Origin of the sequence: Mesorhizobium sp. WSM4898 (assembly GCF_029625845.1) — a bacterium.
Lineage (GTDB): Bacteria > Pseudomonadota > Alphaproteobacteria > Rhizobiales > Rhizobiaceae > Mesorhizobium.
The window spans coordinates 1,205,837-1,261,983 of the sequence record NZ_JARTVQ010000002.1 but is presented as its reverse complement, the minus strand read 5'-3'; the positions used below and the strand labels follow the sequence as shown (position 1 = coordinate 1,261,983).

54 protein-coding genes and 1 tRNA gene (2 of these 55 running past the window's edge) are annotated in these 56,147 nt (G+C 64.0%); 25 read left to right on the top strand and 30 right to left on the bottom strand.

Features of this window, described 5'->3' with window-relative positions:
* Window positions 1–124 carry the beginning of a DUF459 domain-containing protein gene (locus P9228_RS13510; RefSeq protein WP_278053863.1) on the bottom strand. It extends 1,091 nt beyond the left edge of the window, so 124 of the gene's 1,215 nt are visible here — the first part of the coding sequence; the start codon lies at window positions 122–124; its stop codon lies off the left edge, out of view.
* 115 nt (window positions 125–239) lie between these two features.
* On the bottom strand, window positions 240–1,460 hold the full coding sequence (locus P9228_RS13505) for a lytic murein transglycosylase (protein WP_095800476.1): 1,221 nt from the start codon (window positions 1,458–1,460) through the stop codon (window positions 240–242).
* Window positions 1,461–1,684: 224 nt separating this feature from the next.
* Here P9228_RS13505 and galU point away from each other — a divergent pair, with 224 nt between their 5' ends.
* Complete coding sequence (gene galU / locus P9228_RS13500) at window positions 1,685–2,590, top strand: UTP--glucose-1-phosphate uridylyltransferase GalU (protein ID WP_095777124.1); 906 nt, start codon at window positions 1,685–1,687, stop codon at window positions 2,588–2,590.
* Window positions 2,591–2,659: 69 nt separating this feature from the next.
* Here the strand turns inward: galU and P9228_RS13495 are convergent, their stop codons facing one another.
* Window positions 2,660–4,450 carry an outer membrane beta-barrel protein gene (locus P9228_RS13495; protein WP_278053862.1) on the bottom strand — a complete coding sequence of 597 codons (1,791 nt, stop codon included), beginning with the start codon at window positions 4,448–4,450 and terminating at the stop codon, window positions 2,660–2,662.
* Between the two features lie 161 nt (window positions 4,451–4,611).
* Between P9228_RS13495 and P9228_RS13490 the strand changes: the two genes are divergently transcribed.
* Window positions 4,612–5,613: a KpsF/GutQ family sugar-phosphate isomerase gene (locus tag P9228_RS13490; RefSeq protein ID WP_278054077.1), complete on the top strand. Its 1,002-nt coding sequence runs from the start codon at window positions 4,612–4,614 to the stop codon at window positions 5,611–5,613.
* Between the two features lie 66 nt (window positions 5,614–5,679).
* Here the strand turns inward: P9228_RS13490 and P9228_RS13485 are convergent, their stop codons facing one another.
* The 11 genes from P9228_RS13485 to P9228_RS13435 form a co-directional block, all read right to left on the bottom strand.
* The gene (locus P9228_RS13485; protein WP_067325928.1) at window positions 5,680–6,144 is read right to left on the bottom strand and encodes an NfeD family protein; all 465 of its coding nucleotides are present in this window, start codon (window positions 6,142–6,144) and stop codon (window positions 5,680–5,682) included.
* Between the two features lie 28 nt (window positions 6,145–6,172).
* Entirely contained in the window at window positions 6,173–7,123 is a 951-nt protein-coding gene (locus P9228_RS13480) for an SPFH domain-containing protein (RefSeq protein ID WP_067002512.1), read from the bottom strand.
* Between the two features lie 133 nt (window positions 7,124–7,256).
* A complete protein-coding gene (gene hemH / locus P9228_RS13475; RefSeq protein WP_127240930.1) occupies window positions 7,257–8,321 on the bottom strand; it encodes a ferrochelatase in 1,065 nt (354 codons plus the stop codon).
* A gap of 147 nt (window positions 8,322–8,468) precedes the next feature.
* Window positions 8,469–10,556 carry a 5'-nucleotidase C-terminal domain-containing protein gene (locus P9228_RS13470; protein WP_278053860.1) on the bottom strand — a complete coding sequence of 696 codons (2,088 nt, stop codon included), beginning with the start codon at window positions 10,554–10,556 and terminating at the stop codon, window positions 8,469–8,471.
* Window positions 10,557–10,746: 190 nt separating this feature from the next.
* On the bottom strand, window positions 10,747–11,118 hold the full coding sequence (locus P9228_RS13465) for a hypothetical protein (protein WP_067002507.1): 372 nt from the start codon (window positions 11,116–11,118) through the stop codon (window positions 10,747–10,749).
* Window positions 11,119–11,304: 186 nt separating this feature from the next.
* Window positions 11,305–12,750: a homospermidine synthase gene (locus P9228_RS13460; RefSeq protein WP_095823421.1), complete on the bottom strand. Its 1,446-nt coding sequence runs from the start codon at window positions 12,748–12,750 to the stop codon at window positions 11,305–11,307.
* A 125-nt stretch (window positions 12,751–12,875) separates the two neighbouring features.
* On the bottom strand, window positions 12,876–13,811 hold the full coding sequence (locus P9228_RS13455; RefSeq protein WP_278053859.1) for a DUF3445 domain-containing protein: 936 nt from the start codon (window positions 13,809–13,811) through the stop codon (window positions 12,876–12,878).
* 40 nt (window positions 13,812–13,851) lie between these two features.
* A complete protein-coding gene (locus P9228_RS13450; RefSeq protein WP_278053858.1) occupies window positions 13,852–14,514 on the bottom strand; it encodes an aminotransferase class IV family protein in 663 nt (220 codons plus the stop codon).
* On the bottom strand, window positions 14,463–15,608 hold the full coding sequence (locus P9228_RS13445; RefSeq protein ID WP_278053857.1) for an aminodeoxychorismate synthase component I: 1,146 nt from the start codon (window positions 15,606–15,608) through the stop codon (window positions 14,463–14,465). Before P9228_RS13445 ends, P9228_RS13450 begins: the two co-directional genes overlap by 52 nt.
* A 152-nt stretch (window positions 15,609–15,760) precedes the next feature.
* The gene (locus P9228_RS13440; RefSeq protein WP_067325955.1) at window positions 15,761–16,465 is read right to left on the bottom strand and encodes an NADH dehydrogenase; all 705 of its coding nucleotides are present in this window, start codon (window positions 16,463–16,465) and stop codon (window positions 15,761–15,763) included.
* A gap of 329 nt (window positions 16,466–16,794) precedes the next feature.
* On the bottom strand, window positions 16,795–18,633 hold the full coding sequence (locus tag P9228_RS13435) for a M3 family oligoendopeptidase (RefSeq protein ID WP_278053856.1): 1,839 nt from the start codon (window positions 18,631–18,633) through the stop codon (window positions 16,795–16,797).
* 144 nt (window positions 18,634–18,777) lie between these two features.
* Between P9228_RS13435 and P9228_RS13430 the strand changes: the two genes are divergently transcribed.
* From P9228_RS13430 to P9228_RS13415, 4 genes are all read left to right on the top strand, one after another.
* A complete protein-coding gene (locus P9228_RS13430) occupies window positions 18,778–20,319 on the top strand; it encodes a sigma-54 dependent transcriptional regulator (RefSeq protein WP_127324715.1) in 1,542 nt (513 codons plus the stop codon).
* A 378-nt stretch (window positions 20,320–20,697) separates the two neighbouring features.
* Window positions 20,698–22,542 (top strand): DUF882 domain-containing protein, encoded by a 1,845-nt coding sequence (locus P9228_RS13425; protein ID WP_278053855.1) that lies wholly within the window; start codon window positions 20,698–20,700, stop codon window positions 22,540–22,542.
* A 103-nt stretch (window positions 22,543–22,645) separates the two neighbouring features.
* Window positions 22,646–22,719, top strand: a tRNA-Gln gene (locus P9228_RS13420).
* A gap of 121 nt (window positions 22,720–22,840) precedes the next feature.
* Window positions 22,841–23,017 (top strand): hypothetical protein, encoded by a 177-nt coding sequence (locus tag P9228_RS13415; RefSeq protein ID WP_082980697.1) that lies wholly within the window; start codon window positions 22,841–22,843, stop codon window positions 23,015–23,017.
* A 113-nt stretch (window positions 23,018–23,130) separates the two neighbouring features.
* Here the strand turns inward: P9228_RS13415 and P9228_RS13410 are convergent, their stop codons facing one another.
* Entirely contained in the window at window positions 23,131–23,766 is a 636-nt protein-coding gene (locus P9228_RS13410) for a 2-dehydro-3-deoxy-phosphogluconate aldolase (protein ID WP_095800467.1), read from the bottom strand.
* Between the two features lie 136 nt (window positions 23,767–23,902).
* On the opposite strand from P9228_RS13410, the gene P9228_RS13405 reads away from it, so the two are divergent.
* The 3 genes from P9228_RS13405 (at window position 23,903) to P9228_RS13395 (ending at window position 26,696) form a co-directional block, all read left to right on the top strand.
* Complete coding sequence (locus P9228_RS13405; protein WP_278053854.1) at window positions 23,903–24,835, top strand: rhodanese-related sulfurtransferase; 933 nt, start codon at window positions 23,903–23,905, stop codon at window positions 24,833–24,835.
* A gap of 121 nt (window positions 24,836–24,956) precedes the next feature.
* Window positions 24,957–25,664, top strand: coding sequence for a tellurite resistance TerB family protein (locus tag P9228_RS13400; RefSeq protein ID WP_067002750.1), 708 nt, complete (start codon window positions 24,957–24,959; stop codon window positions 25,662–25,664).
* Window positions 25,665–25,943: 279 nt separating this feature from the next.
* Entirely contained in the window at window positions 25,944–26,696 is a 753-nt protein-coding gene (locus P9228_RS13395) for an SDR family oxidoreductase (RefSeq protein ID WP_082953977.1), read from the top strand.
* Window positions 26,697–26,710: 14 nt separating this feature from the next.
* On the opposite strand, the gene P9228_RS13390 is transcribed toward P9228_RS13395, so the two are convergent.
* Window positions 26,711–27,895 carry a pyridoxal phosphate-dependent aminotransferase gene (locus P9228_RS13390; RefSeq protein ID WP_278053853.1) on the bottom strand — a complete coding sequence of 395 codons (1,185 nt, stop codon included), beginning with the start codon at window positions 27,893–27,895 and terminating at the stop codon, window positions 26,711–26,713.
* A gap of 83 nt (window positions 27,896–27,978) precedes the next feature.
* Here P9228_RS13390 and P9228_RS13385 point away from each other — a divergent pair, with 83 nt between their 5' ends.
* Genes P9228_RS13385 through denD form a run of 4 tightly spaced genes read left to right on the top strand, consistent with a single transcriptional unit; the run spans window position 27,979 to window position 30,878 of the window.
* Window positions 27,979–28,665: a GNAT family protein gene (locus tag P9228_RS13385; RefSeq protein ID WP_278053852.1), complete on the top strand. Its 687-nt coding sequence runs from the start codon at window positions 27,979–27,981 to the stop codon at window positions 28,663–28,665.
* Window positions 28,666–28,678: 13 nt separating this feature from the next.
* On the top strand, window positions 28,679–29,659 hold the full coding sequence (locus P9228_RS13380) for a cation diffusion facilitator family transporter (protein ID WP_278053851.1): 981 nt from the start codon (window positions 28,679–28,681) through the stop codon (window positions 29,657–29,659).
* 36 nt (window positions 29,660–29,695) lie between these two features.
* Window positions 29,696–29,902, top strand: a complete 207-nt coding sequence (locus P9228_RS13375; protein WP_278053850.1) for a hypothetical protein — start codon at window positions 29,696–29,698, stop codon at window positions 29,900–29,902.
* Between the two features lies 1 nt (window position 29,903).
* Window positions 29,904–30,878: a D-erythronate dehydrogenase gene (gene denD, locus P9228_RS13370; protein ID WP_278053849.1), complete on the top strand. Its 975-nt coding sequence runs from the start codon at window positions 29,904–29,906 to the stop codon at window positions 30,876–30,878.
* Window positions 30,879–30,893: 15 nt separating this feature from the next.
* Here the strand turns inward: denD and P9228_RS13365 are convergent, their stop codons facing one another.
* The 4 genes from P9228_RS13365 to P9228_RS13350 form a co-directional block, all read right to left on the bottom strand.
* A complete protein-coding gene (locus P9228_RS13365; RefSeq protein ID WP_278053012.1) occupies window positions 30,894–32,111 on the bottom strand; it encodes a nickel/cobalt transporter in 1,218 nt (405 codons plus the stop codon).
* Between the two features lie 6 nt (window positions 32,112–32,117).
* Window positions 32,118–32,786, bottom strand: a complete 669-nt coding sequence (locus P9228_RS13360; RefSeq protein ID WP_127241513.1) for a DUF1007 family protein — start codon at window positions 32,784–32,786, stop codon at window positions 32,118–32,120.
* Window positions 32,787–32,966: 180 nt separating this feature from the next.
* Entirely contained in the window at window positions 32,967–33,866 is a 900-nt protein-coding gene (locus P9228_RS13355) for a LysR family transcriptional regulator (RefSeq protein ID WP_067002475.1), read from the bottom strand.
* A 2-nt stretch (window positions 33,867–33,868) separates the two neighbouring features.
* Window positions 33,869–35,068 carry an amidase gene (locus P9228_RS13350; RefSeq protein ID WP_278053011.1) on the bottom strand — a complete coding sequence of 400 codons (1,200 nt, stop codon included), beginning with the start codon at window positions 35,066–35,068 and terminating at the stop codon, window positions 33,869–33,871.
* Between the two features lie 539 nt (window positions 35,069–35,607).
* Here P9228_RS13350 and odc2 point away from each other — a divergent pair.
* Window positions 35,608–36,741 (top strand): ornithine/lysine decarboxylase, encoded by a 1,134-nt coding sequence (gene odc2, locus P9228_RS13345; protein WP_095823409.1) that lies wholly within the window; start codon window positions 35,608–35,610, stop codon window positions 36,739–36,741.
* Window positions 36,742–37,069: 328 nt separating this feature from the next.
* Window positions 37,070–37,564, top strand: coding sequence for an N-acetyltransferase (locus tag P9228_RS13340; protein WP_127324524.1), 495 nt, complete (start codon window positions 37,070–37,072; stop codon window positions 37,562–37,564).
* A gap of 81 nt (window positions 37,565–37,645) precedes the next feature.
* Here P9228_RS13340 and P9228_RS13335 read toward each other — a convergent pair whose 3' ends face one another.
* The 4 genes from P9228_RS13335 to P9228_RS13320 all read right to left on the bottom strand — a co-directional run bounded on the left by P9228_RS13335 (window position 37,646) and on the right by P9228_RS13320 (window position 39,684).
* A complete protein-coding gene (locus P9228_RS13335; RefSeq protein WP_067002744.1) occupies window positions 37,646–37,930 on the bottom strand; it encodes an SCP2 sterol-binding domain-containing protein in 285 nt (94 codons plus the stop codon).
* A gap of 197 nt (window positions 37,931–38,127) precedes the next feature.
* Window positions 38,128–38,652, bottom strand: coding sequence for a hypothetical protein (locus P9228_RS13330; RefSeq protein ID WP_095823408.1), 525 nt, complete (start codon window positions 38,650–38,652; stop codon window positions 38,128–38,130).
* A 31-nt stretch (window positions 38,653–38,683) separates the two neighbouring features.
* Window positions 38,684–39,106: a hypothetical protein gene (locus tag P9228_RS13325; protein WP_067325992.1), complete on the bottom strand. Its 423-nt coding sequence runs from the start codon at window positions 39,104–39,106 to the stop codon at window positions 38,684–38,686.
* A gap of 8 nt (window positions 39,107–39,114) precedes the next feature.
* A complete protein-coding gene (locus P9228_RS13320) occupies window positions 39,115–39,684 on the bottom strand; it encodes a rod-binding protein (protein ID WP_245460687.1) in 570 nt (189 codons plus the stop codon).
* A 216-nt stretch (window positions 39,685–39,900) separates the two neighbouring features.
* Here P9228_RS13320 and P9228_RS13315 point away from each other — a divergent pair, with 216 nt between their 5' ends.
* Window positions 39,901–40,494 (top strand): transglutaminase-like cysteine peptidase, encoded by a 594-nt coding sequence (locus tag P9228_RS13315; protein WP_278054075.1) that lies wholly within the window; start codon window positions 39,901–39,903, stop codon window positions 40,492–40,494.
* 118 nt (window positions 40,495–40,612) lie between these two features.
* Here P9228_RS13315 and P9228_RS13310 read toward each other — a convergent pair whose 3' ends face one another.
* From P9228_RS13310 to flhA, 3 genes are read right to left on the bottom strand one after another with little or no spacing between them, the layout of a single operon-like run.
* Window positions 40,613–40,996 (bottom strand): hypothetical protein, encoded by a 384-nt coding sequence (locus P9228_RS13310; protein ID WP_127246068.1) that lies wholly within the window; start codon window positions 40,994–40,996, stop codon window positions 40,613–40,615.
* Window positions 40,997–41,001: 5 nt separating this feature from the next.
* Window positions 41,002–41,754, bottom strand: a complete 753-nt coding sequence (gene fliR / locus P9228_RS13305) for a flagellar biosynthetic protein FliR (RefSeq protein ID WP_278053848.1) — start codon at window positions 41,752–41,754, stop codon at window positions 41,002–41,004.
* Window positions 41,751–43,838 (bottom strand): flagellar biosynthesis protein FlhA, encoded by a 2,088-nt coding sequence (gene flhA / locus P9228_RS13300; protein WP_278053847.1) that lies wholly within the window; start codon window positions 43,836–43,838, stop codon window positions 41,751–41,753. Before flhA ends, fliR begins: the two co-directional genes overlap by 4 nt.
* Before the next feature lie 122 nt (window positions 43,839–43,960).
* Between flhA and P9228_RS13295 the strand changes: the two genes are divergently transcribed.
* Entirely contained in the window at window positions 43,961–44,260 is a 300-nt protein-coding gene (locus P9228_RS13295; protein ID WP_278053846.1) for a putative quinol monooxygenase, read from the top strand.
* Here the strand turns inward: P9228_RS13295 and P9228_RS13290 are convergent.
* Window positions 44,257–44,727 (bottom strand): MarR family transcriptional regulator, encoded by a 471-nt coding sequence (locus P9228_RS13290; RefSeq protein WP_278053845.1) that lies wholly within the window; start codon window positions 44,725–44,727, stop codon window positions 44,257–44,259. The two genes, P9228_RS13295 and P9228_RS13290, sit on opposite strands and share 4 nt — an antisense overlap.
* 47 nt (window positions 44,728–44,774) lie before the next feature.
* Here P9228_RS13290 and P9228_RS13285 point away from each other — a divergent pair, with 47 nt between their 5' ends.
* Window positions 44,775–45,515, top strand: a complete 741-nt coding sequence (locus tag P9228_RS13285; RefSeq protein ID WP_245457016.1) for an NAD(P)-dependent oxidoreductase — start codon at window positions 44,775–44,777, stop codon at window positions 45,513–45,515.
* A gap of 321 nt (window positions 45,516–45,836) precedes the next feature.
* Window positions 45,837–47,618, top strand: a complete 1,782-nt coding sequence (locus tag P9228_RS13280) for a chloride channel protein (protein WP_278053842.1) — start codon at window positions 45,837–45,839, stop codon at window positions 47,616–47,618.
* Between the two features lie 8 nt (window positions 47,619–47,626).
* Here the strand turns inward: P9228_RS13280 and P9228_RS13275 are convergent, their stop codons facing one another.
* Both P9228_RS13275 and P9228_RS13270 read right to left on the bottom strand, forming a co-directional pair.
* Complete coding sequence (locus P9228_RS13275; protein ID WP_127335611.1) at window positions 47,627–49,651, bottom strand: bifunctional diguanylate cyclase/phosphodiesterase; 2,025 nt, start codon at window positions 49,649–49,651, stop codon at window positions 47,627–47,629.
* Window positions 49,652–49,668: 17 nt separating this feature from the next.
* Window positions 49,669–50,169 carry a molybdopterin-dependent oxidoreductase gene (locus P9228_RS13270; protein WP_278053841.1) on the bottom strand — a complete coding sequence of 167 codons (501 nt, stop codon included), beginning with the start codon at window positions 50,167–50,169 and terminating at the stop codon, window positions 49,669–49,671.
* 231 nt (window positions 50,170–50,400) lie between these two features.
* Between P9228_RS13270 and P9228_RS13265 the strand changes: the two genes are divergently transcribed.
* The 6 genes in view from P9228_RS13265 to P9228_RS13240 are tightly spaced (at most 40 nt apart) and all read left to right on the top strand, a layout consistent with a single transcriptional unit that may run on beyond the window.
* Window positions 50,401–51,066: an XRE family transcriptional regulator gene (locus P9228_RS13265; protein ID WP_095781141.1), complete on the top strand. Its 666-nt coding sequence runs from the start codon at window positions 50,401–50,403 to the stop codon at window positions 51,064–51,066.
* Window positions 51,067–51,106: 40 nt separating this feature from the next.
* Complete coding sequence (locus P9228_RS13260; protein WP_278053838.1) at window positions 51,107–52,183, top strand: extracellular solute-binding protein; 1,077 nt, start codon at window positions 51,107–51,109, stop codon at window positions 52,181–52,183.
* 19 nt (window positions 52,184–52,202) lie between these two features.
* Entirely contained in the window at window positions 52,203–53,072 is an 870-nt protein-coding gene (locus P9228_RS13255; protein WP_278053836.1) for an ABC transporter permease, read from the top strand.
* Window positions 53,072–53,869, top strand: coding sequence for an ABC transporter permease (locus P9228_RS13250; RefSeq protein WP_278053835.1), 798 nt, complete (start codon window positions 53,072–53,074; stop codon window positions 53,867–53,869). Before P9228_RS13255 ends, P9228_RS13250 begins: the two co-directional genes overlap by 1 nt.
* A complete protein-coding gene (locus P9228_RS13245) occupies window positions 53,866–54,975 on the top strand; it encodes an ABC transporter ATP-binding protein (protein ID WP_067326027.1) in 1,110 nt (369 codons plus the stop codon). The genes P9228_RS13250 and P9228_RS13245 overlap by 4 nt, the downstream gene beginning before the upstream one ends.
* A gap of 31 nt (window positions 54,976–55,006) precedes the next feature.
* Window positions 55,007–56,147 carry the 5' portion of an FAD-binding oxidoreductase gene (locus tag P9228_RS13240; protein WP_067326030.1) on the top strand. 245 nt of this gene lie beyond the right edge of the window, so the window shows 1,141 of its 1,386 coding nt (coding positions 1–1,141); it begins with the start codon at window positions 55,007–55,009; the stop codon falls past the right edge of the window.

The following is a 56,147-nucleotide window of genomic DNA, read 5'->3' as shown; positions in this document are numbered from 1 at the left end:
CGTCTTCCTGCGCGAAAGCCGGGGTATGAAAGGCGCTCGAGCCGGCGACGGCAAGCACGGCGATGGCCAGGACGAGAATCGGCAGGCGGCGAACGATCAGCCAGACACGCGCGACCGTAACCAATGAAAGTCTCCATCCTTGGCGCATGACAACGTAAAAAGCCGGCAAGTCATGCGCAGGCCGCAGCGCTACAGCATCCTTTCCGCTTTTGAAAGGATGCTTGACGCCATGGGCGGCTCTATTGCTTCCGGAGCCATTTCAGCACTTCCAGGCTCGGATAGCCATCCTGGCTCAAGCCTACCTTCGCCTGGTAGGCCATGATGGCGGCCTTCGACCCCTCGCCGATCTTCCCGTCGAACTTGCCGTCATAATAACCGTGCTCGGAAAGCCGCTTCTGCAGTTCCTGCCGTTGCTCGAAGCTGAGCTTGGTGAACGGCCGCTGCCAGTCCTGCACAAGCCCGGTGCCACCGGCGATTTCGTCGGCGAGCAGGCCGACGGCCAAAGCATATTTGTCGGCATTGTTGTAAGCCTTGATGACCGAGAAATTCCTGATCATCAGGAAGGCCGGTCCGCCCCTGCCGTCCGGCACCTTGAGCGTCGCCTTGTCGCTCAGGTTCCTGAACGGCTTGCCGTTGGCCCTGGCCACCCCGAGCGCCTGCCACTGCGCCAGCGTCTTCGATCCGGCCGGCAGCTTGCCCGGCGGCAAGGTCACTTCATAGCCCCAGGTCTTGCCGGCCTGCCAGCCGTTCTTCCTGAGCAGATTGGCGGCAGTCGCCAACGCGTCGGGTATCGAATTCCAGATGTCGCGCCGGCCATTGCCGTCCATGTCCACCGCGTAGTGCTGATAACTGGTCGGGATGAACTGGGTCTGACCCATCGCGCCCGCCCAGGAACCCATGAGATGGCTTTCGTCGATGTCGCCGGTCTGCAGGATCTTCAGCGCCGCGATCAGCTGGGTTCGGGCATATTTCGAGCGCTTCGGGTCGCCATAGGCAAGGGTCGCCAGCGAACGGATGACATTGCGCATGATGTCGTCGCGCTTGAGGATCTCGCCATAGTTCGATTCCATCGACCAGATGGCGAGAAGGATATGGCGATCGACACCGAACCGTGCCTCGATCCGATCCAGCCATGGCTTCCATTTGCGCGCCATTGCCTGACCATTGGTCACCGACTGGTCATGCACCCGGTTGTCGAAATAATCCCAGGCGGGGGCGGTGAATTCCGGCTGGGTGCGGGCCTTTTCCAGCACGACCGGGTCGGGCTCGATGCCCCTCATGGCCCTGTCGTAGACTGCGCCGGAAACGCCTCCCGAAACCGCGGTGGCACGAAAGCCCGCGACCCACTGGCGGAAACCCGCATCGGCGAAAGCGGGTCCGGCGGGCATCAGCAAGGCAAGCGTGAGGCCCGCGGCCGTCAAAAATGCCGCCAGGCGCCTTGCGCTGTTGCGAACGGACATCCTTTTCCTCCTTCATCAAAATTAGGAAGGATCATTCAACGCCGAAGCCGGTTAGTATTTAGTTTACCATAGGTGCCATTAGGAACGAAAAGAGAGGTCGGTGCTTTAACTTTCGATTTTCAAGCCATCCGCTCGGATAATTCAACATTCCGGCGCGAAAATGTTCGGGGGGATTGCGGAGCGGATGGCCGCGCGGATAATGGGCTTAAACGGATGGGTGGAGCATGAAGCGAGTTCGCAAGGCAGTTTTCCCGGTCGCCGGTCTCGGCACACGGTTTCTTCCGGCCACCAAGGCCATCCCGAAGGAGATGCTAACGGTCGTCGACCGGCCGGTCATTCAATATGTGGTCGACGAGGCGCGCGACGCCGGCATCGAGCATTTCATTTTCGTGACCGGGCGCAACAAGGCGGTCATCGAGGATCACTTCGACGTCCAGTTCGAGCTCTATGATACGCTCGCCCAGCGCGGCAAGGACGACCAGCTCGCCCGCCTGCAGCGGCTGCAGCCAGCGCCGGGCCAGACCAGCTTCACCCGCCAGCAGGTGCCGATGGGGCTTGGCCATGCCGTCTGGTGCGCGCGTGAGCTGGTCGGTGACGAACCGTTCGCGCTGCTTTTGCCCGACATGATCATGCAGTCGGAAAAAAGCTGCATGAAGGATATGGTCGAACTCTATGCCGAGACCGGGAACAACATCATCGCCGTACAGGAATGCGACCCGGCCGAGGCCCATAAATACGGCATCGTCGGCCGTGGCGAGGACACCCATCACGGTTTTCGCATCACCGGCATGGTGGAGAAGCCGAAGGCTGGCACGGCGCCCTCCAATCTCTTCATCAACGGGCGCTACATCCTGCAACCGGAGATTTTCGGCATCCTCGAAAGCCAGGAGCGCGGCGCCGGCAACGAGATCCAGCTGACGGATGCGATGCTGAAGCTGGAGAAGCAGCAGGCCTTCTACGGCTATCACTATAAGGGGCGCACCTTCGACTGCGGCTCGCCGGAAGGCTTCGTCGAGGCCAATGTCGCCTTCGCGCTCTGGCGCAGCGACATGAATGCGAGCATGGCCGGGGTCATCCGCACGCTGCTGGATGAGGTGCGGCCGGCGGAGCGGATCGGCGCCGCTTCCTAGGTGCTGGCTAAGCGGAGCGGATCCTTCGGATCTCCGCGTCCGCATCGCTGGCGCGAGGATCACGAAGTGTCAGCGCTGCACCTTCAGGCCGAGATAGACGCTGTTGGCGACATAGTCGCGACCGGGAAGGTTGCTGGTGAGCTTCTCCGTCCTGATTCTTGTGGTGAGGCCGGCATAGCGGTTCAGCCACCAGGTCAGGCCGGCCTCGGCGCTCAGGACCAGATCGTGGCCATCGGAGCCGATGTAGTCGCGCCAATCGAGCCCCAGCGCTGTATTCGCCGTCAGGTTGGCGCGGACCTGCCGCTCGCCGGTGAGCCGGCCCGAATAGAGGAGGTCGCCGCTCTCGTTAGCGATGGTCGTGGTCTCGACCGTGGTTCTTCCGGTCAGTCCGATGATGGTGCCGCGCTCGGGCGACCATCTGAGGTCGGCGTTGACGTAGGGCCCCGCAATCGCCGGCAGACGGTCGTCGTCGATGCCTTCGCGCAGCCATCCGACGGAGAACTCGCCGGAGAGCTTCTCGCGCATGTCGAGCTCGACGCCGGCACGCGCGCCGAGCCGCGTCGAGGAGCGCTCGAAACCGTTGCTGTCGAGGCGCAGATCGTAGATCCGCCGGCCGGCTTCCACCTCAAGGAATGGCGTCATGGCCGGTGAGACCTGGTAGCCGGTACGCAAGGTCGCAGAGTAGAGTGTCGAGTCGCGATCCTTCAGCGACAAGACGGTGCCGTCCGAGAGCTTGGCGTCGCCGTAGAAGTCATGCGAGACCGCGCCGGTCAGCGCGTAGCGCATCTTGCCGACATCCTTCTCGATGCCGAGGCTGCCGTCGACCGTCTGCCGCAGCGGCTGTGAGGTGACGCCGGCAATCGCATCCGGCGAGGACGCCGATTCCGGCACCGCTTCATACCCGAGCTTGGCGATGGCGCGCAGTTCATTGTCGAGGTCGACAGTGAGCTGGCCTTCGATCCGGCCCTGCGCATCGTTGATCTTCTGGCCCGAAAGCGTGTTGCGAAAAAGGCCGTAGCCGTCGACGACGGCCGAATTCTCGCGCCAGTCGGAGGTGGCGGAGAAACGCAGCGCGGTTTCGGACAGCACAGCCGACCTGCCGCCGGCGCTGGCATCGGCATTGGAAGTCGCGGTGAGGCCTTGCTCGAGTGTCGGACGGAAGACAAAGGTCCCGACCTTGATGCCGGGGGCGGCGAAGGCATCGTCCTCCAGCTTCACTTTCTGGCCCTCGATCGATCCTGTGCGCTCCGCGCCGGGATCGAGCTTCTGCCGGTCGACGCTGTCGATGGTGACGGCGCGGCGGTTCGCGCCGTCATCCTCGGTGGCCGCCGTTTCGGCCGGATCGCCGGTGGCGGCCTTGGCCGTGCTGTCGGCCGTCTGGCCAGGCTTCTTCTTGGCGTTTTTCTTGTCGGCCGCCTTGGCATCGCTTTTCGCGTTGGCACCCGCCGCGCCCTGCCTGGCAGTCGAAGGCCGGCGTGGCGCGGCCATTGTTTGATTGTCGGCGAAGGGGTCGTCGGTGGCTTGCGGCTGGTCGAATATGCTGCCCGCCGCGCCCCCGGTCTGGTCGTCGTCGGGCACCGCGCCTGGGCTTGCTGGCTCATAAGGGTTGGCGGTCGTCTGGTCCTCAGCCATCTGGGTCGCCGGAACCGCTTGATCCAGCGATCCCTGCGCGCGCAATTGTCTCGCCTTGCGTTGCTGGTCGGCCAGGATTGCCGATTCGGAGACCTCGCCGCGCAACTCAGTTTCTTGCGAAAATGCCGGCACGGTGCGCAGCAAGGCGCCAATGCTTGCCGTCAGCAAAAGCGCTGCAACGGCAATGCACTTCCGGCCCTTTTTCGTATCTGGCTCGCCCCCGGACATCATCACCACTGCTTGCGCGGCGCAGGCGCGCCATACTTACCGGACCGTAAATGCGGATGGTTAACGGAGGGTTGAAACAGGCCAAGGGCCCTTGTCCGCGACGCACGCGAGACGGGAATTCCGTTGGACAGGCGGGCGACATGGCGCTAATGGCATCTGCCATGCACGCGGGGTCCTCAGAAAGAAAGCAGCCGGACAGGCAGGCAGCGATTGAATCGGCGCTGAGAACGGTGGCGACGGAGCAGGCCGGCATGGCCGCGCTTGCAGCCGCTCTCGGCAACGGCTTGTCCGAACCGTTCGCTGCCGCAGTGGATGCCATCGCGCGTATCGAGGGCCGCGTCATCGTCACCGGCGTCGGCAAGAGCGGGCATATCGGCTCAAAGATCGCGGCGACGCTCGCCTCGACCGGCACGCCTGCCTTCTTCGTCCATCCGGCCGAGGCCAATCACGGCGATCTCGGCATGATCGCCGGGGACGACGCCATCATCGCCATGTCTTGGTCGGGCGAGAGCAAGGAACTGATGGGCATCGTCGCCTATTCCAGACGCTTTTCGATCCCGCTGATCGCCATCACCTCGGGCGAGAATTCGGCGCTGGCGCGCGCCGCCGACGTCGTGCTGTTGCTGCCGGCCGCGCCGGAGGCCTGTCCCCACGGGCTGGCGCCGACGACATCGGCGCTGCTGCAGCTGGTCATGGGCGACGCGCTGGCGATCGCGCTGCTCGAGGCGCGCGGCTTCACGCCGGACCATTTCCGCACCTTCCATCCCGGCGGTCAGCTCGGCGCCAATCTGATGCAACTGCGCGAGATCATGCATGTCGGCGAGCGGCTGCCGCTGGTGCCGTCGGGCACGGGAATGCGCGAAGCGATCGTCGAACTGTCGCGCAAGGGTTTTGGCTGCGTGGCGATCACCGGCGCCGACGGTGCGCTGATCGGCATCATCACCGATGGCGACATCCGCCGCCACATTGCCGATGATCTTCTGTCGATGAACGTCGATGAGGTGATGACAAAGAAGCCGAAGACGGCTGCCCCCGACACGCTGGTGGCGACGGCGCTGCAGACGATCAATACATCGGCCATCACCAGCCTGATGGTGGTCGAGGCCGATCGCCCCGTGGGGCTGGTGCATCTGCACGATCTGCTGCGCATCGGCGCCGCCTGAGATGGGCGAGACTCAGGACACGCAGGCCTGATTCCCAAACGGCTTCAGAATAGGAAACCCGCAAACTCAGACGGCCTCCACCGTCAGCTCCAGATCGGTGTCGGCGGCGCCGGTCACACGCACCTGGGTGCCGACGGGCAGGTCCGGGCCGGAGACACGCCACAGCGTGTCGCCGAGGCGGATGCGGCCGCGGCCATTCTTGATGGGCTCGGCCAATGTCGCCGTGCGGCCGACCATCTGAGCGCCGCGGCGGTTGAGCAGCGGCTGGTCCGCATTGACGGCACGATCGCCCACCAGCTTCTTGCCGACGAAGGCTGAGACCAGAGAGAGCACGAGGAAGGCGAGCACCTGGAGCTGCCAGGTCCAGAAGGCAGCGTCCCAAATCAGCAGCGATACCGCGCCGATGATCAGCGCGGCGATGCCGATCCACAGCATGAACACGCCGGGCGCCACGATTTCCATCACCAGCAGCACGAAGCCGAGGACCATCCAGTTCCACGGCCCGAGTTCCGAGACGATGCGATCGATCATTGACGTTCTCCCACCCAGATGGCGTGACTCAATTGTCCGACGGTCGCACGAGCGGCGTGCGCGCCCCCTGACGTTGCGGGCCGGAAGGGCCGTCGGCCTTGAACACTTCGCGGGCGATCTCGCCGATGCCGCCGAGCGAACCGATCAGCGATGAGGCTTCGAACGGCATGAGCACGATCTTGTTGTTGCTGGACGAGCCGATCCTGGCCAGCGCCTCGGTGTATTTCTGCGCGATGAAGTAGTTGATCGCCTGCACGTCGCCCTTGGCGATGGCTTCCGACACCACCTGGGTCGCCTTGGCCTCCGCCTCGGCGGAACGCTCTCGCGCCTCGGCATCGCGGAAAGCGGCTTCCCTGCGGCCTTCGGCCTCGAGGATCTGCGACTGCTTCATGCCTTCGGCGGCCAGGATCTGGGCGCGCTTGTCGCGCTCGGCGATCATCTGGCGGCTCATCGAATCCACCAGATTGGCCGGCGGGTTGATGTCCTTGATCTCGACGCGGGTGATCTTGATGCCCCACGGGTGCGCGGCCTCATCGACGACGCGCAGCAGCCGTTCGTTGATCGCATCGCGGTTAGACAGCAATTCGTCGAGATCCATCGAGCCCATGACGGTACGGATGTTGGTCATGGTGAGGTTGAGGATGGCGTTCTGCAGCCCGGAGACCTGATAGGCGGCCTGCGGGGCATTCAGCACCTGGTAGAAGGCGACGCCGTCGACGCCGACGATTGCATTGTCGCGGGTGATGATCTCCTGCGTCGGGACATCGAGCACCTGCTCCATCATGTTCATCTTGGCGCCTACGCGCTCGAAGATCGGGTTGATGATGTTCAGGCCGGGCGTCAGCGTCTTGGTGTAGCGGCCGAAACGCTCCACCGTGTAGTTGTAGCCCTGCGGCACCGTTCTGATGCCTTTGAAAAGAAGGATGATGACGAGGAATACAAGAACAATGATGGCAATATCGAAACCGCTAAACCCCATTTCGTTTCTCCCTCAAAAGGCGGCGACCTCGCGGAATCACTTAAGTGTGTTTCCGAAGCGTTACAATCAGGTGATCGCGAATATTGGTTAGCGAAGGCTGTTGCGAACCGGTTTCGACGCCTATTATTGGACGTCAGACCCAGCCTGACAGTTCCCGCCGCACCAGCGCCTCGATCACCGCCATGCCCTCGGCGCTGTCGTTGAGGCAGGGGATGTGGGCGAAGTTCTTGCCGCCGGCATGGTGGAATGTCTCGGCGGCCTCGCGGCCGATCTCGTCCAGCGTCTCGATACAGTCGACGGAAAAACCCGGATTGACGACCGCGATCGATTGGACGCCGTCCTTCGCCAGCTTCTCGACAGTGACGTCGGTGTAGGGCTGGAGCCATTCCTGGGCGCCGAAGCGCGACTGGAAGGTGGTGATGAGCTTCTTCTCGTCCCAGCCGAGCCTTGCCCTGAGCAGCCGCGTCGTCTCGAGGCAATGCGCCTGATAAGGGTCACCCTTGTCGGAATAGGGTTTTGGGATGCCGTGGTAGGAGGTGATCACTACCTCCGGCGCGACATCGAGCGTCGCCAGGTTTTGCTCGATCGAACGGGCGAGGGCGTCGATATAGACCGGCTCGTCATAATAGGGCGGCACGCTGCGGATCGCCGGCGCTCGCCTGATCTTCATCAGCGCCCGGAACAGCTGGTCGTTCGCGGTCGCCGTGGTCGTCGCCGAATATTGCGGATAGAGTGGAAAAGTGAGGATGCGCTCGCAGCCCTGCTCGACCAGCCGTCGGAGGACGCTGCCGGTCGAGGGATTGCCGTAGCGCATGGCCCAGTCGACCACGACGTCCGGCAAATCAGCAAGCGCAACCGCGAGCTTCTCCGCCTGCGAGCGGGTGAAGGTGCGCAACGGCGACTCGTTCTTCTCCCGATTCCAGATCCTGGCGTAGTTGGCGCCGGACTTTTTCGGTCGCGTTGTGAGAACCAGCCCATAGAGGATCGGATACCAGATCGCCTTGTTGAGCTCGATGACGCGCGGATCGGAGAGGAATTCTCTGAGATAGCGCCACATCGGCTTGAAATCGGTGCCGTCGGGCGTGCCGAGATTGATCAGCATGATGCCGATCTTGCCCGCTTTCACCGGCGCGGCACCCGCCGGCGCCGGACCGGCGGTCTTGGCGGCTTTCGCATCGGCAGGATTGGCAAGCGTCATCGACGGTCTCCGGTTGTCGGTGCGAAAACTAGCGATGCCATGCCGGTTTTGGAATGCTGCGTCTGGACGCACCTTACCGCGTTTGCGTCTGAAGACGGAACACCCGTCCGGTCTCCCGGACGGGCGCCATGAACTTCCGGCGAAAGATTACTTTGCGGCCGGCGGAATGGTCAGCGTTGCTCCGAGCGGCAGACGGCGCGGCCTGTAGTCCTTGTTGGCCTCGGAGATCAGCTTCCATTTGCTGCCGTCGCCATAGTTTTTCTTGGCCAGATCCCAATAGGTGTCGCCGGCGGCAACCACATGGCTGGTCTCTGGGCTGGCCTCCGGACCGGTCGCGGCCGGCTTGGCCTCGGCGGGCGCTGTTTCGGCCGGCTTGGCGGATTCGGTCGCAGGGGCGGCGGTCGCCGGCGCAGTCTCGGCAGGTTTTGCTGTCTCCGACGTTGCCGGTGCCGTCTCGGTCGGAACGGCCGGCGGCGTCCCGGCGATGTCGCCGGAATTGGACGGCAAAGCCGGCATGGCAGGCTCGGTGGCCGCCGGCGCCGTCTCGGCCGGCTTCGCGGGTTGGGCGGCAGGCGGCGTCGTGGCGGTCTCGGCAGGTTTTGCCGGCTCCGCGGCCGCTGTCGTGGCGCCGATCTCGGTGATGCGGCCGTCGAGCTTCGGCGTGTAGGGGCGGTGCGCGCCGAGATAGTCGGCCACCACCTGCTCCAGGCCCGGGCCGTAGTCATAGGCGTCCGTGGCCTTTTCGGCGAAGACCTTGTAGCCGTCGCCGCCCTGGCGGACGTAGTTGTTGGTGGCGACGAGATACTGCTTGTCCGGATTGATCGGCACCCAGGCGCCGTTCTCCATCACCTCGACCGATTTGACGCGGCCGGCATTGGGCGCGACCGACTTGTCGAAGGCATATTTCAAGCCGGCCACCTGCGGGAAGCGGCCGGCGCCGTCCTCGACCTGGCTGACGCCGCTTTCGAGACCGGCGACCAGGTCCTTGCCGGAGATCTTGAAGGTCGCCAGCGTGTTCTGGAACGGCAGCACCGTCAGCACTTCGCCCATGGTCACGGTGCCCTGGTCGATCGAGGCGCGCAGTCCGCCGCCATTCGAGATGACGATCTCGACGCCCTGGCCCTTGACCCGATCGAGGACGGCGTCGGAGACGAGATTGCCCATTTCGCATTCGCGGGTGCGGCAGCTTTCACGACTGCCATCGATCGGCTTGGTGGTCTCCGCCACTTCCTTGTTCTTCAGCGCCTCGATCGGCGCGCCAAGCTCCTTGATGCGGGCGAGCACCGCCGGATCGGGCGTGATCGACTTGTCGAGAAAGATCGGGTCGCCGCTGGCCGACTTGACGGCGCCGTTGTCGTCGAACACGACCTTGAATTCGCCGAGATATTTCGAATAGGACGCCGCCTGCACCACCGGCACCTTGTAGCCGTCGGGGTTGTCGACCATCGTCGGGTAGGGGCCTGCCGCCTTCGGATCGGTGTTCGACAAAAGCGTGTGGCTGTGGCCGCCGACCACCACGTCGACGCCGGGGATTTTCGCGATGACGTCGCGCTCGCGGTTGTAGCCGATATGGGTGACGGCGATGATCTTGTTGATGCCCTGCGCCTTCAGTTTCTCGACCTCGGCGGTGATCGACTTGACGTCGTCCGCGATGGCAATGTTGGGGCCGGGCGAGGCGAGTTCCGGAGTGTCGTTGGTGACGGCGCCGACGATGCCGATCTTCTGGCCGCCGACCTCGACCACGATGGACGGCTTGACCTTGCCGTGGGCGCCGGACTTGTCGTTGGGCACGACGTTGGCGCTGACCACCGGGAACTTCGCCTTGTCGAGATAAGGCACAAGCGCGCTTTCGCCATCGTCGAACTCATGATTGCCCAGCGTCACCGCGTCGGGCTTGAGCTGATTGAGGAATTCCTCCTCCGCTGCTCCCTTGTAGGTGATGTAGAACAGCGATCCCTGCAAGCTGTCGCCGGCATTGAGCAGCAGCACGTTCTGACCTTCGAGCTTCTTGCGCTCCTGCGCGATCGCCGTGACCAGCCGGCCGGCGCCGCCAATGCACTCGCCTTTGGTCTCCTCCTCCGCTGAACAGGTCGACTCGTATTTGTTGTTGCCTTCGATGCGGCTATGCCAATCGTTGAAATGCAGGATGTTCAGCGTGTAGTCGGCAAAAGACGCTCCGGCCGAGAGGCCAAGTGCTGATGCGGAAAGGGCGGCAATGGCGGCAAATTTCTTCATTCTCGTCTCCCGGATGAGCTGACTTGAAGTGCTTGAAGCCCTCGCTTGGCTGGAAGGTAACAGTCAGCTTCGGGTCATGTTCACATCGCGTTTTGGCCGATGCAAGCGGAAATCGGGAGGAGGTTTGCCGGCACAAAAAAGGACGGCGGCTCGCGCCGCCATCCTCAACAAAGTCGATCTCTGCCTGAGCTCAGGCCCGGCGCGTCAGCACGAAATTCTGACCACTGGAGCTGGTGCAGTTGAGCTGGCTGGTAGAGACCATCAGGCAGTTGAAGCTAACCGGCGTCTGGCGGATCAGCGAGGTGCCGTGGATCTCGACCGAGGTCGCGCCGGTCATGGTGTAGCTGCCCTCGGACAGCTTCTGGCCGGTATCGGTCGCGACGGTGGTGAAGCTGCCGGCCGCGAAAGTCGAGAGGCCGGTGCCCTTGGCGTCGATCCAGTTGCCCTCGACGCCCTTGGGCGCCGCTGCGATCGGCTCCGAAGGGCCGGTGGTGGTGCAGGCGGCCGCGGCCAGAAGGCTTGCCGCGGCGCCTGCCGAAAGCAATTTGCGCGCAATGGTCATTTAGAATCCTCTTCTCTCGCGTCGGCCCGAAAACCGATCTCCGATCTTCGGAAAAGCACGATGCGTGCATTCAAAGTGCTAGAGTACTTTGTGCGTCCGAAGGAACGCCCGTTTCTCTAGGCCGCCCGTCTTCAATCGCCCGATTTCCGGGCGATTGCAAGGTGGAGACGCGGGTAGGCTTGGCTGCTATCGCACCAGGATGTTGCGGAACTGCCACGGATCGTCCTTGTCCAGATCCTCGGGGAAAAGCCCCGGGCGATTATCGAGCGGCGTCCAGTCGGTGTAGTAGCCCCTGACCGGCCCGAGATAGGGAAGCTGCACTTCCAGGCAGCGCCGGTAGTCCATCTCGTCGGCCTCCACGATGCCGGCCATCGGATTTTCCAACGCCCAGACCATGCCGGCGAGCACCGCCGAGGTGACCTGCAGGCCGGTGGCGTTCTGGTAAGGCGCCAGCTTGCGCGCCTCGGCCAGCGACAGCTGTGAGCCGTACCAATAGGCGTTCTTGGCATGGCCGTAGAGCAGCACGCCGAGCTCGTCGACGCCGTCGACCAGCTCGTTCTCGTCGAGCACGTGATGCACCGGTTGCGCCTTGCCGGCGGCGCCGAACATCTCGTGCAGCGACAGCACGGCATCGTTGCAGGGGTGATAGGCATAATGGCAGGTCGGGCGATACTGAACCTTGCCCTTCTTGCCGCGCACGGTGAAGAAGTCGGCGATCGAGATCGCCTCGTTGTGGGTCACCAGGAAGCCATATTGCGGGCCGGGCGTCGGGCACCAGGAGCGCACGCGCGTGTTGGCGCCCGCCTGCTCCAGATAGATCGCCGCTTGCGAGCCGTGCTTGTGCTTCTTGCCGTTCTTCGGCGTCCAGGTCTCATGCGTGCCCCAGCCGAGCTCGGCCGGCTGCAGGCCTTCCGAGATGAAGCCCTCGACCGACCAGGTGTTCCAGAATACGTCCATCGGCTTCGGCTTCTTGGTGCGCTGGGTATCGCGCTCGGCGATGTGGATGCCCTTGACTCCGGCCTTCTTCATCAGCTTCGCCCAGCCCTCGCGGTCGTGCTCCGGCGGGACCACAAACTCGAGCCCGAGATCGTTGGCGAGGTTGACCAGTGCCTGCTTGACGAACCAGGAGACCATGCCAGGATTGGCGCCGCAGCAGGAGATCGCCGTAGTGCCGCCGGGAGCCTTCTCCTTCTCCTGGCGCACGCTCTCGCGCAGCGCGTAATTGGTGCGCGAGGCATTGTCGGCCTTGTCGTCGAAATAGAAGCCGAGCCACGGCTCGACCACCGTATCGATATAGAGCACGCCGAGCTTGCGGCAGAGCTTCATCAACTCGAGCGAGGAGGTGTCGACCGACAGGTTGACGCACATGCCCTGACCGCTGCCATTGGTGAGAAGCGGGGTCAAAAGCTTCTTGTAGTTCTTCCTGGTCACCGCGTCCTGAACGAAGGCGATGCCGCGCTCGTCGAGCAGCATGCGGTCGCTGTCGCGCGGGTCGATGACCACCATGCGCGACTTGTCGAACTTGAAATGGCGTTCGATCAGCGGCAGCGTTCCCCGTCCGATCGAGCCGAAGCCGATCATCACGACAGGGCCGGTGATTTCACCGTAAACGGGCCAGTTCTCATTCGCCATTTTTTCGTATACTCCTTCAAACATGGGAAAGTCCGGCATTTTTCGCCGGTAGCCCTACATCACAGATCATTGCCACAAACCAGCGAAAACCGCCAACCGACGGCCAAACCGGCCTGGCGGTTTGGTTAAGCCACCATGGCCATGCCGGCGAGGTACGAAACCAGCCGGTCGCGGTCCGCGCTCAAACCCTTGTAGTCGAGCTGCGCCTGATCGAGAGCATTCAGCTGGTCGGCGAAGGAGGCCGCAAGCGCGACCTTGTCGGGGTGACGGGCAAGCACCGCCAGCGGGTCGAGATGGATGCGAATGGTGAAAAGGATGTCGCGCGACACCGGCAGCTTGCGCAAGGTCTGACGCTCGACGCGAATGAAGGCATGGGCGTTGATGTCACCATCCGAAAAACGCGTCGGACGGTTCGTGGCACGGTCGATGCGCTCCCCGTTGGAAAGCGGATGATAGAGCGCGTCGCCCGCCTGGATCGACCAGTTGAAGCGCTCGACCGGTTGGCCCTGCAGGCCGTCGAACATGCGGTTGATGAGGTCGGCAGGCCGCGTGCCGGGGCCGAAGCCGGGCACGGGCGCGTGGATCTGTTGCAGCGGCTTGCCGAATTTCTCCTGGAGCGACCAGGATGACGGAAAGCAGAGCGAGCCGGCGGCGAGCCGCCAGCCGTTATCGCCGCGGCGCATGATAATCAGGTCTTCCTGCACCAGCAGGGACGCGTGGGCGAGCGGCGCCTTGTTCAATTCGGGCGGCAGCGCGTTGCTCGCGCTTTCGAGGCCCACGACCTCGACATCCGAGCCGGCACCTCGGTGGGTCTCGGGATGTTTTGCCGGAAGATAGCCGGCGAGAAGGTCGAACACTTCTTGCTGTGCATCGCGAGTCTCTTCCTCCTCGACAAAAATCTTTTCCGGGATCTCCGCGTAAAGCCGCCGCTTCTCGGCGAGATGGGGCAGAAGCAAATGATCGACCTCGATCCAGCGGTTGAGCTCGAGCGGCTTCAGGCCGATGGTGAAGAGCTTTGAGGACCCGTCATAGGGCGTATGGGTCGGTTGGCGAATGGTCATGCGTGCCTGGTGCTATCCAGTTGATGTCTCCCAGCCTCAATCAGCCGAGTTGCGCCGGGATCAATCCGCGCAGTGAGTTGCCGACGAAGATCGCCTGCGCCGACTTCAGATCGTCGAAGGTGTAGATCGCTTCCGCGGCGCGGCCTTCGTCCAGAAGCTCGCCGCGCAATACTCCAGGCAGCAGGCCGCAATCAAGCCGGGGCGTCACCAGCACCCCGCCGCCGAAATCGGCGAACAGATTGGTGATCGTGCCTTCGCAGAGTTCTCCGCGCTCGTTGGCGAGCAGCACTTCGTCGGCGCGGGTGGCGAGGTATTCGGCCCGCGCCTGTTGGTAGGTGTCGCGGCGGCTGGTCTTGTGACGCAGCAACAAGTTACCGGAATCGAGCCGGACCCGCGCCAGCTGCAGACGCCATGCCCTGCCCGCGGGAAGCTGCTCAAAGGGCTGCGCGGCGACTGTCGCCTCGCCGTTGCGCTGCAGCGCAAGCCGGGTGCGCAAAGCGATCCGCTGCCCGCCGATCGCGTTCTTCAGCACCTCGCCGATCCGATGCGGATCGCAGGCAAAGCCGAGTTCCGCGGCCGAGGCATAAAGCCGCGCAAGATGGCGCTCGAAGCGCAGGAAGCCCGAGCCAGGCTCCCAGCGCAGGGTCTCGATCAGCTCGAAGTCGGCACGGTTCCCGTCGCGAAGCGCGCTTTCAGAAGACACTCCCGGTACTCCTCCTCGGCGGTGGAATCGAAGACGACGCCGCCGCCGACATTGTAGACAGCCTCGCCGTCGGCAAAGAGCGAGATGGTGCGGATCGCCACCGAGAACCGCATCGTGCCGCCGGGCGCGACCCAGCCGATGGCGCCGCAATAGACGTCGCGCGGCACGACCTCCAAATCGTGGAGGATCTCCATGGCGCGGATCTTCGGCGCGCCGGTGATCGAGCCGCAAGGAAAGAGTGCTGCGAAGACTTGGCGAATACCGATATCCGGCAGGAGCTTCGCCCGCACCCGGCTCACCATCTGGTGCACCGTCGGGTAGGTCTCGATGCGGAACAGCTCAGGCACTTCCAGCGTGCCGACCTCGCTGATCAGCGAGATGTCGTTGCGCAGGAGATCGACGATCATCCGGTTCTCGGCCTGGTTCTTCTCGTCGTTGCGCAGGAACGCCTTCAGCCGCGCGTCCTCGGCCTTGGTGGCGCCGCGCGGCGCCGTGCCCTTCATCGGGTGCGTCTCGATCATACCGTCGGCGTCGATCTGGAAGAAGAGTTCCGGCGAGCGCGACAGCACGATCGGATCGCCGAACGAGATCAGCGCGCCGTATTTCACCGGCTGGCGCCCGGTCAGCGCCTCGAAGGCGGCAAGCGGATCGCCCGACCATTGCGCATGGACCGGAAAGGTCAGATTGCCCTGATAACAGTCGCCCTTGCGAATATGGTGGTGGAGGCGCGCGAAGCGGACGGCGTAGTCCTCGGCGGACCAGGAAGCGCGGGCGTCGAAGATCGGTCCGTTGCTGGCGGGGCCTTCATTCCGCGGCACAGCCTGTTCGAGCGGCGCATCGAAGACACCGAGACAGATCAGCGGCGCGCGGCGGCCCTCTGGCAGCAACGGCACCAGTTTCGGCTCCAGCAGGTAGCCTGCCTCATAGGAGAAATAGCCTGCCAGCCATTTGCCCGCGTAGGAGGCGGCCTGTGCCGCTTCCAGCGCCGGCGTGAATTCGTCCGCGGTTCGCGCCGTGATGACCTCAAGCGGCCCGTCAAAGACGAGCTGGCGGCCGGTCTCGTCATTGCGGAATATTGCTGAGGGCAGGGACATAAGCCTTGGATGGGTCGATTAAGTCGATCGCTCTATATGGGGGCGCGGCGAGGCGCAATCGAGAGAGCGGCGTCGGAGGGCGTAAAGGCATCTGGTCCAAAGCAAAAACGGCGCCCAATGGACGCCGCCTGCGCTGGGAAGACACAGCGAGATCAGTTGTTGTTCGAGGTCGCCGCCGTGGGGAATCGGCTAGCGAATTCGGCCTCGTCGCCCGCGGCCAGCAGTTTCGCCTGCTCGATCCATTTCTCGCGCGCGATGCGGCCGTCGAAATTGAGCACCTCCTCGACGCGCTTGACGTCGGCATCGGTCCAAGCGGCGATCTGGGCATAGGACGTGACGCCCTGCGCCTTGAGCAGCTTTTCATTGACCGGGCCGATGCCGATCAGGCGGCGCAGATTGTCCGCCTTGCCGGTGGTCGCCTTCGGGGCGGCGGCTTTCTTCGGAGCCGGCGCCTTCTTTGGCGCCGCGGCGGCCGTCTTTGCCGCTGCCGGCTTGGCCGCGGCGGATTTGGTCGAAGCCGATTTTGCCGCTGACGGTCTTGCAGATGAGGATCTGGCTGGGGTCGGGGTCGACATCAGCGCCGCAGGCGCCGGCGCGGAGGCTTTGTCGGTTCCCGCCTTGGCGGAAGAGGTCGGCGCTTCGCGCAGCTTGCGTTCGAGATCGGCGCGGCTGCGGCCGCATGCGTCGAGCTCGCCGCTCAGGCGGTAGGTATCGGCGCTAAACCGGTCGCGTTCGCTCTTGGCGCGACCGAGTTCGCCGCGCAGGCTGTCGAGCTCTCCACGCAGGCGGCCCCAGATGAACCAGCCAACCAGGACACCGACAACGAACGCCAGGAGCATATAGAAGAAAGTGCTCATTTCCCTCTCCAGTCCGATCGGGCAGCGCCGACCGCAATGGCGGCCTTGCCGCAAGGATCGTCAATCGTTCCGCGCGGGGCGGAACCGCCCCTCCAATCGCTGGCGGCTGGCTCTCCTCCGGCTGCGGCCCGACGGCCGCTATCGCTCTCGCTGAAGCAACGCCAAGGCCCCTCTGGCCCTGCTGTCGCCTCCGGCTGAGCTTGGGCCTGACGCTAGCACATGGCCTGCGCAAAGCTAATTGAAAAGTGCGGTGCAGAGTTACTGAAGAACAGCACAAATATGCGTTCCGGCCAAATTGTTCCGGTTATTGCTGCCGGCCCGAATACCTGTCATTTATCGAGCGCCTCCAGCTCGTCGATCAGCGCGCCGATCACACCCAGGCCGATCTGCCAGAAGGCCGGATCCGTGGCGTCGAGGCCGAAGGGCGCCAGCAGTTCCGAATGATGCTTGGTGCCGCCGGCGCGCAGCATCTCGAAATACTTCTCCTGAAAGCCGCGCTCGGCGTTCTGGTAGACGGCGTAGAGCGAGTTGACCAGGCAGTCGCCGAAGGCATAGGCGTAGACGTAGAAGGGCGAGTGGATGAAGTGCGGGATATAAGTCCAGAAGACCTCGTAGCCATCGCGCAACTTGATCGCCGGCCCCAGGCTTTCAGCCTGCACCTCAAGCCAGAACTGGCCCAGCCTGTCCGAGGTCAGCTCGCCGTTGCGGCGCTCGGCATGCACCTTGCGCTCGAACTCGTAGAAGGCGATCTGGCGCACGACAGTATTGATCATGTCCTCGACCTTCTGGGCGAGCATGGCCTTGCGCTCGCGCTTGTCGGAGGTCTGGTCGAGCAGCGAGCGGAAGGTCAGCATCTCTCCGAAGACGGAGGCCGTCTCGGCCAGCGTCAGCGGGGTGGACGCCATCAGCGCGCCCTGGTCGGCGGCCAGCACCTGGTGAACGCCGTGACCCAGCTCATGCGCCAGCGTCATCACATCGCGCGGCTTGCCCATGTAGTTGAGGAGCACGTAGGGATGCGCCGATGGCACAGTCGGGTGGGCGAAGGCGCCGGGCGATTTGCCCGGCCTGACCGGCGCATCGATCCATTTGCGATCGAAGAATGTCCGCGCGATTTCCGCCATCTTCGGCGAGAAACGCTGATAGGCTGACAGCACCGTGTCCCTGGCGTCGTCCCACCGGATCACCGACTGCGGGGTCTCGGGTAGCGGCGCGTTGCGGTCCCAGTGGTTCATGACGTCCATGCCGAGCCAGCGCGCCTTCATCTGATAGTAGCGGTGCGAAAGGCGCGGATAGGCTTCGCGCACGGCCGCGGCCAAAGCATCGACCACGCCGCGTTCGACGCGGTTGGCGAGATGGCGTGAATCGGCGATGTCCTCGAAGCCGCGCCAGCGGTCGGAAATTTCCTTGTCCTTGGCCAGCGTGTTGGTGATGAGCGTGAAGGTGCGCAGGTTCTTGCGGAAGGTCGCGGCGAGCGCCTCCGAGGCGCGGCGGCGCACTTCGCCATCCGCGTCCTGCAGTCGGTTCAGCGCCGGCTCCAGCGTCAGCTCCTCGCCGTCGACGTCGAAGCGCAGGTCGGTCATCGTCTCGTCGAACAGGCGGTTCCAGGCGCCGCGTCCGGTGACCGACTTCTCGTGGAACAACTGCTCGACCCGATCCTCAAGCTGGTACGGCTTGTCCTTCCTGAGATCGAGCACCCATGGGCGATAGTGGGCGAAGGCCAGGTCGGCCGCGAGTGCTGCTTCGATCACCGCGTCGTCGATCAGGTTGAGCTCCAGCGCGAAGAACAAAAGATGCGCGCTGGCATCCGTCATCTTCTCCTGAATGTCGCCATAGAGCTTGGCGCGCTGCGGATCGGCGGTGTTGCCGGCATAGACAAGCCCGGCATAGGAGACGATGCGGCCGATCAGTTCCTCCAGCGCCTCGTAGGCCTTCAGCGCCTCGCCGAGCCGGCCGGCGGCGCCACGCTCGGCTTCGGCGGCCAACGTGCCCTTCCAACGGACCTCGAAGGCAATGGCGTCGCTTGCCGCCCGGGCGATGTCACGCTTCAGCTCCGGCGCTTCCATGCCGGAATAGAGATCGGCGAGATTCCACTCCGGCAGATCGCCGAGCTCCGCCGCGGCCTGGCCAGATGCCGTCGCCGCAAGCCGCTGACCAAACATCATGCGCATCGACAATACCTTCTTCGAATCAACGGGAAAGGAGAAGCCGGTCAAATCCTAAGGAATTCGTTCACCGGGTTTTTTGAAACCTTATTTAGAACCCTGTGCCAAGATGATCCATGGGGATTTATCGGGCGGATAATTCAAAGAGTCATGACAGGTTCCGTACTCATAGTCGATGACGATCCCGTGCAGCGCAGGCTGCTCGAGGCGGCGGTGACGAAATTCGGCCACAGCGCCATCGTCACCGACGGCGGCGAGGCTGGCCTGGATGTGCTGGACGGACCGAAGGCGCGCGATGTGTCGGTCGTCATCCTCGACCTGGTCATGCCCGGTCTCGACGGCATCGGCGTGCTGAAGGCGATGCGCGAGCGCGCCATCAATCTCCCGGTCATCGTGCAGACCGCGCAGGGCGGCATCGAAACCGTTGTCTCGGCCATGCGCCACGGCGCTTTCGATTTCGTCGTCAAGCCGGCCTCGCCCGACCGGCTGCAGACCTCGATTTCCAATGCTTTGAAGGTCGAAGCGGTCGAGGACGAGGTGAAGCGCACGTCGCGGCGTCGCGGCGGCCATCTCACCTTCAAGGATCTGATCACCCGCAGCCCGGCGATGGACCGGGTGATCCGGCTCGGCCAGAAGGCGGCGGCCTCCAACATTCCGATCCTGATCGAGGGTGAATCGGGCGTGGGCAAGGAGTTGGTGGCGCGCGCCATCCAGGGCAGCGGCGACCGCCGCTCGAAACCCTTCGTCACCGTCAATTGCGGCGCCATCCCCGACAATCTGGTGGAATCGATCCTGTTCGGCCATGAGAAGGGTTCCTTCACCGGCGCCACGGACAAGCACACCGGCAAATTCGTCGAGGCGCATTCGGGCACGCTGTTCCTGGACGAGATCGGCGACCTGCCGCTCGACGTCCAGGTCAAGCTGCTGCGCGCCGTGCAGGAGGGCGAGGTCGACCCGGTCGGCGGCCGTTCGACCGTCAAGGTCGACATCCGGCTGATCTCGGCGACGCATCGGAATCTTTTGCAGCAGGTCAAGGACGGCAAATTCCGCGAGGACCTATTTTATCGCCTGAACGTCTATCCGATCTTCGTGCCGCCGCTGCGCGACCGGCGCGAGGACATCCCCCATCTGGTCAGGCATTTCATGGAGAAGGTGGCGCCGGCCGATCCGCGTCATCGTCTCACCGGCATATCGGCCAAAGCGCTGGCGATGCTGCAGGCCTACGATTGGCCGGGCAACATCCGCCAGCTGGAAAATGCGGTGTTCAGGGCGTCGGTGCTCGCCGAAGGCGAATTGCTGACCGAAGAGGAATTCCCACAGATCCGCGCGCAGGTCGAAGGCACGGTGAAGCTCGATGCCGAGCCTGCGACTGCCGTGGCACCGGTCGCGGACGAGCCGCAGCCGGGCGATCAGGCCGTCTCCAATGGAGCGGCGGCAGGTTCGCACGAGGCCGAGGCGCGGGCGCGGCTGCAGCCGCGATTCGGCACGCTGAGGGCCTTGGACGAGCGCGGCAATGTGCGGGCGCTGGCCGATGTCGAGTTCGAGATGATCAAGCTTGCGATCGACCACTATAACGGCCAGATGAGCGAGGTGGCGCGCCGCCTCGGCATCGGGCGCTCTACGCTCTACCGCAAGTTGAAGGAATATGGCATTGACCCCGAAGCGGGTCGGCTTGATCGACTTGCCTCTTGAGACGCAAGCCCAGCCCAGCCTACCGGTTTATATTCCGACTTAAATCGTCGCTTTTTCGTTTCTGAAGGCGCTTTTTCAGTCGCTTGCGTGTTCGCGATCACGCATTTAACGCAATCGGTAACAGATTGTGTTTGGGCCAAAGCCGAATTCTCGATCTAAACCAGCGATTTACCACGAAACGTGGTGCATCATTTTTGACGGGATATCGCCACGGTGTTACCGCATTTCGGCTCCAATAAGCGATGATTAACCATTAGGATCGATATTCGGATGTGAGAACCACGCATCCGTTTGGGCAAATCCGGGGACAAACGGCAGCCTGCAAGGCCTTTTGATTTGAACCAAGTCGAACGACACACGAACGGGCGGCATTTTCACATGAGCGTCTGGCCACGGTGGCTGACGTTTGTGATTTTGGCCGTAGGGTTCCTTTCGGCAGCCGCCTCCGGCGCGAAAGCCGAAGTCCGTTCGCTGAAGCTCTATCACCTGCACACGCACGAAAAGGCCGAGATCGTCTACAAGCGTAACGGCCGCTACGTTCCCGAAGGCCTGCGCAAGATCAACATCATCCTGCGCGACTGGCGCCGCAACGAGCCGACCAAGATGGATCCGCGGCTGCTCGATCTGGTGTGGGAGGCCTACCGGCAGAGCGGAGCGACCGACTACATCCAGGTCGTCTGCGGCTATCGCTCGCCATCTACCAATTCGATGCTGCGCAGCCGCAGCCGCGGTGTCGCCGAGAAAAGCCAGCACATGCTTGGCAAGGCGATGGACTTCTACATCCCCGGCGTGCCGCTGAAGAAGCTGCGCAACATCGGCCTCAAGATGCAGGGCGGCGGCGTCGGCTACTATCCGAATTCCGGTTCTCCGTTCGTCCACATGGATGTCGGCAATGTCCGCCACTGGCCGGGTATCAGCCGTCAGGAACTGGTCAGCCTGTTCCCGAACGGCAAGACGCTGCACGTGCCGAGCGACGGCCGGCCGCTGCCTGGCTATGAGCAGGCTCTGGCCGCCTACAAGGCGCGCAAGGGCGCCGGCACCCCCAATATCGAGCTGGCCAGCGCCGGCGGCTCGACCAAGCGGTCCGGCGGACTGTTTGCGGCCTGGTTCGGCGGCGGCGACGACGAGGCCGACGACAGCGCCGATGTCGCGAGCGCCCAACCCGCACCCCAGCCGAAAGCTGTGAAGCAGGTGGCGGCCGCCAACAGCGGCAACAGCGGCAGCCTGCCGGGCATCGCGATCGTCTCGCCGCAGAATGCCAAGCGCGCCAACATCCCGCAGATCGCCGATGACAGCTCGGACGATTCGCAACCGCAGCAGGACACGCCCGAAACCATCATTGCCGCGCTGCCGCCGAAGGAGGTTCCTCTGCCCGCCTTCGCGCCGAGGCCCAAGGCCGATGTCGGCCAGCAGACGGCTGAAAACGTGCCGTTCGCCGTGGCGGACGCCTCGGCCACGGCTGAGCAGGCGGTGGCGACGGCGCATGCTCCGGCCAACGTACCGTTCGGCATGGCCGCCGGCGCGGCGCAGGCCGCAGCCGATCCCGCGCAGGGGGCGTTCAACAATGTTCCGCTGCCGACGAGGCGGCCCGATCTGCCGAGGGAACTTGCGCCCAAGGACAAGGGCGTGCTTCTGGCGCTGGCGGAAACCGCCTCGCAGGACAAGAGCGCGACCGATGCCTTCTCGGTGCTGCCGACCGCGCGGCCCGACACGGGCAAGCCGGATGAGATCAAAGCGGTGCTCGAGCAGGCCAGCGCGACCACCGTGGCCGGCTCGAGTGGGGCCGAATACGAAGTCGCTTCGCTGACTGCACCGGAGCCACGCTCGGCATTCAACGATCCGTCGGGTCTCGATGCAGCTTCGCCGCGTCAAGCCATTGCCGCACGCCCCGCCGGCACCGATCCGGCGCAGGCGATCGGCGCCGGCGTGAAGACGACGCGCAAGGAGGCCAGGGCGTCCGCCAACGACCTGAAGCCCGGCCCGAAGGCAATGGTGGTGGCAACGCCGCCGCAGGCAGCGCGCTGGGCGCTGGGCAGCGGCGACAACATCGCCACCGTTTCCGATCCGACCACGGCACCGCGCTATGCCTACAATATCGTGCACACGCCGCCGAGCGAGGTCTACACGGCCGGCTTCCAGACGGATGCGCAATTGCCGGACGCCAGCCGGTTCACCGGCAACGCGGTGAAGTTCCTTTCGGTCGCCCGCTTCCAGACGAAATAACGAGCCTGCCAGTGCCGCAACAGCCGCGTTGAACAACAGCGCGGCTTTTGCTTTTTATCACGGCAGCATAGTTTGAACGGCGCGGGTTTCCCGCGTGCCCTTTTCCCGCTTCGTCTAACGGTAGGACAGCGCCCTTTGAAGGCGTGAATCGTGGTTCGAATCCATGAGCGGGAACCAGCCGGCGGCTGGTTTTCGGCCCGCACCGGCATGCCATCACGCACGCTTAAACTTCTCGTGAGACCGGAACGGGCCGCGCTTTTTAGGGTTAGGATGCGTTCGTTCCAAACTGGGGATATTCATGAAGAAGATTCTATTGGCGTCAGTTCTCGCTCTGGCCGCGGCATCGGCTGCCGTGGCTCCAACGCAGGCCGAAACCGTTATCGTCAAGACCGGCAAGCATCACTGCAGAACCAAGGTGGTCACCCATTGGGTTCACCACCGCAAGGTCGTCGAGAAGGTCAAGGTCTGCCACTGACCGCATGTCCAGCGCTGGAGCGGTTCAGCGTTTGATAGACCGCTGAACCGCTCCAGGTTGTTCTTTACACGATCCGCACGGAAGAACCGGTGCCCACTCTTCCTGGAATTGCGTTAGGCGAGCTTGCTCGCCTCGCGCGCCAGGGCTTCGATCTCATCCCATTTGCCGGCCTTGATGAATTCGTCGGGCGCCACCCACGAGCCGCCGACGCAGATGACGTTGGGGAGGCTCAGATAGTCGGCGGCGTTCTTGGCCGTTATGCCGCCGGTCGGGCAGAATTTCACGTCGGCGAGCGGCGAGGCGAAGGCCTTCAGCGATGCGATGCCGCCCGACTGTTCGGCCGGGAAGAATTTCAGGAAGCGCAGGCCGGCTTCGCGCGCGGCCATGATCTCCCCGGGGGTGATGGCGCCGGGCAGCAGCGGCACGGGGCTGTCCTTGGCCGCGTCGAGAAGCTGGCTCGTAATGCCGGGGCTGACGATGAATTTCGAGCCGGCGCGTGCCGCCTCGTCGAACTGCTTGGCATCGAGAATGGTGCCGGCACCGACAACCGCATCCTCGACTTCGGCCGCGACGCGGCGGATCGCTTCCAGCGCATCGGCGGTGCGCAGCGTGATCTCGATCGCCCTCAAGCCGCCGCGCGACAGAGCGCGGGCGAGCGGCACGGCGTCGGCGACATTGGCGATCTTGAGCACCGGGATGACCGGCTGGCCGTTGAGGAGCGACAGAAGCTTTTCGGTCCTGCTGGTCATTGGCTTGTCTCTCCGTTTCGATCGATTTCAACCGATTAGCAGAAGGGGTATTCCGAGTCCACGAAGGCGGGCGTGTCGCAATGTCACGCGGCCCGTCCGCTCCGCCTTGAAACGGCTTTCAGCACGGTCTAGTGGCATGGGCATGACAACCAAGGAAATTCAGCCGGTCCGCGTTGCCGCGCTCTACAAGTTTGCGCGGCTCGACAATTACCAAGCGCTGCGCGCGCCGCTTGCCGCCTTCTGCTGCGGACGCGGCATCAAGGGCACGCTGCTTTTGGCGCATGAGGGCATCAACGGCACGGTCGCCGGCAGCGAGGCAGCGATCGCCGAGCTTATCGATCACCTGGAGGCGATCGAAGCGCTTGCCGGCCTGGAAGTGAAATACAGCACCGCCGCCGAGATGCCGTTCCACCGCATGAAGGTGCGGCTGAAGCGCGAGATCGTCACGATGGGCGTCGACGATCTCGATCCGGCGAGCAGCGCCGGCACCTATGTCGCGCCGGCCGATTGGAACGCGCTGATCTCGGACGCCGACACGTTGGTCATCGACACGCGCAACGCCTACGAGGTTTCGATCGGCACCTTCAAGGGCGCGGTCGATCCCAAGACCGCCAGCTTTCGCGAGTTCCCGGGCTGGGTCGAAGAGCACCGCGACAAGCTCGAAGGCCGCAAGGTGGCGATGTTCTGCACCGGCGGCATTCGCTGCGAGAAGGCGACCGCTTACGTGAAGTCGCTGGGCTTCAGGCAGGTCTTCCACCTTAAGGGCGGCATCCTGAAATATCTCGAAGAGGTGCCGGCCGAAGAGAGCCTGTGGCAGGGCGAATGCTTCGTCTTCGACGAGCGGGTATCGGTGTCGCATGGCCTGGCCGAGGGCGAAGCCGAACTCTGCCGCGCCTGCCGCCATCCGCTCACCGTCGAGGACCGGCTCTCGCCGAAATATACGGTCGGCGTCTCATGCCCGCATTGCTTCGAAGCGCGCTCGGACGAGGACCGCGCGCGCTACGCCGAGCGCCATCGCCAGGTGGAACTCGCGCATGCGCGGGGCGCCAAGCGCCACATCGGAAGCTGAGCAGCCCAGGTTTCGTCAAATCATCCGCCCGTTCATTGTAATGTCAATGCGCGGGGCCTACGTCTTGCCGATCCGAAACCCCGCCCGGGCGCATTCGGCCGGGCCAATTCTGGAGGCATTGATGCTCGACCCCAAGAAGCTGCTCGACGACCTTTTCGGCTCGCAAATTCCCGGCACGGGATCGACCGTTCGCGACAAGGCGGGGCAGGCGGTGCAGATGGCGAAGGACAATCCGCTCGCCGCCGGCGCGCTGGCGGCGGTGCTGCTCGGCACCGGCCCCGGTCGACAGGTGACGGGCGCTGCCATGAAGCTCGGCGGCCTGGCAGCCATTGGCGGCCTCGCCTACAAGGCCTACCAGAACTACAAGGCCGGCAATGTGCCGGCACAAGAACCCGTGGCCGGCGAGCCCGAGTTGCTGCCGCCGCCCAAGGACACCGCCTTCCATCCCTCGCAGGCGCCGCAGGGCGAGGCCGAATTCACGCTGACCCTGGTGCGGGCGATGATCTCCGCAGCCAAGGCGGACGGTCACGTCGATGACGAGGAGCGGCAGAAAATCGCCGACAAGCTCAAGCTCGCCGGCATCGGTGCCGAAGCGGAAAAATTTCTGCTGGATGAGCTTGAACGCCCGCTCGATCTCGACGTCCTGATCACCGGCGCCAAGACCGATGCGCAGAAGGTTGAGCTCTACACCGCCTCGCGCCTTACCATCGATCCCGACACCCGCACGGAGCGCGGCTATCTCGACCTGCTAGCCGGCCGCCTCGGCCTGCCGGACGCGCTGGTCGACCATGTCGAGGCGACGGTCTCGGCGGCGAAGGCGCCGGCTTGAACCGCGCCCGATCCGCGCCAGCAAATTGCCGGTTGGTAAACGGGCATGGGACGTGCTGCTGGCCGTTAATCTTTCGTTAACCCAGCAAGCGCATCATTCTAACCAGTCGGACCGGCTTATCCTCCTCCCAAGCGCGGTTCAGATGAGGGGCGGTCGCCAATGACCGCCCTTTTTGTCGGCTCCGCTTTCTTGCCGACAATAGCCGCTTGCCACGCCCTCTGTCATTTGCGATGCCACGTCTTCTTCCAGCAGTGACGGGGAGCGAGGACGATGACCGCCATGACAGAGAAAACAGCCATCGTAACCGGCGCCGGCACCGGCATCGGCAAGAGCGTCGCCACCACGCTGCTCAAGGCAGGCTGGAACACCGTGTTCTGCGGCCGCCGCAAGACGCTGCTCGAGGAGGCGATCGCCGAGGCCGGGAAGACCAGCGCCAGGGCGCTTGCCGTTGCATGCGACATCAGCAAGGCCGGCGAAGTCGACGACATGTTCGAGACAGTGGTGGAGGCGTTCGGGCGCGTCGACCTGCTCTTCAACAATGCCGGCATGGGCTACAAGTCGACGCTGATCGACGAGATCCCGGTCGAGGTCTGGAACGATGTCGTCGGCGTCAACCTGACCGGCTCGTTCCTATGCGCCCGTGCCGCCTTCGGCGTCATGCGCCGGCAAAAGCCGATGGGTGGGCGCATCATCAACAATGGCTCGGTGTCGGCCTATGCCCCGCGGCCGGGCTCAGCGCCCTACACGGCGACCAAGCATGCCATCACCGGCCTGACCAAGACCCTGGCGCTCGACGGCCGGCCCTATGACATTGCCTGCGGCCAGATCGACATTGGCAACGCATTGACCGAGATGGCGCAGGCGATGACCGTCGGCGTGCCGCAGGCCAACGGCTCCATCGCCGCCGAAGCGGTGATGGATGTCCAGCGCGTCGCCGACGCGGTGCTTCACATGGCGAGCTTGCCGCTCGACGCCAATGTGCTGTTCATGACGGTGATGGCGACGAAGATGCCGTTCGTCGGCCGCGGGTGAGGGGGCTGAGGCTTCTATTTCGTCAAGAACACTTCGATCCGCTCCAGCGCTCGTAATATGTTCTCCTCGGAATTGGCGTAGGAAAGCCGGACATAGCCTTCGCCGAGCACGCCGAAATCGGGGCCGCCGATCAGCGCGACGCCGGCATCCTCCAACAGCGCCGAGGCAAGCTTCTTGGCCTTCCAGCCGGTCTTCGAAACATTGGGGAAGGCGTAGAAGGCGCCCTTCGGCGTGATGCAGGAAATGCCGGGGAGCGCGTTCAGCCCTTCGACCACGATCTTCCTGCGGTTGTCGAAGGCGAGCATCATCTTTTCGACATCGTCCTGCGGGCCGTCTATCGCGGCGATGCCGGCATACTGGCTCGGCGCGTTGACGCAGGACCAGCAGTTGACCGCCAGCTTGCGCACCTTGTCGTAGAGATAGGCCCCCTTTTCGCCGTTTGGCCAGATCGACCAGCCCATGCGCCAGCCGGTCATCGCCCAGGTCTTGGACCAGCCGTTGAGCACGATCAGCCTGTCGCGGAGTTCTGGAAAATTGAGCAGCGAGCAGTGGGTCTCGCCGTCATAGGTCATGACATCGTAGATTTCGTCGGAGAGGATCGCGACCTCAGGGTGCTTCTCCAACCCCTTCACGAGTTTGGCGATCTCGTCCCGCGCGGTCACGCCGCCGGTCGGATTGGCGGGCGAGTTTAGGATCAGCAGCCTCGTCTTCGGCGTGATCAGCGCCAGCGTCTCTTCCGCCGAGAAGGCAAAGCCGTTCTCCTCGCGGATCGGCACCGGGATTGGAGCCGCACCCGTGAACTCGATCATCGAGCGATAAATCGGAAAGCCGGGATCGGGATAAAGAATCTCCGCCCCCGGCTCGCCGAACATCAGGATCGCGGCGAACATGGTCGGCTTGCCGCCGGGCAGGATCATCACGCTCTCGGGTGATACTTCGACCCCAGTGGTGGTCAGCGTTCGGCGCACGACCGCCTCGCGCGTGGCTAGCAGGCCGTTGGCCGGCGTGTAGCCGTGGTGGCCGTCGCGCAGCGCCTTGATCGCCGCCTCGACGATATGCTGCGGCGTCTTGAAGTCGGGCTGGCCGATGCCGAGGTTGATGATATCGCGGCCCTGATGGGCAAGCGCCGTTGCCCGCGCGAGCACCGCAAAGGCATTTTCCTCGCCGAGACGATCGAAGGCCGCGATGGTGTGGAGCATTTTTCCCGTCCCTGTGGTTCTTTCTGTGGGCGAGCGTTTTTGTGAGCGTGCGCCAGGAAAAGTCAAACGGATTGGAGCGGTCGGTGTCGGAAAATCTGAAGAATTGGCAGGCACGCCCGCGCCCCGAACGCAAGGCGCTGGAAGGTTGCTATGTCCGGCTCGAACCGCTGAGCGCGTCAAAGCACGGCGACGGGCTCTATGAAGCGTCGTCGGTGTCGGATGCCGGAGGCCGCTTCGCCTGGCTGCCGGACTATCCGCCCGAGAACCGCGCCGCCTTCCAGCCATGGCTGGACAAAGTCGAGGCGAGCGAGGATCCGTTGTTCTTCGCCGTCATCGACAAGGCGAGCGGCAAGGTCGCCGGACGTCAGACGCTGATGCGCATTGATGCCGCCAACGGCGTCATCGAGATCGGCAACATCTATTGGGGGCCGCTGATCTCGCGCAGGCCGCAGGCGACGGAAGCACAGTTCCTGTTTACCAAATATGCCTTCGACGAGCTCGGCTATCGCCGCTACGAATGGAAATGCAACAACCGCAACGAGCCGTCGAAACGTGCGGCGGAACGTTTCGGCTTCAAGTTCGAAGGCATTTTCCGCCAGCATCTTGTGGTGAAGGGCGAAAACCGCGATACGGCGTGGTATTCGATCATCGACAAGGAGTGGCCGGCGCTGCGCAAGGCCTATGAGGCCTGGCTCGATCCGGCGAATTTCGATGGCGAGGGCCGCCAAAAGCGACGGCTCGAGGATTTCCGCGCCGAGTCCGGCGCGTAGCAGGAGTTGCGCGATGGCGCATGATCACGGCTCACACGCCCACAGCCACGGCGCCGATCACGTGCACGGGTCGACCGACAAGAAGCGCGTTCTCGTCGCGGGCTGCCTGACAGCCGGCTTCATGATCGCGGAGGCGCTCGGCGGCTTGCTCACCGGCTCGCTGGCGCTGCTTGCGGATGCTGGCCATATGCTGGCGGACGCGATCGCGCTCGGCCTCGCCTGGTATGCCTTCCATCTCACCGGACGTCCGGCCACCGGGCGTCTCACCTACGGCTTCGCTCGCGTGAAGACGCTGGTCGCCTACACCAACGGCATCGCCATCTTCGTCATCGCGCTGTGGATCGTCTACGAGGCCTGGGGGCGGCTGATGCACCCGGCGCCGGTGCTGGGCGGGCCGATGCTGGTGGTGGCGGTCGCCGGCCTGCTGGTCAACGTCGCCTCCTTCTTCGTGCTGCATGGCGGCGACCGCGAGAGCCTCAACATGCGCGGCGCCATACTGCATGTGCTGGGCGACCTGCTTGGCTCGGCCGCGGCAATCGCTGCGGCCCTCATCATTCTCGCCACCGGCTGGACGCCGATCGATCCGATCCTCTCCGTGCTGGTGGCGCTGCTGATCCTGTCGACGGCGTGGTCGCTGATGCGCGAGGCCGCCCATGTGCTGCTCGAAGGCGTGCCGGCAAGCCTCGATCGCGATCTCATCGCCAAGGATCTGGAAGCCGCGGTCAAGGGCGTGCGGGAGGTGCATCACATGCATGTCTGGTCGCTCGACGGCACCAGCAACATGGCGACGCTGCATGCCTGCCTGAATGACGGCGTCGATCCACATGCTGCGGTGAGCGCCATCAAGAAGCGGCTTGCGGCGAAGCACGGGATCGATCATGCAACGGTGGAGCCCGAATTCGGCCTATGCGCCGACAGCCATGACACGCACGATCATCACCATGATCACGACCATGCGCATGATGCGCCTCGCGATCGCCGCCACTATCACTGAGCCGGTGATGAGCTTCGGCTCGAGGGACGGCGCCTGATGGATCGCGAGACGCGCAACGCGGCGATCGCCGCGGCCTGCATACTGCTCCTGTTCGGGCTCGCCGCCTATTTCCTGCCTACAATAATGCTGGCTGCCGGCAGCGTTTCGACGGTGCTTGCGGCAATCGTCGCAGCAATGTTCATTGTGGCGCTGTTCGTCGTCTTCTGGCTGCGCGGACGCAGCCAGCGCAAGAGAGGTCGCTGAAATGAGAATTCTGATCACCGGCGCGGCAGGAATGGTTGGCCGCAAGCTGATCGCAAGGCTGGCCAAGGACGGTGTGCTGCGCGGGCGCAGAATAACCGCGCTCGATCTGCATGATATCGTGCCGCCGCAGGCACCGACGCTCGCGGGAGTCGATCTCTCGATCCACGCCGGCGATCTTTCCACGCCCGGCGCGACGGCCAAGCTCGTTGCTTCCCGCCCGGACGTGATCTTCCATCTCGCCGGCATCGTTTCCGGCGAGGCGGAGGCCAATTTCGACCTCGGCTACCGCGTCAATCTCGACGGCACGCGCGCTTTGTTCGACGCGGTGCGGGTGGCGGGCTTCGCGCCGCGCCTTGTCTTCACCTCGTCGATCGCGGTGTTCGGCGCGCCGTTCCCGGATGTCATCCCGGACGAGTTCCATCCGACGCCGCTCACCTCCTACGGCACGCAGAAGCTGATCAGTGAGGCGCTGCTTGCCGACTACTCGCGGCGCGGAGTCTTCGACGGCATCGGCATCCGGCTGCCCACCATCTGCGTGCGGCCGGGCAGGCCGAACAAGGCGGCGTCGAGCTTCTTCTCAGGGATTATCCGCGAGCCGCTCAGCGGCCAGGAGGCGATCCTGCCGGTGCCGCGCTCGGTGCTGCACACGCATGCCAGCCCGCGATCGGCGGTGAATTTCCTGATCCATGCGGCCGAAATCGATGGCGATAAGGTCGGGCTGCGGCGCAATCTCACCATGCCCGGCGTGGCCGTCACGGTCGGCGAGCAGATCGAAGCGCTCGCGCGCATAGCCGGCGCCGAGGTGGTCAAACGGATCCGCGAGCAGCCCGACGAAACGATCTGGGCGATCGTCAGAGGCTGGCCGACGCGCTTCGAGGCGCGCCGCTCGCGGGAACTGGGTTTTGTCGCCGAGAAGAATTTCGACGAGATCATCCGCGCCTATATCGAGGACGAACTCGACGGAAAGATCGGGTGACAGTTCCGGTCGGCTTCAGACGCCGCCCGTCAGGCTGGCCGACAAGAGCAGCAGGCCAACGAGGAAGATGAAGGCGGCGCCGCCGATCTCGACGATCGAATGGATGCGGTTGCCGATGCGTCCGTCGCCGGCGAAATAGACAGCCCAGTTCTTGGCCGTCACCGCGATCGTCGCCAGCGCTGAGACGGTGATCGCGGTGCCGATCGACATGGCGAGCACCGAGAGCAGGCCGCCGAGCCAGAGTCCGTTGAGGAGCGCGAAGCTCAGCACGATCAGCGCGCCGGAGCAGGGGCGGATGCCGACGGCGGCCACCGCCGACCAGGCGGTCTTCCAGTCGAAGCGATCGCCCGAAAGCAGCGCCGGATCCGGCGCGTGCGAATGGCCGCAGGTGTCGCAGACTTCGCCCGGGCCGTGGTGATGATGCCCAGCGTGAGCATGGTCGTGCGCCGCGTGGTCGTGATCATGCGCCTTGTGATCAGTCGCCTCATCGCTGTGCGCATGCGAATGCGCGGCATGATCATGGTCGTGATGCGCGTGCGAGTGCGTCGAGTGGGCATGCGCGGAATGCGAATGGGAGTGGGAATGACCGGCATGGGCATGCGCGTGAGCATGCGAGTGCCCGCCACGCGAGTGGCCGGCATGGGCCGCCGACAGGCTGTAGGCCGGACCGGCGCCGAACCGCCGAAGAATGGCCGGGCCCGCCTTGCGCCACAGTAGCCAGGCGCCGAACAGCGTCACCAGCACATAACTGGAGATCTCAAGAAACCATGCCGCGTCGGTCATCGACACCGCCGTGCCGCGCAGCACGAAATAGGCAAGCATCATGACGACGACCGCGGTCAGCCCCTGCAGCAGCGCCGAGACGAAGGACAGCATGATCCCGCGCTTCAGCGCCACTTCGTTGGCGACCATGTAGGACGAAATCACCGCCTTGCCGTGGCCGGGCCCGGCGGCGTGGAAAATGCCGTAGGCGAAGGACAGGCCGACCAGAAGCCAGAGCTTGCTGCCGTCCTGGCGCATGGCTTTCATCGCGGCCGCCAGCGAATGGTAGAATTCCTGCTGCCTGAGATTGATCCACATCAGGATATGGGCGAACGGACCGGTCGTGCTCGGCGCCATGCCGTCATTGGTGCCGATGCCGAGCGAGCTCTGGGCATGGGCGACGCCAGGTAAATGCGTCATGACCAAGGTGGCGGCCGCGAGGCCGAGCGCCAAGCGCAGCGACGGTTTCATCACCGATTATCCTTCCGGCGGACAGTTCAGTTCGAGCTTGGTGGCGAAGATCTTGCTCATGTCGGTGCCCGTCGGATCGTTGAAGAAGGCTTCCGTCAGGGTCTTCTGGTTTTCCTTGATCGCTTCGTCCGGATCGGGACGGATCACCTTCTTGGTGCAATTCGCGGGCAATCCCTCAACGGTGAGGTTGGCGTCGTCGGTGAAGTCGATCGCCGTGTAGAAGGTCGGATCGTAGACGCCGATGTCGATCTTGCCGGCGAGCTTGATCGGCGTCTTCGGCTGCGACTCGAACAGAATGATCAGCTGGTCGTTGTCGAAGCTCGCCATCAGATGCGGCGGAGGGACCATGGGCACGTCCTTGCCGTCCTGCGTGACCAGCTGGAAATAGTTGAACTCGGCCAGCGAGGAATGGACGGTGTCGGCCACTTCCTTGAGCTCTTTGTCGTCAAGCTTCAGATCGGAGTTCTTGTCGAACTCCATCATCACTGTACTCGAAAACAGATCGTCGAAGCGCCAAAGGTGGCGCAGCGCCGTCACACTTTGGTGATCCGCGCCGAGGATGACGTCGAGGCGAGCCTCGGCGAAGACGTGCGGGTGCACCTGGGCCGGCTCTACCGTGGCAAAGGTGGCCGCAATTGCCGAAGCCAGTATGGTTGCTTGCCGTTTCAAGTGCATTCCGGGCCGCGATTCCATCGACTTTGGGAGTGGGCTCCGAGAGTTAACAGAAAGGGGGCGAAATTGGGACGCGCTCTCGGAGAGCGTCGCGCTTTTTCCAGATTCGCCCGATGCGCTTTTAGGTCTGATTCTGCGCATGTCCTTGTGCCGAAAACGGTTCCCACCTTCGGGGGACGTGCTTCACGCAGCGTCGCGCGTCCTGAACCAGTGCACCAGGAAATCGACGAAGACACGGACCTTGGCGGGCAAATAGCGGCGATGCGGATAGACCGCGAAGATGCCGCTGCCCGAGAGGATGCGGTCGTCGAGCACCGTCACCAGCTTGCCCGACGCGACTTCGGGCGCAGCGATGAAATCCGGCAGGATGGTGAAGCCCAGGCCCGACACGGCGGCTGCTCTCGCCGCCATCGGACTGTTGACCTCGATCGGCCCCGACACGGTGACGCTCACCGAATCCTCGCCGTCTCCCTTGAAGCGCCAGTTGGCTAAAGAGCGGCCGTTGGTGTCGACGATGCAGGGCATGTTGGAAAGATCCTGCGGGCGGGTCGGGGTGCCATGCTTTGCGAGCAGGTCCGGCGACGCGCAGAGCTTGATCGAAAACGGCCCGAGGCGCCGCGCGATCAGCGACGAGTTCTCCAGCCGCGAAATGCGCACGGCCACATCGAAGCCTTCCTCGACCAGATCGACGAAGCGGTCGTCGAGATGGATGTCGAGAACGATGTCCGGATGTTGCTTGGCAAAATCGATCAGCGACTGGCCAATCGGCGCGTCGGCGAAGGTGCGCGCAGCCGAGAGCTTGATGCGGCCGCGCACGTCGCCGGAAGATTCGCGCACGGCATCGGCGAGGCTGTCGACCTCGCGCACGATTTCGGAGGCGCGCTGATAATAGGTGTGACCGGCTTCGGTCAGCGAGAACTGCCGCGTGGTACGGTTCAACAACAGCGCGCCGAGCTCGTCCTCGAGCTCGCGCACATATTTCGACAGCAGCGCCTTGGAACGGCCGATCTTGCGCGCGGCGGCCGAGAAGCCTTCGGCCTCGACGACGTCGATGAAGGCGCGCATGCGGGTCAATGTATCCATGATCAGACCTTTCGGGCCGCATCCAGAATCGTGCGGCCGAGCCCTATCAGGGCGACGTCGCTGCCGTAAGGGCCGAGCAGCGACAGGCCGAAGGGCGCGCCGTCGACGGAACCGAGCGGCAAGGTGATCTGCGGGAAGCCCGACAACCCGGCCAGGCACAAAAGATGCAGCGCCCTTTCGCGATAGGCCTGGAACTGCTCCGGCGTGCTGGTCTTCAGTGGCGCTGCGCCCGGCACGGTCGGCAGAACAAGAAAGCCGTCGTTGCCGAGCAGCTTGCCGAACTCGGAACGGAAGGCTGCCCGACGCGCCGTTTCGGCTTCGACCGTCTTTGTATCGATCGTGCGGCCGAAGCCGAAACGCTCGTCGACACCCGGACCCAGCCCGTGATCGCCTGCCGAAATCCAGCCGCCATGCACCTGCCAGGCCTCGAAGGCCTGCAGTCGACGAAAGCACCAGTAGAGATCATCCGGGGAGGAGGCGAAGGCGTGTTCGGTTTCGGTCGGCTCGCCGAGGACGGCTGCTGCCTGTGCCTTCATCCGCGCATATTCGGCGGCTTCCGTCGGCCCGGAAACAAAGGCATCGAGCCAGCCGATCGACAGCGGGCGGTTGAGCGGATGCTGGTGTGGATCGCGTCCGAGCAGAAGCTTGCCGGCCATTTCGTAAGCTTCTATGTCGCCGGCGAACCAGCCGAAGGTGTCGAAGCTCGGCGCGAGCTTCATGGCGCCCTCGAGCGATACCCGGCCGTGACTGGTGCGCAGCCCGATCAACCCGCAGAAGCTCGCCGGCGCGCGGATCGAGCCGCCGGTGTCGGAGCCGACGGCGATGTCGGCAAGGCCGCCGGCGACCGCTGCCGCCGAACCTGACGAGGAGCCGCCGGTCACGCGATCCGGAGCGGCTGCGTTCACCGGAAACGGGAAATGCGAATTCTGGCCGAACAGCGAGAAGGCGAGCTCGTCGGTTTGCGTCTTGCCGACGAATCGCGCACCGGCATCGAGAATCAACTGCACAGCCTCGGCCGTCCGCGAGGCGGCGTGAGCCTGTTCGAACTTGCGCGGGTTGCCGCAGCCGGTGCGATAGCCGGCGACGTCATAGATGTCCTTCACGGCTAGGCGCAGGCCGGCCAACGGGCCAAATTCCGCATTGGCCACGGGCATTTGGCGCAGATCGAGGAAGGCGTTGAGAGGGCCGTCGGTGCCTGGCATTGTTCGATTTCCGAATACGGTCCACAAACATTGTTCGATGCCGCAATTTTTACAACCGGCGCTGACGATTTTTATTGATTGTGAAACCCTTCGCTCTTATATCGCGCTTGCCCAAAGTCGCACGTGCCTGTGGGTGTCCGCCGATCCTCGAATGGTGAGGGCAATCGGTAAGGTAACTGGAGCCAACCCCTCCAGTCGGTCAGTGGCCAACCACAAGACCGAGGACACCTTGAAGCAACGACGGTGCGGGCCTTTCTGGTGTCTGCCGGTCGTCCAAAGACCGGGGTTACTGAAGAGGCACACCTTCATTGCCGGCAGTGCGGACGGGTCCTCCCATCCAAGCCAAGGCAGACAAAGCGAACCGAGGCCGGGCAAGGCCAGGTTCACCGCCGCGAGACGGCGATCCGTGGTTCCGGGGTCTCCACCGGCTGGTTCCATGGATTTTCCGTCCCGCCTTTGTCCACCGCGAGTTCGCGAGGCCGAGCGCCCGCGTCCCGCAGCCTTTGTGCGCGCCGAAAGGCGCAGATGGAGAGACCTCGATGGCCACCCAGCGCATCCTTGACTTTCTCGCCACCCGACGTCCGAACGGTCCCTGCCTCGTCGTCGACCTCGATGTCGTGCGCGACAATTTCCGCGCCTTCGAGAAGGCGTTGCCCGATTCCAAGATCTACTATGCGGTGAAAGCAAACCCGGCGCCGGAGATCCTGCGCCTGCTTGCTGCGATGGGCTCGTCCTTCGACACCGCATCGGTTGCCGAGGTCGAGATGGCGATGGATGCCGGCGCGCCGGCGGATCGCATTTCCTTCGGCAACACCATCAAGAAGGAGCGCGACATTGCGCGCGCCTACCAGCTCGGCATCCGCCTCTACGCCGTGGATTGCGTTGAGGAGGTCGAGAAGATCGCCCGCGCCGCCCCGGGCTCGCGCGTGTTCTGCCGCGTGCTCACCGACGGCGAGGGTGCCGAATGGCCGCTGTCGCGCAAGTTCGGCTGCGTGCCGGCAATGGCGGTGAATGTGCTGCGACATGCCAAGGCGCTCGGCCTCGACGCTTATGGCGTGTCGTTCCATGTCGGCTCGCAGCAGACCGATCTCTCGGCTTGGGACCGCGCGCTGGGCGATGCCAAGAAGGTGTTCGCCACGCTCGCCGAGGAAGGCATCGTCTTGAAGATGGTCAACATGGGCGGCGGTTTCCCGACCCGTTACCTGAAGGACGTGCCGGCGGCGCAGGCCTATGGCCAGGCGATCTTCTCGGCGCTGCGCAAGCATTTCGGCAACGCGCTGCCCGAGACGATCATCGAGCCGGGTCGCGGCATGGTCGGCAATGCCGGCGTCATCAAGTCGGAAGTCGTGCTGATCTCGAAGAAGGCCGACAATGACAATGTGCGCTGGGTGTTCCTCGACATCGGCAAGTTCGGGGGCCTCGCCGAGACCATGGACGAGGCGATCCGCTATCCGATCGTGACGCCGCGCGACGGATCGGAGACCGCGCCTTGCGTGCTCGCCGGCCCGACCTGCGATTCGGCCGATGTGCTCTACGAGAAGACGCCTTATCCGCTGCCGCTGTCGCTCACCATCGGCGACGAGGTGCTGATCGAAGGTACCGGCGCCTACACGACCACCTATTCGTCGGTCGCCTTCAACGGCTTCGAGCCTCTCCGATCCTACGTGATCTGAAGGCGCGAGCCTTCAGATCAACCGGCGTGGGCGACATCGCCCGCCGGGGCTCGCTTGTGGAACAGATCTCCGCTCGTGAAGGATCGCGGAAATGGACTTTGCAGATTTCATCATTGAGGGCGCCGCGCGCCGGGTCTCCCCCCTCGAGGGGGAGATGGCCGCGCAGCGGTCGGGGGGCGTCGCGCGTGGAGCGCCAGCGCCGCTTCTCGTCACGCTGGGCGCCGGTATTACATGCGCAACGACCCCCTCTGTCGCCTTTGGCGACATCTCCCGCTCGAGGGGGGAGATTGCGCCGGCCTTCGTCATCGTTGCCGAAGGCATCGGTGATATGCAGGCGCGCGAAGCGCTGCTCGACCGCGCCATGGGGCCGAAGCGCAGGAAGAAGTCGTCCGAGAAACTGCGGCGTGGCCGCCGGCCGTCGGAAGGCCTGGCCTTTGTCGCGCGCGACCCGTCGGGCGCGCTCGTCGGTACGGTTCGGCTGTGGGACGTGACGCTGGGCGAGGGTGGTCCGGCAGCGCTCCTGCTTGGGCCGCTGGCAGTCGAGCCGGGCCTGAGGAGCGGCGGCATCGGCTCGGCGCTGATGCGGCACGCGATCGCCGAGGCTGCGCGGCTCGGTCACGGCGCGATCCTGCTCGTCGGCGATGCACCCTATTACGGGCGGTTCGGTTTTTCGGCCGACCGCACCGGCTCGCTCGCCATGCCTGGGCCCTATGAGCGGCACCGCCTGCTGGCGCTCGAGCTGAAGGAGGGCTCGCTCGACGGGACCGCGGGCACGATCAAGGCCGCCGGCCGCAAGGTCAAGGCGCTGGATTTCGTCGCCTGACTGTCGGAGGCATTACCGATGCGGCGCCGCGCGTTCAAAAACGCGGCGCCACATCGCTCTTCTAAAATAGTTGGCTGGCGGTCAGCCGAGCAACTGGCTGAGCGCCATGGCGACCGTCATGTCGCCCTCGACCTTCAGCTTGCCGGCCATGAAGGCCATGGTCGGGTTGAGGTCGCCGGCGATCAGCGAATCGAGATCGTCGAGCGAGAGCTTGATCGTGCAGTCGGTCGGGGCGTCGGCGGTCGAGACGGTCGCGCCGTCGATCACGATGACGCCGTCGCTGCCAGTGTCGAACTTGACCGAATGCTCGAAGCCGGCGCTTGCCACGCGCGACCTGATCTTGTCGGCAATCTCCTGAACGCCCATGGCGGTTCTCCTCGTTTGGTTGCGTTTGACGCGCACCGGCCTTGGCCGCTGGGCGAGGCGCCGCGTCGCGCGGGAGCGCGGCGACAGCCATCGGCGCATATAGCTTCGGGTTGACGTTTACGTCAACGTGGCTGCCATGCGGCATGTCGCATCACCAGACGAGGGTGTGAACCCGCCAGTCGATCGCCGAGAGCCGATCAATGCTCCGGCTGGAACGCCTTGGTCATCGCTTGCGCGGTCTCGCCGGCAGTCTTCCGGCGGCGGATGGCGTTGTCGCGGATTTCGTCCTTGGACAGGAAGTTGACCTGGTCGATCAGCACGTCATGCACCAGCTCGACGCCAACGCGGGCGTTGACGGTCTCGCGGATCGCTTTGCGGAAAGCATCGAGATCGATCGTGTCCTTCTTGGTGAAATCGATCTGCGGATTGGAATAGAGGTAGGAATAGACCTGATCGGTAATGATGGCCGGCGCCGGGATCGACAGTTTCTTTATCTGATCCGGCTCCACCGTGTAGACGAGTTTGGTGAGAAAATAGCCATCGATTTTGGCATCGCGGACGAGCGGTACCGAAATGATGTCGGTCTTGACGTAGTCGAGACCGCCCAGCATCGGCTTCGGCGGCTCACCGACGCCGCGCTCGCCCGCCGCCTGGAACGAATAAAACACCGCGCCGAGGGTTACGGCGCAGATCCAAAGCGCTGCGGCGAGGAATTTGATCACCGAATCCTACCTTGCTCCGCAGTCATCTCATTCAAGCCCGGGCATATCCGAATTCGCCTGCCGAGTAGGTGCCGTCGGCATCGGCGCGCTGGATGGCGTTCTTCAACAGCGTGGCGACCTCGTTGACGGCATTGAGATGGGCAAGAATAGCCGCCTCGTTCTTTGCCAGCTTCTGGCGCAGCCGCGCCAGCCCTTCGCGATGCTGCTCGAGGAACTCGATCTCATTGGCGCCCTTCAGCGCGCGGGTCAGTTCGTAGAGATAGCGGCTTTTGCGGGCATTCGAAGCCTTGAGGTCGTAGCTGGTGCCGCTGCGGATACCCGCCGTCTCCTCGTCCACCGCCTCCTCGATCCGGCCAATGATGGCGGCGAGGTTGCCAGGCCGTGCAGCTGCGATCGGTGCTTCCGCGGCGGTGGTTCGTGCAGGCAGGTTGGAAAGGTCCGTTTGGTCGGCCATGTAGGTCCCTAGATCTTGATGTCCGTTTTTATGGTTGTGTCGTCACCGGTCATAGACCGGGCGGCCTTACGCTCGAGCTCGTCGACCAGGGAGGTCGAAAGCCTGGTCTGCTGGTCGATCTCGGCTTTCTCCGGTCCGCCCCCAACGGACCCGACCGGCACCTTGTGTTTGCCGTCCAGATAATGGTCGGCAAGCATCGATCTCGCGATGCCGATCCCGCCATGCGCGGCCATGACATCGGCTACCTTTTCGGCAAGCTGCGATTTCCACATGTCGCCGGCCAGACCCTTGCCGTAAACGCCCTCGGTGTCCTTAGGCATCATGTTCTGGATGAAAGTGGTCAGCACCATTGCCTCGAAGCGCTGGAACTTTTTAGCCGGATTTGCCGCCTCGGCCTTGTCGGCAGCGGCGCGCGAGAGCACCGAGCCCGCCTCGACCGAGGCAGTCTGGTCGATCGAGAAGGTCTCCCCGGCACCGCCGGCCCGCCTCGCGAGTGCTGCCCGCGCGGCCTCGACGTCGGCCGGCTCCGCCGCACGGGCGACGTCCATCACGATGTCGCTGGGAGGTGAAATCGCCAAGAAAGCACTGCCTTTTGCCGGTTATGTCCGTTGCACAATGACGCAACAAGCTTGTGGCAGGCTTGCGGGGGCGGCGAGGTGCAGTGCAGCGCTCAAATCTTATTTTAGCAGGTATTAATATTTTAACGGCGTTTGCCCTGCCGCCGGCGCAATTCGGGGTTTGAAAACGACTAATTAACCCCGCCCCCTCATCCTCGAGACCACGCCTTGGAGACGTTGATCGTGAAAAGCGATGTCGTGCTGATCGCATTTCTGCTGTCGGTTGCTTGGCCATTTGCCGCCCAGGCCGGAACGGCGATGCAAACCAAAGGCAAGGCGTTCCCACCGCCGGCCTTCTATTCGTTCTGCAGCCGCCAACCCAGCCTCTGCAGCACGGCCGGCGGAACAAAGGTCGTCGCCCTGCGGCCTCAGCTCAGCGCGCAATTGAACGAGATCAACCTTTCGGTCAATTCACGCATTACCGAGGTCAGTGATCGAGCCGTTGTCGGCAAGAACGACGACTGGCGCGTGCCGACCGTGTCCGGCGATTGCGAGGATATCGCGATACTGAAGAAGCTCGAACTGATGAAGCGCGGCTGGCCGGCCTCGGCGCTGCTGTTGACCGTGGCAAGCTATCACGGCGAGGGACACACGGTGCTGACGGTGCGCACCAACGAGGGCGACCTGGTGCTCGACAACCTCACCAGCGCGGTCCGTGATTGGTCCAGCACGCCCTACAACTATTTCGCCCGGCAGGTGCAGGGCAATGGCAGGCGCTGGGAGCGGATCGGGGCGGCCAAGTCGGTCGGCACGACGGCGACCGGCATCTGACAGCCTCGTTCGCCGCGCGCCGGATCCACCGCTCTATCTCCTTGGTTTGACGCAAGTCCGGATGGGAGGCCACGGCGACGTCGCCGAGCCCAACCGTTTCATGCTTTTCCTGATTGCCCTAGTCATGTCCCCGCTTCTGGGCAATGAGGTCCAGCCGCTCGCGGTCTGAGCGTTCGCGCTCGTCGCGGCGGCGAGCGTCCCTATAGGCGCGCTCGACCATGTTGGTCCGCGCGGTCGCGGCGGCGATCAACGTCGCCTCCTCCCGGGCGCTTTCAAGATTCTGTTTTTGTTGGCCGAGCGCGTTCGCAATCCGGCGATGGTAAAGTTCCGGGAACAGGCCGGCCAGCGAGCTGTCAGCGTCGAAATGCCCGATGAGTTCCTTTGCTTCCGATTCGGCCGCCGCGGCCGCGGAGAGGAAGCTGGCATGACGGCTTTCGTGCACCGCCTTCAACTGCTCCTGCACCTTGACCAACTTCTTCAGTCTGTCCTTGCGCGAGGCCATCGCGGCTACCTCGCTAGCGTCAGGTCGACAAAGCCGTCGACGAACAACGACAGCAAGGTGCCGATGGCAAAGTAGAAGATGATCAGCCCGCCGGCGATGACGAAGGGCAGCGAGATGAAATACACCGGGATCTGCGGCGTCAGCTTGTTGACGAAGCCGATCGTCAAATTGACCAGAATGGCGTAGGCGACGAAGGGACTGCCGAGCCGGATGACCAGGAAGAAGGCGTCCGACACCGTGTCGGTGACGTCGACCAGCGCCGCCTGCGGGTTGAAGAATACATTGACCGGAGCAACCGTGTAGGAGGCGACCAGCGCGCGCACGATCTCGTGGTCGAAGTCGAAGACGAAAAGCAGGAGCAGCGCCGAGAACGAGATGATGGCGGCGAGCGCAGCCTGCGGCTCCGGCTCCTCGATCGCCGGGCCGCCTGAGCCGCCATAGCCGATCATCATGGCGATGGCCGAGCCCATGAAGCGCAGCGCTTCCATATAGAGCCTGGTCATGGCACCGATCAGCCCGCCGACCAGAAGCTCGGAAACGATCATCGGCACCAGAACCTGCGGGCGCGGGTCGATATAGGGATAGATGCGGTCCCAGAGGAAGGCGAGCAGGCCGCCGGTGGCGGCGATCGACACGAACAGCCGGACCTGGAGAGGCACGCGGGCGCTCGACAGGCCGGGCATCAGCATGAAACAGGCGCCGATGCGGCAGAAGGCGAGGAAGGCGGCGATGACGACGCCTTGCGAGAGCGCGTTCACGAGATCGTTCCGAGCACCTTGATCTCGACGCCCTTGGCGATCTCGACGTGGCTGAGCACGGGCAGCGTGGTGAACAGCCGCTCGATGATCATGCGCACATAAGGCCGCGCGTCCGGCGCGGTGACCAGCACGAAGCGCTCGCCGGCTTCGAGATGCTTGCGGATCGCCTTGGTGGCGTCCTGGCCGAATTCCTCGAGCTGGCGCGGATCGATGTCGAACTCGCGCACCTCGCCCTTGGCATCGCGCTTGAGGCTCTGGTGAAAGGCGAGGTCCCAGCGGTTGCCGAGGCGCAGCACCTTGAGCATGCCGCCCTCGGAGAGATCGCCGCAGATCTGCTGCGCCATGCGGATGCGGACATGCTCGACGATCTGCTCGGTGCGGCGCACATGCGGCGCGATCTCCGCGATGGCCTCGATGATCAGGTGCAGGTTGCGGATTGAGACACGCTCGGCAAGCAGAAGCTTCAGCACCGCCTGCAGGCCGGGATAGGAGATGTGCGAGGTGCAGATCTCGTCGGCGAGCTTGCGGTACTCGGGGTCCAGCCGCTCGAGCAGCGCCTTCATGTCCTTGTACGACAGAAGCTGCGGCAGGTTGTTGCGGATCACCTCGGAGAGGTGGGTGAGCAGCACCGACATGTTGTCGGCAAAGGTGTAGTTCTCGCGCTTCAGATCTTCGGCGAAGGTTTCCAGCACCGAATAGGCGCGCATGCCGAAAGCCGGCTCGCGGATTTCCTCACCGGGGATGTCGGGCACGCCGCGGGTGCCAAGCAGCACCATGATTTCGCCGACGCGAATCTGGTATTCGGCAACGACGGTGCCGTGGACCTTGATCTGATAGCTCTTCGGCGGGATGGCGAAGTCGTCGGCGACGCGCACCTCCGGCACCACGAACCCATATTGCTGGGCGAATTTCTTGCGCATCTTCGACATGCGGAACACCAGCTCCTGATGTGCGACCAGCAGCCTGGTCGAGAGCTGCTTGCCGATCAGCAGCTCGATCTCGGCAGTCGCAAGCGAGGCCTTGACCGAATTCTTCTCCTCCTCGACCTTGTCGGCCTTCTCCTTGTTCTTCTGCGCTTCGGCTGCCGCCAGCGCGCGGTTGTGGCGCAGCGGGATGACGTAGCCGAGGCCGGCCATGGCGCCGGCAAGGGCAAAGAACGGGAATAGCGGCAGACCGGGCATAAGGCCGAGGATGACGAGCAGCGAGGCCGCGACATAGAGCGCGCGCGGATGCGCGCCGAGCTGGCCGAACACCGCCTGATTGGCGGAGCCCCGCGTGCCGCCCTTGGAGACGAGCATGCCGGCGGCGAGCGAGACGATGAGGGCCGGGATCTGGGTGACGAGGCCGTCGCCGACCGACAGCTTGATGAAGACGTCGGCCGCCTGGCCGAGGCCCATGCCGTGGCGCAGATAGCCGATGGCGATGCCGCCGACGATGTTGATGGCGGTGATGATGAGGCCGGCGATGGCGTCGCCGCGCACGAATTTCGACGCGCCGTCCATCGAGCCGAAGAAGGAGGATTCTTCTTCCAATTCGCGGCGGCGAAGCTGCGCCGTCTTCTCGTCGATCATTCCGGCGGAAAGGTCGGCGTCAATCGACATCTGCTTGCCGGGGATGGCGTCGAGGGTGAAGCGCGCACCGACTTCGGCGATGCGGGTGGCGCCCTTGGTGATGACGATGAAGTTCACCACGATCAGGATCATGAAGACGATGAGGCCGATGACGAAGTCGCTCGACATCACCAGCTTCGAGAAACCCGAGATGACGTAACCGGCGGCATGCGTACCCTCATTGCCATGCGACAGGATCATGCGCGTGGTGGCGATGTTGAGCGAGAGCCTCAGCATCGTGGCGATGAGCAGCACGGTCGGGAAGGAGGAGAAATCCAGCGGCCGCTGGATCCAGAGCGCCACCATCAGGATCAGCACCGAGAGCGCGATCGAGAAGGCAAGGCCGATATCGATGAGAAAGGCCGGGATCGGCAGGAACAGCACCGCCAGGATGACGACGATGCCGAGCGCGAAGAAAACGTCGCGGCCGTTCTTGGCCACCAGGCCGGACGGGATTGTTTCGCTGATCGCCATATCGTCCTCGAATCCAGACTTGCCCAGTGCAAAGGCAGGCTCCCGACCGTTAACCGGTCAAGCTTGCGCGAAGGTGGGAGAGGGGCTACGGGATTTGAGCCGGCTGGCGAAAGGAAAGGCGCATGCTCCTCATCATCGGCACGATTCGGCTGCCACCCGACAGGCTCGATCAGGCAAGGCCGGCGATGGGACGAATGATTTCAGCGAGTCGCGCCGAAGCCGGCTGCCTCGCATATTCCTATGCGCAGGATGTTCTCGATCCCGGCCTGATCCATGTCTCGGAAGCCTGGCGGGATCGTGCGGCGCTCGAGGCGCATTTCAAGTCAGCGCATATAGCCGAATGGCGCGCGAGCTGGGCGGAACTCGGCATTGGGGATCGGAAGCTGGCGCTCTATGAAGCGGGCGAGGGTACTGCGATCTAACCGGCCGTGTCCGCGATCGAGACGGCGACCAGCCAGCGCCGGACGGCGCGCTCTTCGTTGGCCGAAAGTGCGGCGGTCAGCTCGCGTTCAAGCCGCTGCACCCGCTCGCGACATTTCTTCAGCAAGGCACGGCCGCTGTCGCTAAGGTCAAGGTGCTGGATGCGCCCGTGCACCGCATGCGGCTTGCGGACCACGGAACCGGCCTTTTCCAGATTGCCGACGATCACGCTCACCGTCTGCGGCGTCAGCACCGCGAGCCGGGCGAGGTCGGCATTGGAGATGCCTGGATAGGCCGACAGCATGGTCAGCGTCGCGAATTGCGGCTGCGTGACGCCGAACTCATCCAGCGCCTGCTCGACCCGCAGCCTGTAGGCGCCGGCGGCCTGGCGCAGCAGGTAGCCGAGATAACCTTCCTCGCCGCGCTTGCCTTTGCCAGGGGCCGGAATTTCCGGTTTCTGCTTGCGCACGATGTAAGAGCTCTTATATGTTGTTCGAACTCTGATATTATCGCAAGATGGAATGGAAGACGATGGGCTATCGCATCTTTCTTGCTGGTGGTTCCGGCGCGATCGGCCGCCGCCTGATCCCGCAACTGGTCGCTGCCGGCCATCAGGTAGCTGCGACAACGCGCCGGGCCGAGAAGGCCGAGGAGCTCCGCGCGATCGGGGCCAGCCCGGTGGTGATCGATGTGTTCGATGCCGGCGACCTGCTTGCGGCGGTCGCCGAGGTGAAGCCGGAGGTCGTGATCCATCAGCTTACCGATCTGCCGGCCGGACTCGATCCCAACAAGATGGGCGAGGCCATCATCGGAAACGCGCGCGTCCGCGACGAGGGGACCCGCAATCTGGTCGAGGCCGCGGCGTCGGCCGGCGCCCGTCGCCTGATCGCGCAGAGCATCGCCTGGGCCTATGCGCCCGGACCCGAGCCGCATGCCGAAACCGATCCGCTCGACAGCGGCGCCGAAGGCGGCCGCGGCATCAGCGTCGGCGGCGTGATCGCGCTCGAACGCCAGGTTCTCGAGGAGCCCATGACGGGCATCGTGCTGCGCTATGGGCATCTCTACGGGCCTGGTACCGGAGCCGACGCTGCCGCCGACCCGGCGCTGCATGTCGATGCCGCCGCTTATGCAGTGCTGCTTGCCGTCGAGCGCGGTGCGCCGGGCGCCTTCAACATCGCCGAGCCGAACGGCCATGTCGCGACCGACAAGGCGGTCAGCGAACTCGGCTGGCGGCCCGACTTCCGTCTGGCTGTGTGAGGCAGACGGAGGAATTGCCGCCAAAGGACAGACCTGGTTCGAGCCGCCGGGCACGGTGCATCGTTCGCGGAGAAGGCGAGCGCAATGGAGCCGGCGGAGCTGCTGGCGACCTTCGTCGCGAGGGACGATTGCGGGCCGCTGACCATCTTCGATCAATGACATTTTCCCGTTCTCGCAGCGAGGGTAGCCGGCCCAACCGTCGCTAATCGACGCAACGCCAAAATGGCGCCACAAGGGGTCGGCATTGCGGTTGCCACTCCATGCCGTCGGGCGTATCAGGCGCGGCAGCATCCATCCTCCGCATACCGGCGAGCCGCTCCGTTGCCTGCCATAAACGAACCGCAAGTCTACGCCCGCCGGCTTCGGGCGGTGCTGATCAATTCCATCCCCGTGCTCGAGGCGCGCGGCATCGTCATTGTGCTGATGGCGGGGATGGTCGGCATGATCGCGGGCGCCCTGGTCACCGGCATGAGCGCGCTGGTGCAAGCCATGCACTTCCTGCTCTTTGACGTGCAGCCGGGCGGGCGTCTTTCGGCGATGTTTTCGCTGGCCAGCCCGGTGCAGGCGATGTTTCCGGCGATCGGAGGACTGCTGCTCGGCCTTTCGGTGATCTGGCTGAGAAGACGGAAGTTCAGAACGCCTGTCGACCCGATCGAAGCCAACGCGCTCTACGGTGGGCGCATGTCGCTCACCGATACGTTCATCATTGTCGGCCAGACCATGATCTCCAGCGGCTTCGGCGCCTCGGTCGGTCTGGAAGCCGGTTATACGCAGGTTGGTTCCGGCATCGCCTCGCGGCTGGCGCGCGCCTTCCGGCTGCGCCGCAACGACGTGCGCATCCTGGTCGGCTGCGGCGCCGCCGGCGCGATCGCTGCCGCCTTCGACGCGCCGTTGACGGGTGCCTTCTACGGCTTCGAACTGGTCATCGGAATCTACTCGGTGGCCAATGTGGCGCCGGTCATGACGGCGGCGATCGCCGCCTCGCTGACGGCTGAGATGTTCGGCGGCGTGCCGTTTCCACTGGAACTTTCCGGCCTGCCGACGCTGACCGCCAGCCAGTATGTGCCGTTCCTGCTGCTGGGACTGCTCGGCGGGGCTGCGTCCATCGCGATCATGCATCTGGTGAGCCTTATCGAGCGCGTCTTTGTGCGGCTGGCGATCGACGCTTCCGCCAGACCTTTCATCGGCGGCATCGTTGTCGGGCTGCTCGGGCTGGTCACGCCGCAGGTGCTGTCCAGCGGACACGGCGCGCTGCACCGCGAGTTCGCCATGAACTACGCGCTTCCCGTGGTGGCTAGCGTCTTCGTGCTGAAGCTTGCTGCCTCGGCGATCTCGCTCGGCTCCGGTTTCCGCGGCGGTCTGTTCTTCGCCTCGCTGTTCCTGGGGGCGCTGCTCGGCAAGGTCTTTGCCGGCGTCATGGCGATGGCCGCGCCCTCAACCGCGCTCGATCCGGCGGTCGCCGCTGTCGTCGGCATGACCTCGCTTGCCGTAGGTGTCGTCGGCGGCCCGCTGACCATGACTTTCCTCGCGCTGGAATCGACGCGGGACCTGACGCTCACCGGCGTGGTGCTGGCAGCGTCGATCATGTCGGCCATCCTGGTCCGCGAGACCTTCGGCTACTCCTTCTCGACCTGGCGCTTCCATCTGCGCGGCGAGACGATCCGCAGCGCCCACGACGTTGGCTGGATGCGCAGCCTCAATGTCGGGTCGATGATGCGCAAGGACGTCCGCACTATCGATGCTTCGATTACCTTGGCCGAGTTCCGCAAGGAGATCCCGCTCGGCTCGGCGCAGCGCGTCATCGCCGTCGAAGGGGGCCGGCACTATGTCGGCGTGCTGCTCGTGGCCGAACTGCACAGCGACCTCTCAGACGGCGAGACTCCGGTGCAGGCGCTCGCGCAGTTCAAGGATGCGGTGCTGGTGCCGTCGATGAACGTCCAGTCCGCCGCCGAGACCTTTCAGCGCGCCGGCGCTGAAGAGCTAGCGGTCGTTGAGGATTTCGACGACCGCATCGTGCTTGGCCTGCTCACTGAAAGCCATCTGATGCGGCGCTACGCCGAGGAGCTGGACAAGGCGCGGAGGGATCTTTCCGGCGAGGGCTGAGCCCTGATTTAATCGGCGGTCTTGCGGCCCTGCTTGGCGACTTTCCGCAGCATGGATGGGCCCAAGCGAAGAGACTCGGCTCGAGTTTTTCCATCTGTTTTGGCGCCACCCTGCCTTGCGACGAGATAGTTGGTCATCAACCTTGCCTCAACAGGCTCCGACATAAAGAACCCTTGTGCGCCGTGACAGTGTTCGTGGATCAGGAAGTCGAGTTGGGCTTCGTTCTCCACCCCTTCCGCAACAACGGTCAGGCCTAGCGAATTGGCCAGCGCGATGATGCCTCGGACCACGTTCTGTTTCTTCGTGGAGGAAGCCAGATCGCTGAGGAACGAGCGATCGATCTTTAATTGGTTCAAGTCGAAATCGGCAAGGTATCCGAAGCTCGCATAACCTGACCCAAAATCGTCGAGTGCCAGGCTCACTCCGAGGTTTCTAATCTTGCCGATACTCTCCAGGGCATTGCGGCTGTTCTGGATGAATATCCCTTCAGTGATCTCCAACTGCAGACGCGATGGAAGCAACCCCGTTTGCCGCAGCGTCTCGGTGAGATGCGTCAGATAGGCATCGGTCTGGAGGCTTCTTCCGGAGACGTTGACCGAGCAGATGAACTCTTCGGTGGAAATAGGCATCCATCGGGCGGCTTGCTCGCAAGCCTTGCCCAGAACCATCTTGTCGAGTTCCAGTATCAGCTCACTTCGTTCCGCGATCGGAATGAACGATGCCGGCGCACGAACCGCTCCCGAGACCGGGTCGTGCCAGCGGACCAGCGCCTCGGCCCCGATCATGCGGCCGGTCGCCAGCTCGAACTGGGATTGCCAGACCAGGAAGAACTCGTCGCAATTGAGGGCCCGCTTGATGGCCGCTTCTTCACCGAGCTGCATGTCGATCTGACTGAGGATCGCGGGCGAAAACGTCACGAAACCGGACCGCCCTTCGGCCTTTGCCGTGTAGAGAGCGCTATCGGCACTGTGCAGCAACGTGGAAATGTCGGAACCGTGCTGAGGGAAACATGCCATGCCGATGCTGGCGCCAATGCGCACCTGATGGCCCTCCAACTCTGCGAACCTGTTCAGCCGTTCGCGCAGACGTTGCCCCAAATCGTCATGATCATTCCGATCGGCAATAGCCATGATGGCGAATTCGTCTCCGCCCAATCGCACGGCGGCTACGTCGCCGGGCCGCTCGACCGACTGAAGGACCTCGGCAACCGCCTTCAGCAGCAGATCGCCGACGTGATGGCCGAAGGTGTCGTTCACGCTCTTGAAATGGTCGAGATCGATCAGGAGCAGCTGAAGCTGCCTACCGGTCTCCCTCGCCCGGTCCAGCATGGCGTCCCTGTTGGCTGCCATCCAGGCACGATTCTTCAGTCCGGTGGTCGCGTCGCGCCAGGCGAGAAATTCCAGCTTCTTTATCGTTTCCCGGCGCCCGATGAACAGAACCGCCGTCCCGATTGCCAGCAGCGACAGGATCGTCAGAGCAAAGGCTATCTGATAGTTGAACCGATTCAGGCTGACTTCCGACGCATAGAGATCGGCGTTAACGCCCTCGCCGTATTTGTAGTACTCGTCGTTCATCCGGCCGACGATCTGCTCCAGTTCCAGACCCAGTTCCTTCAAGCGCTGCTGATCGAACGGGAGCCCCGCCGCGATCACGGCGTCGAGCCGCGTTACCGCGTCGTTCACGCGCGGCACGATGCCTGCATATGCGGGAATTGCGCTGATCGTTTCGCCGCCGTCGACCCGCTTGAAGCGGATGTAAACCAGGTCGTTTGCAGCGGCCAGATGATCTAGGCTCGCCTGAGAGTTGGGCGCGACCTCAGCAAGCGAGATCATATCCCTCAGGTGGGTCACGTCGCGTATGGCAATATGGAATTCGCGGATGGCGAAGAACCCGAACCGGGGCAGCGAAGACTCGATCTTGCTGATACTGACAAACAGCATGACGATGAGGATCGCGGAACCGACCGCCGCCAGCCCTATGGCACTGCCATAGGTAAGCGGAATGCGCCAGCCTCTCAGTCGAGATCCCACCATGGAGGCCTACCAGCCGGTCAGTTGTCGGACTCGATCGTCTTGATCAGCCAAATCCATCTCGGTTTGCGGATCGGCGTCTCGAAGGCGGGGAAATCCTTGAGAGGATAGACCAAGCGGGTCGGACCTTGTGTTCGTCGGGTGAGCAACTCCCCGTCCTGGCGCGTCGCAAGAAGCAGAGGACCTTCCGTCCAATCCTCGTGCGGAATCACCTGCACGTAATCGTCCGCGGCCCTTAGAGTGACGGAATCCCTATCTGCCAATCCCAGGGACTTAAGCACGTCTCGGAACAGGACGCCTTCAAACGTCAATTGCCCTTGCTCGAAAGGACTTGTGGTGATGACTTTGTAGAGGCCGAGCTTTTCCAACTGCCTCAGTGTGACCGGGATCTGCTTGCCGTCCTTCTGAACGGTGAAAGCTACGGAGTCCGGCGGCTCCGGATAGCTGGCCGGTTCCAACGCCCGTGCAGTCAGAGTGCCGATCGCCAAGACAGCCAGCATCAGCAGGCTGCGCACGAGCATCAACGGTCCTTTTCTTAGCCAGGATGACATATCGCAATCCCTTCCCGCTCAGCAGATCGACAATGGTCCTTGCTGTACGACATCTTGCCGGCCGACATTCGATACTGCCGTTGAATGCTTAATTTTTTGATCGGCTTCCGTTCCCCGCCATGGGACCGTGGAAATGGCATCCGCCCCCTATTGCCAGCTGTACAGTGGTACTGTACAAGGTGTTAAGTGGAGGAAAACGGGATGCGCGAGGCTTCGGAGGACGGCCAGGCTCCGGCGGCGATCGGTGCCGGCACGGCTGCAGCTCATGCGCAGCAGGTGCTGGGCGTGCGGCTCAAGGCCCTGCGCCTCGCTCGCCGTCTATCATTGCGTGACCTCGCGGAAGCGACCGGAACGAGCGCCAGCTTCATCAGCCAGCTTGAACGCGGGCTGACCGGCGCCAGTACTGCCTCGCTCAACCAGATGGCTTCGGCGTTGGGCGTGAGCGTCGCGATGCTGTTCGAGGAAAGCGCGACACAGAACCATGGCGTGCTCCGGCGCAGCGAGCGGCCAAGTCTTCCGCCCAGCAACGGCTGCCGTAAGATGCTGCTTTCCCGCCCGCCGCTGAGCGACATGGAGGTCTATGTCGGCGAGTTCGATATCGGCGGCTCGACCGGCTCCGCGCTTTACACGCATGGCGACGCGCAGGAGATGCTGATCGTCCTTCGCGGTGTCGTCGAGGTCTCTCTTGGCGACGCCCGCCACGTCCTCGAAGAAGGCGACAGCATCGAATACGCGACATCGACACCACATCGCAGCGAGAACATCGGCAGTGGTCGGGCCGAGGTGATGTGGATCATCGCACCGCCGACCTCGGCACGCGCCGAGCTCGATCAATACAAGCCCTGGAAACCGCTCGCGGCCAGGTAGTCCGATTAAACGCGGGCATAATAATGGGAGAGTCAGAGTTATGTTGAAGTCGAAACTTGCAGGTCTTGGCGCCGTGCTGGCGCTCGGAATGCTGACAAGCACCGCCTTCGCACAGGAAAAGCCTGTCGCGGGCGAGGTGAAGGAAGGCTCGCTCAAGGGCAAGACCCTGACCTTCGTCTCCTATGGCGGCATCTATCAGGATGGCCAGGTGGCGGCGCTGAAGGAGTTCGTCGAGAAGTCCGGCGTCAAGCTGCTCAATGACGGGCCGACCGAGATCGCCAAGCTGCAGGCCCAGGTCGAATCCGGCAACGTCACCTGGGACGTGGTCGATACCGGCGATCTGCCGCCTTACGTCCATTGCGGAAAGCTGTTCCAGAAGCTCGATCTCTCGAAGCTCGACGTCTCGAAGATACCCGAAGGACAGGTCGGCGAGTGCTCGGTTCCGGCGATGAACTACGGCGTCGTGCTGATGTACAATAAGGAGAAGTACAAAGATAACCCGCCCAAGAACTGGGCTGACTTCTTCGACACCGAAAAGTTCCCCGGCGTGCGCGCCCTAGACGGATCCGGCGATCCGACCGGTGGCCTGCTCGAACAGGCCTTCAAGGTGGCGGGCGGCGATCCGAAGGCGATGACCGCTGCCGATATCGACAAGGCCCTCGACGTGATTCGCAAGCTCGGCCCGGACACGATCTACTGGAAGACGGGCGCTGAATCGCAGCAGCTCGCGGAGTCCGGTGAAGCCGACATGCTGATGATGTGGACCGGCCGCGCCATGACGGCGGTCAAGAATGGTGCCAAATACGCGCCCGCCTGGCAGGACTGGCTGGTGGTGATGGACCAGATGACGATCCCCGTCGGCGTCAAGGATACGGATGCCGCCTATGCGCTGCTGAATGCCTACCTCGGCAAGCAGGCGCAGGAGATTCTCACGCAGCAGACCTCCTACACGCCGATCAACAACGATGCGAAGCCGAAGGTTGACGAGTCGGTCGCAGCTTTCCTGACCAACACGCCCGAGCGCCAGAAGCAAGGCTACAAGCAGAACATCAAGTTCTGGGTCGAGAACTTCCCGGTCGCGCAGGAGAAGTGGTCCGCGCTGATGGCCGGCAACTGAGCTGACGGAGGCAAGATCCGTGAGCGCGCTCGAACCGACGATCCAGACTGCCGAAAAGCGGGCAGGATGGGCCTGGCGACCGTTCGCGCTCACGCTGCCGGCCATGATCCTGCTCGCCGCGGTGATCGGCTATCCGCTGCTCACCATCGTGCTGCGCAGCCTCTCGGAGCCGGAATGGGGCGTGCAGAACTATGCCTGGTTCTTCGGCGCGCCCGTCAATCTCGCGGTGCTCCAGCGCACCTTCACCATCTCGGCATGGGTCACTCTGGTCTGCGTGGTTTGCGCTTATCCTTATGCTTACCTCATGACCGCGGTCGGTCCGCGCGTGCGGCTCGTCCTGGTGCTTTGCGTACTCATCCCCTTCTGGGTGAGCGGCGTGGTGCGCACACTCTCCTGGGTGATCCTGCTGCAGGATTCCGGCGTCATCAACTCGTTGCTGAGATCAGCCGGCTTCGCGGGCATCCGGCTGATCCGCACCCAGACGGGCGTGGTGATCGGCATGGCGCAGGTGCTTTTGCCCTTCATGATCCTGCCGCTTTATTCGGTGATGAAAGGCATCGACCTCAGGCTGGTGCAGGCGGCGCGCAGCCTTGGCGCCCGGCCGTCCCGCGCTTTCTTCACAGTCTACCTGCCGCTGTCGCTGCCGGGCGTCTATGCCGGCGCGATCATCGTCTTCATCCTGGCGCTGGGCTTCTACATCACGCCGGCACTGCTCGGCGGGCCGCGCTCGACGATGCTGTCGACACTGGTGCAGACCCAGGTGCTCAGCCTGCTGCAATGGGGACGCGGCGGCGCGATGGGCGTGGTGCTGCTGGTCACGACTTTCCTGTTGCTGGCGCTTGCAGCGCCGGTGATGCAGTCGCGGCACCGGGAAGCGGGGCGGCGCTGATGGAAATGAAGCCGCTCACCCGTGTCGTTCTCGGCCTTGTCTGCCTGCTGGTGGCGGTCTGGCTGGTGGCACCGACGCTGGTCGTCGTGCCGATGTCGTTCAACGGCAACAAGTCGCTCTCCTTCCCACCGCAAGGCTTCTCCTGGCAGTGGTACGAGAATTTCGTCACGAATCCAGAATGGTCGACCAGCTTCCTCAATTCCCTGAAGGTCGCCTCGATCGTGGCGGTGCTGGCAACGGTGCTCGGCACGCTGGCCGCCTTCGGCCTCGACCGTATGAAGGCGCGGCCTGCCAATCTGCTGCGGATGCTGATGCTGACGCCGATGGTTGTGCCGGGCGTGGTGCTGGCCATCGGCATCTATGCCGTCTATCTCGATGCGCGACTCGTCGGCACGCTGCCCGGCTTCGTGCTCGCCCACACCATCCTGGCGCTGCCCTTCGTGCTGATCGCCGTGTCGGCCAATCTCGAAGTGTTCGACCGGCGCCTGGAGACGGCTGCTGCGAGCCTCGGCGCTGGCGCGCTCACCACGTTCCGGACGGTGACGCTGCCGCTGATCCTGCCCGGCATCCTGTCGGGCCTGCTGTTCGCCTTCGCGACGTCCTTCGACGAGATCATCGTCTCGCTGTTCATCACCAACCCCTATCTCAAGACGCTCCCGGTGCAGATCTTCTCCTCGATCACGCGCGACGCCGACCCGACCGTCGCGGCAGTCGGCACGATCCTTTTGTGCGCCACGACGATCCTGGTCGGCGGCGGCATGCTTCTTCTTGGCCGCGAGCGGAAGGGACGCCTATGAACCCAAGACCGGACAATCGCGGCGCGGCGATCGACCTCGAATCCGTCACCAAGGCCTATGGCGCGTTCAAGGCGCTGGACGGCGTGTCGCTCAGGATCGAGCCCGGCGAGTTCATGACGCTGCTTGGGCCGAGCGGCTCCGGCAAGACGACGACGCTCAATGTGATCGCCGGTTTCACGGATGTGTCGAGCGGCAAGCTGCTGGTCGGAGGACAAAGCGTCGTCGGCGTGCCGGCGCACAAGCGCAACATCGGCGTCGTCTTTCAGCACTACGCATTGTTCCCGCATATGACGGTTGGCCGCAACGTCGCCTATCCGCTGACGCTGCGCGGCGTTGGGCAGGACGATCGGAAGCGTCGCGTGGCCAAGGCGCTCGACATGGTCAAGATGGGCGACTTCGCGCATCGCTATCCGAGCGAATTGTCGGGCGGCCAGCAGCAGCGCGTGGCGCTGGCGCGGGCCATCGTCTTCGACCCGCCGCTGCTCCTCATGGACGAGCCGCTCGGCGCGCTCGACAAGAAGCTGCGCGAATGGCTGCAGCTCGAGATCAAGCGCATCCATCGCGAGCTCGGCACCACCTTCGTCTATGTCACGCACGACCAGGAGGAGGCGCTGGTGCTGTCGGACCGCATCGCCGTGTTCAACCGTGGCCGGATCGAGCAGGTGGGCACCGGACGGCAGCTCTATGACGAGCCGGCAACGCTGTTCGTCGGCCGCTTCATCGGCGACTCCACGGTGCTGCGCGGCGAAGCCAGAAGTGACGGCACCGGCACTGCGCTGACCATTGCCGGCGAGACGGTCGCCGCGCCGCGACGGCTTGCCGGAGAAGCCAGCCCGGTGATGCTGCTGCGGCCCGAGAAACTTGCCATTCGCCGGCCGGGGCAAGCCGACGGCAAGAACCGCCTGGCGGGAACGATCGCCGAGGCGATCTATCTTGGCTCGGGATCGAAATACGAAGTGAAGCTCGGCGACGGCTCGACCGCGATCGTGCGGTCGCCGCTGACGGGCGAGAATTTCGCCCTCGGCGAGAACGTGGAACTCTGCTTTGACGGCGCCGACGCCAAGCTTCTGCCCGACGACAGCACGGCAGACACGACGCTCACCTGATCCCTCTCTCCGGTCTCCTGGAAGCCATCCCATGCAAGTCAAGCGCAACGGCGACATCTCGTTCTGGTATGCGGATCTGGGCGCGGTCCCAAGCCCGCGTCCGCCCTTGCCCGGCGACATCGAAGCCGATGTTGCGATCGTCGGCGCCGGCTACACCGGGCTCTGGACCGCCTATTATCTGAAGAAGGCGAAGCCCTCGCTTCGCATAGTCCTGCTCGAACGCGAATTCGCCGGCTTCGGTGCCTCGGGGCGCAATGGCGGCTGGCTTTCGGGCGGCTTCGGCTGGTCGCGCGAAAAATATCTAAAGACCTCGACCCGGCAAGCTGTCAGCGCCATGCAGGCAGCGATGGCGGGCTGTGTCGACGAGGTGATCCGGGTGGCGACGGCCGAAGACATCGACGCCGACATCCGCCGTGCCGACAATCTGACGGTCGCCACCAATGCCGCACAGCTCCAACGTGTGCGCGAGGCGTGCGAGACGATCCGCTCCTGGGACGCCGACCCCGAGCGCATCGAATTGCTCGACGCTGCAGCCACACGCGCGCGCATCAATATCGCGAATGTCATGGGCAGCTTCGTCATCCACGGCCAGGCGCGGGTGCAGCCGGCCAAGCTGGTGCGCGGGCTGGCGGAAGCGGTCGAGCGGCTCGGCGTGCCGATCTACGAAAAGACGACCGTGACGTCGATCGCCAAGGGCAGGGTGGCCACCGATCGTGGCACGGTGCGGGCGGAAACGATAATTCGCGCGACGGAGGGGTTCACGGCCGGCATTCCCGGGGAAGAGCGGACATGGCTGGCGCTCAACAGCGCGCAGATCGTGACCGAGCCGCTGCCACAAGAACTCTGGCGCGAGATCGGCTGGGACGGGCATGAGCTCCTCGGCAATGCGGCGCACGCCTATTGCTATGCCCAGCGCACGCGCGAGGGCCGTATCACCATGGGCGGACGCGGCGTGCCCTACCGCTATGGCTCGCGCACCGACGTCAACGGTCGGACGCAGCAGGCGACGATCGACCAGCTGCACACGATCCTGACGACGCTGTTGCCGCAGACGGCCGGGTGCCGCATCGACCACGCCTGGTGCGGCGTGCTCGGCGTGCCGCGCGACTGGTGCACGACGGTCGGCCTCGACCCCAGGACGCGCATCGGCTGGGCCGGCGGTTATGTCGGGC

What these genes read in the sequence shown, in the direction of transcription:
- P9228_RS13435 (WP_278053856.1), bottom strand. Translation starts at nt 18,633, where the DNA reads ATGCGCATGATGTTTGGTCAGCGGCTTGCGGCGACGGCATCTGGCCAG.
- P9228_RS13410 (WP_095800467.1), bottom strand. Translation starts at nt 23,766, where the DNA reads ATGACCAGCAGGACCGAAAAGCTTCTGTCGCTCCTCAACGGCCAGCCG.
- P9228_RS13295 (WP_278053846.1), top strand. Translation starts at nt 43,961, where the DNA reads ATGCTCCTCATCATCGGCACGATTCGGCTGCCACCCGACAGGCTCGAT.
- P9228_RS13405 (WP_278053854.1), top strand. Translation starts at nt 23,903, where the DNA reads ATGGGCATGACAACCAAGGAAATTCAGCCGGTCCGCGTTGCCGCGCTC.
- P9228_RS13325 (WP_067325992.1), bottom strand. Translation starts at nt 39,106, where the DNA reads ATGGCCGACCAAACGGACCTTTCCAACCTGCCTGCACGAACCACCGCC.
- P9228_RS13350 (WP_278053011.1), bottom strand. Translation starts at nt 35,068, where the DNA reads ATGCCAGGCACCGACGGCCCTCTCAACGCCTTCCTCGATCTGCGCCAA.
- P9228_RS13380 (WP_278053851.1), top strand. Translation starts at nt 28,679, where the DNA reads ATGGCGCATGATCACGGCTCACACGCCCACAGCCACGGCGCCGATCAC.
- P9228_RS13400 (WP_067002750.1), top strand. Translation starts at nt 24,957, where the DNA reads ATGCTCGACCCCAAGAAGCTGCTCGACGACCTTTTCGGCTCGCAAATT.
- hemH (WP_127240930.1), bottom strand. Translation starts at nt 8,321, where the DNA reads ATGACGCTTGCCAATCCTGCCGATGCGAAAGCCGCCAAGACCGCCGGT.
- P9228_RS13270 (WP_278053841.1), bottom strand. Translation starts at nt 50,169, where the DNA reads ATGCTCGTGCGCAGCCTGCTGATGCTGGCTGTCTTGGCGATCGGCACT.
- flhA (WP_278053847.1), bottom strand. Translation starts at nt 43,838, where the DNA reads ATGGCGATCAGCGAAACAATCCCGTCCGGCCTGGTGGCCAAGAACGGC.
- P9228_RS13415 (WP_082980697.1), top strand. Translation starts at nt 22,841, where the DNA reads ATGAAGAAGATTCTATTGGCGTCAGTTCTCGCTCTGGCCGCGGCATCG.
- P9228_RS13335 (WP_067002744.1), bottom strand. Translation starts at nt 37,930, where the DNA reads ATGGGCGTTCAGGAGATTGCCGACAAGATCAGGTCGCGCGTGGCAAGC.
- P9228_RS13430 (WP_127324715.1), top strand. Translation starts at nt 18,778, where the DNA reads ATGACAGGTTCCGTACTCATAGTCGATGACGATCCCGTGCAGCGCAGG.
- P9228_RS13250 (WP_278053835.1), top strand. Translation starts at nt 53,072, where the DNA reads ATGGAAATGAAGCCGCTCACCCGTGTCGTTCTCGGCCTTGTCTGCCTG.
- denD (WP_278053849.1), top strand. Translation starts at nt 29,904, where the DNA reads ATGAGAATTCTGATCACCGGCGCGGCAGGAATGGTTGGCCGCAAGCTG.
- P9228_RS13505 (WP_095800476.1), bottom strand. Translation starts at nt 1,460, where the DNA reads ATGTCCGTTCGCAACAGCGCAAGGCGCCTGGCGGCATTTTTGACGGCC.
- odc2 (WP_095823409.1), top strand. Translation starts at nt 35,608, where the DNA reads ATGGCCACCCAGCGCATCCTTGACTTTCTCGCCACCCGACGTCCGAAC.
- P9228_RS13285 (WP_245457016.1), top strand. Translation starts at nt 44,775, where the DNA reads ATGGAATGGAAGACGATGGGCTATCGCATCTTTCTTGCTGGTGGTTCC.
- P9228_RS13360 (WP_127241513.1), bottom strand. Translation starts at nt 32,786, where the DNA reads ATGCACTTGAAACGGCAAGCAACCATACTGGCTTCGGCAATTGCGGCC.
- P9228_RS13395 (WP_082953977.1), top strand. Translation starts at nt 25,944, where the DNA reads ATGACAGAGAAAACAGCCATCGTAACCGGCGCCGGCACCGGCATCGGC.
- P9228_RS13260 (WP_278053838.1), top strand. Translation starts at nt 51,107, where the DNA reads ATGTTGAAGTCGAAACTTGCAGGTCTTGGCGCCGTGCTGGCGCTCGGA.
- P9228_RS13355 (WP_067002475.1), bottom strand. Translation starts at nt 33,866, where the DNA reads ATGGATACATTGACCCGCATGCGCGCCTTCATCGACGTCGTCGAGGCC.
- P9228_RS13495 (WP_278053862.1), bottom strand. Translation starts at nt 4,450, where the DNA reads ATGTCCGGGGGCGAGCCAGATACGAAAAAGGGCCGGAAGTGCATTGCC.
- P9228_RS13275 (WP_127335611.1), bottom strand. Translation starts at nt 49,651, where the DNA reads ATGGTGGGATCTCGACTGAGAGGCTGGCGCATTCCGCTTACCTATGGC.
- P9228_RS13365 (WP_278053012.1), bottom strand. Translation starts at nt 32,111, where the DNA reads ATGAAACCGTCGCTGCGCTTGGCGCTCGGCCTCGCGGCCGCCACCTTG.
- P9228_RS13445 (WP_278053857.1), bottom strand. Translation starts at nt 15,608, where the DNA reads ATGTCCCTGCCCTCAGCAATATTCCGCAATGACGAGACCGGCCGCCAG.
- P9228_RS13480 (WP_067002512.1), bottom strand. Translation starts at nt 7,123, where the DNA reads ATGGGGTTTAGCGGTTTCGATATTGCCATCATTGTTCTTGTATTCCTC.
- P9228_RS13390 (WP_278053853.1), bottom strand. Translation starts at nt 27,895, where the DNA reads ATGCTCCACACCATCGCGGCCTTCGATCGTCTCGGCGAGGAAAATGCC.
- P9228_RS13310 (WP_127246068.1), bottom strand. Translation starts at nt 40,996, where the DNA reads ATGGCCTCGCGCAAGGACAGACTGAAGAAGTTGGTCAAGGTGCAGGAG.
- P9228_RS13465 (WP_067002507.1), bottom strand. Translation starts at nt 11,118, where the DNA reads ATGACCATTGCGCGCAAATTGCTTTCGGCAGGCGCCGCGGCAAGCCTT.
- P9228_RS13425 (WP_278053855.1), top strand. Translation starts at nt 20,698, where the DNA reads ATGAGCGTCTGGCCACGGTGGCTGACGTTTGTGATTTTGGCCGTAGGG.
- galU (WP_095777124.1), top strand. Translation starts at nt 1,685, where the DNA reads ATGAAGCGAGTTCGCAAGGCAGTTTTCCCGGTCGCCGGTCTCGGCACA.
- P9228_RS13455 (WP_278053859.1), bottom strand. Translation starts at nt 13,811, where the DNA reads ATGACCATTCGCCAACCGACCCATACGCCCTATGACGGGTCCTCAAAG.
- P9228_RS13440 (WP_067325955.1), bottom strand. Translation starts at nt 16,465, where the DNA reads ATGAGCACTTTCTTCTATATGCTCCTGGCGTTCGTTGTCGGTGTCCTG.
- P9228_RS13265 (WP_095781141.1), top strand. Translation starts at nt 50,401, where the DNA reads ATGCGCGAGGCTTCGGAGGACGGCCAGGCTCCGGCGGCGATCGGTGCC.
- P9228_RS13470 (WP_278053860.1), bottom strand. Translation starts at nt 10,556, where the DNA reads ATGAAGAAATTTGCCGCCATTGCCGCCCTTTCCGCATCAGCACTTGGC.
- P9228_RS13245 (WP_067326027.1), top strand. Translation starts at nt 53,866, where the DNA reads ATGAACCCAAGACCGGACAATCGCGGCGCGGCGATCGACCTCGAATCC.
- P9228_RS13490 (WP_278054077.1), top strand. Translation starts at nt 4,612, where the DNA reads ATGCACGCGGGGTCCTCAGAAAGAAAGCAGCCGGACAGGCAGGCAGCG.
- P9228_RS13340 (WP_127324524.1), top strand. Translation starts at nt 37,070, where the DNA reads ATGCAGGCGCGCGAAGCGCTGCTCGACCGCGCCATGGGGCCGAAGCGC.
- P9228_RS13375 (WP_278053850.1), top strand. Translation starts at nt 29,696, where the DNA reads ATGGATCGCGAGACGCGCAACGCGGCGATCGCCGCGGCCTGCATACTG.
- P9228_RS13460 (WP_095823421.1), bottom strand. Translation starts at nt 12,750, where the DNA reads ATGGCGAATGAGAACTGGCCCGTTTACGGTGAAATCACCGGCCCTGTC.
- P9228_RS13485 (WP_067325928.1), bottom strand. Translation starts at nt 6,144, where the DNA reads ATGATCGATCGCATCGTCTCGGAACTCGGGCCGTGGAACTGGATGGTC.